The sequence below is a fragment of the Streptomyces sp. NPDC042346 genome (assembly GCF_055581845.1).
The window spans coordinates 1-56,929 of sequence record NZ_JBVJEH010000012.1 but is presented as its reverse complement, the minus strand read 5'-3'; the positions used below and the strand labels follow the sequence as shown (position 1 = coordinate 56,929).

At 73.7% G+C, this 56,929-nt stretch carries 49 protein-coding genes, 1 tRNA gene and 1 pseudogene (1 of these 51 cut by a window edge); 36 read left to right on the top strand and 15 right to left on the bottom strand.

The features are described 5' to 3' along the window. The 3 genes from ACZ6K0_RS35680 to ACZ6K0_RS35670 all read left to right on the top strand — a co-directional run. Positions 1-1,221, top strand: partial view of a sulfite oxidase gene (locus ACZ6K0_RS35680; RefSeq protein WP_376407721.1) — the 3' portion only. 9 nt of this gene lie to the left of the window's left edge; only the last 1,221 of its 1,230 coding nucleotides appear in the window; its start codon lies off the left edge, out of view; the stop codon is at positions 1,219-1,221. An 82-nt stretch (positions 1,222-1,303) separates the two neighbouring features. After that, positions 1,304-2,539 carry an aminotransferase class I/II-fold pyridoxal phosphate-dependent enzyme gene (locus ACZ6K0_RS35675; protein WP_469235397.1) on the top strand — a complete coding sequence of 412 codons (1,236 nt, stop codon included), beginning with the start codon at positions 1,304-1,306 and terminating at the stop codon, positions 2,537-2,539. A gap of 82 nt (positions 2,540-2,621) precedes the next feature. Beyond that, positions 2,622-3,704 carry an MBL fold metallo-hydrolase gene (locus ACZ6K0_RS35670; RefSeq protein ID WP_469235395.1) on the top strand — a complete coding sequence of 361 codons (1,083 nt, stop codon included), beginning with the start codon at positions 2,622-2,624 and terminating at the stop codon, positions 3,702-3,704. Between the two features lie 129 nt (positions 3,705-3,833). On the opposite strand, the pseudogene ACZ6K0_RS35665 reads toward ACZ6K0_RS35670, so the two are convergent. Together ACZ6K0_RS35665 and ACZ6K0_RS35660 are read right to left on the bottom strand one after the other, a co-directional pair. Then, a pseudogene (locus ACZ6K0_RS35665) lies at positions 3,834-4,475 on the bottom strand (DedA family protein); the annotation flags it as partial. Continuing rightward, on the bottom strand, positions 4,475-5,254 hold the full coding sequence (locus ACZ6K0_RS35660) for an MBL fold metallo-hydrolase (protein WP_376407715.1): 780 nt from the start codon (positions 5,252-5,254) through the stop codon (positions 4,475-4,477). The pseudogene ACZ6K0_RS35665 and the gene ACZ6K0_RS35660, both read right to left, overlap by 1 nt. A 151-nt stretch (positions 5,255-5,405) precedes the next feature. Here ACZ6K0_RS35660 and ACZ6K0_RS35655 point away from each other — a divergent pair, with 151 nt between their 5' ends. From ACZ6K0_RS35655 to ACZ6K0_RS35630, 6 genes are all read left to right on the top strand, one after another. Continuing rightward, positions 5,406-5,810: a recombinase family protein gene (locus tag ACZ6K0_RS35655; RefSeq protein ID WP_056647192.1), complete on the top strand. Its 405-nt coding sequence runs from the start codon at positions 5,406-5,408 to the stop codon at positions 5,808-5,810. Positions 5,811-6,086: 276 nt separating this feature from the next. Continuing rightward, the gene (locus ACZ6K0_RS35650) at positions 6,087-8,201 is read left to right on the top strand and encodes a phage holin family protein (protein ID WP_469235476.1); all 2,115 of its coding nucleotides are present in this window, start codon (positions 6,087-6,089) and stop codon (positions 8,199-8,201) included. A 65-nt stretch (positions 8,202-8,266) separates the two neighbouring features. Then, positions 8,267-9,658 (top strand): amino acid permease, encoded by a 1,392-nt coding sequence (locus ACZ6K0_RS35645; RefSeq protein ID WP_469235393.1) that lies wholly within the window; start codon positions 8,267-8,269, stop codon positions 9,656-9,658. Positions 9,659-9,777: 119 nt separating this feature from the next. After that, positions 9,778-10,152, top strand: a complete 375-nt coding sequence (locus ACZ6K0_RS35640; RefSeq protein WP_469235391.1) for a hypothetical protein — start codon at positions 9,778-9,780, stop codon at positions 10,150-10,152. Between the two features lie 60 nt (positions 10,153-10,212). Further along, positions 10,213-10,365, top strand: coding sequence for a hypothetical protein (locus ACZ6K0_RS35635; RefSeq protein ID WP_376407709.1), 153 nt, complete (start codon positions 10,213-10,215; stop codon positions 10,363-10,365). A gap of 153 nt (positions 10,366-10,518) precedes the next feature. Beyond that, a complete protein-coding gene (locus tag ACZ6K0_RS35630) occupies positions 10,519-12,354 on the top strand; it encodes an alpha/beta hydrolase (protein WP_469235389.1) in 1,836 nt (611 codons plus the stop codon). Between the two features lie 57 nt (positions 12,355-12,411). Here the strand turns inward: ACZ6K0_RS35630 and ACZ6K0_RS35625 are convergent, their stop codons facing one another. Continuing rightward, positions 12,412-13,185, bottom strand: coding sequence for an IclR family transcriptional regulator (locus ACZ6K0_RS35625; RefSeq protein WP_376407705.1), 774 nt, complete (start codon positions 13,183-13,185; stop codon positions 12,412-12,414). Between the two features lie 120 nt (positions 13,186-13,305). Beyond that, the gene (locus ACZ6K0_RS35620; protein WP_376407703.1) at positions 13,306-14,511 is read right to left on the bottom strand and encodes a low temperature requirement protein A; all 1,206 of its coding nucleotides are present in this window, start codon (positions 14,509-14,511) and stop codon (positions 13,306-13,308) included. Between the two features lie 274 nt (positions 14,512-14,785). On the opposite strand from ACZ6K0_RS35620, the gene ACZ6K0_RS35615 reads away from it, so the two are divergent. Further along, a complete protein-coding gene (locus ACZ6K0_RS35615) occupies positions 14,786-15,208 on the top strand; it encodes a hypothetical protein (RefSeq protein ID WP_469235387.1) in 423 nt (140 codons plus the stop codon). Here ACZ6K0_RS35615 and ACZ6K0_RS35610 read toward each other — a convergent pair. After that, a complete protein-coding gene (locus ACZ6K0_RS35610) occupies positions 15,198-16,019 on the bottom strand; it encodes a helix-turn-helix domain-containing protein (protein ID WP_376407699.1) in 822 nt (273 codons plus the stop codon). The genes ACZ6K0_RS35615 and ACZ6K0_RS35610 overlap by 11 nt on opposite strands. Before the next feature lie 90 nt (positions 16,020-16,109). Here ACZ6K0_RS35610 and ACZ6K0_RS35605 point away from each other — a divergent pair, with 90 nt between their 5' ends. Next, a complete protein-coding gene (locus ACZ6K0_RS35605) occupies positions 16,110-16,415 on the top strand; it encodes a 4a-hydroxytetrahydrobiopterin dehydratase (RefSeq protein WP_376407697.1) in 306 nt (101 codons plus the stop codon). 39 nt (positions 16,416-16,454) lie between these two features. Then, positions 16,455-17,201, top strand: coding sequence for a class I SAM-dependent methyltransferase (locus ACZ6K0_RS35600; RefSeq protein ID WP_469235384.1), 747 nt, complete (start codon positions 16,455-16,457; stop codon positions 17,199-17,201). Positions 17,202-17,292: 91 nt separating this feature from the next. Here ACZ6K0_RS35600 and ACZ6K0_RS35595 read toward each other — a convergent pair whose 3' ends face one another. Further along, positions 17,293-18,156: an NmrA family NAD(P)-binding protein gene (locus ACZ6K0_RS35595; protein ID WP_469235382.1), complete on the bottom strand. Its 864-nt coding sequence runs from the start codon at positions 18,154-18,156 to the stop codon at positions 17,293-17,295. A 106-nt stretch (positions 18,157-18,262) separates the two neighbouring features. Here ACZ6K0_RS35595 and ACZ6K0_RS35590 point away from each other — a divergent pair, with 106 nt between their 5' ends. After that, the gene (locus tag ACZ6K0_RS35590; protein ID WP_376407691.1) at positions 18,263-19,195 is read left to right on the top strand and encodes an AraC family transcriptional regulator; all 933 of its coding nucleotides are present in this window, start codon (positions 18,263-18,265) and stop codon (positions 19,193-19,195) included. A gap of 132 nt (positions 19,196-19,327) precedes the next feature. Beyond that, on the top strand, positions 19,328-20,266 hold the full coding sequence (locus ACZ6K0_RS35585) for a class I SAM-dependent methyltransferase (protein WP_469235381.1): 939 nt from the start codon (positions 19,328-19,330) through the stop codon (positions 20,264-20,266). A 21-nt stretch (positions 20,267-20,287) separates the two neighbouring features. Here the strand turns inward: ACZ6K0_RS35585 and ACZ6K0_RS35580 are convergent, their stop codons facing one another. From ACZ6K0_RS35580 to ACZ6K0_RS35550, 7 genes are all read right to left on the bottom strand, one after another. Continuing rightward, positions 20,288-20,752, bottom strand: a complete 465-nt coding sequence (locus ACZ6K0_RS35580) for an RICIN domain-containing protein (RefSeq protein ID WP_376407686.1) — start codon at positions 20,750-20,752, stop codon at positions 20,288-20,290. A gap of 17 nt (positions 20,753-20,769) precedes the next feature. After that, positions 20,770-21,564, bottom strand: a complete 795-nt coding sequence (locus tag ACZ6K0_RS35575) for an aldo/keto reductase (protein WP_376408009.1) — start codon at positions 21,562-21,564, stop codon at positions 20,770-20,772. A 63-nt stretch (positions 21,565-21,627) separates the two neighbouring features. Further along, entirely contained in the window at positions 21,628-22,422 is a 795-nt protein-coding gene (locus ACZ6K0_RS35570; protein WP_469235378.1) for an ABC transporter ATP-binding protein, read from the bottom strand. Beyond that, complete coding sequence (locus ACZ6K0_RS35565) at positions 22,419-25,193, bottom strand: ABC transporter permease subunit (protein WP_469235377.1); 2,775 nt, start codon at positions 25,191-25,193, stop codon at positions 22,419-22,421. Before ACZ6K0_RS35565 ends, ACZ6K0_RS35570 begins: the two co-directional genes overlap by 4 nt. Positions 25,194-25,205: 12 nt before the next feature. Further along, on the bottom strand, positions 25,206-26,492 hold the full coding sequence (locus ACZ6K0_RS35560; protein ID WP_469235375.1) for an ABC transporter substrate-binding protein: 1,287 nt from the start codon (positions 26,490-26,492) through the stop codon (positions 25,206-25,208). A 113-nt stretch (positions 26,493-26,605) separates the two neighbouring features. Continuing rightward, positions 26,606-28,435, bottom strand: a complete 1,830-nt coding sequence (locus ACZ6K0_RS35555; protein ID WP_469235373.1) for an AMP-dependent synthetase/ligase — start codon at positions 28,433-28,435, stop codon at positions 26,606-26,608. Between the two features lie 447 nt (positions 28,436-28,882). Then, entirely contained in the window at positions 28,883-29,758 is an 876-nt protein-coding gene (locus tag ACZ6K0_RS35550) for a LysR substrate-binding domain-containing protein (protein WP_376407676.1), read from the bottom strand. A gap of 158 nt (positions 29,759-29,916) precedes the next feature. Here ACZ6K0_RS35550 and ACZ6K0_RS35545 point away from each other — a divergent pair, with 158 nt between their 5' ends. Genes ACZ6K0_RS35545 through ACZ6K0_RS35535 form a run of 3 tightly spaced genes read left to right on the top strand, consistent with a single transcriptional unit; the run spans position 29,917 to position 31,905 of the window. Beyond that, a complete protein-coding gene (locus tag ACZ6K0_RS35545) occupies positions 29,917-30,978 on the top strand; it encodes a bile acid:sodium symporter family protein (RefSeq protein WP_469235370.1) in 1,062 nt (353 codons plus the stop codon). Positions 30,979-31,003: 25 nt separating this feature from the next. Continuing rightward, positions 31,004-31,525, top strand: coding sequence for an isochorismatase family protein (locus ACZ6K0_RS35540; protein ID WP_469235368.1), 522 nt, complete (start codon positions 31,004-31,006; stop codon positions 31,523-31,525). Further along, a complete protein-coding gene (locus tag ACZ6K0_RS35535) occupies positions 31,522-31,905 on the top strand; it encodes a hypothetical protein (RefSeq protein WP_056647137.1) in 384 nt (127 codons plus the stop codon). Before ACZ6K0_RS35540 ends, ACZ6K0_RS35535 begins: the two co-directional genes overlap by 4 nt. Before the next feature lie 32 nt (positions 31,906-31,937). Here ACZ6K0_RS35535 and ACZ6K0_RS35530 read toward each other — a convergent pair whose 3' ends face one another. Further along, positions 31,938-32,912, bottom strand: coding sequence for an oxidoreductase (locus ACZ6K0_RS35530; protein WP_469235366.1), 975 nt, complete (start codon positions 32,910-32,912; stop codon positions 31,938-31,940). 101 nt (positions 32,913-33,013) lie between these two features. Beyond that, positions 33,014-33,841, bottom strand: coding sequence for a formate dehydrogenase accessory sulfurtransferase FdhD (fdhD, locus tag ACZ6K0_RS35525; protein ID WP_376407666.1), 828 nt, complete (start codon positions 33,839-33,841; stop codon positions 33,014-33,016). 235 nt (positions 33,842-34,076) lie between these two features. Between fdhD and ACZ6K0_RS35520 the strand changes: the two genes are divergently transcribed. From ACZ6K0_RS35520 to ACZ6K0_RS35430, 19 genes are all read left to right on the top strand, one after another. Next, the gene (locus ACZ6K0_RS35520; protein ID WP_376407664.1) at positions 34,077-35,033 is read left to right on the top strand and encodes a beta-ketoacyl-ACP synthase III; all 957 of its coding nucleotides are present in this window, start codon (positions 34,077-34,079) and stop codon (positions 35,031-35,033) included. A gap of 169 nt (positions 35,034-35,202) precedes the next feature. Next, positions 35,203-35,817, top strand: coding sequence for a cupredoxin domain-containing protein (locus ACZ6K0_RS35515; protein WP_469235363.1), 615 nt, complete (start codon positions 35,203-35,205; stop codon positions 35,815-35,817). A 317-nt stretch (positions 35,818-36,134) separates the two neighbouring features. Then, the gene (locus tag ACZ6K0_RS35510) at positions 36,135-36,722 is read left to right on the top strand and encodes a class F sortase (protein WP_469235362.1); all 588 of its coding nucleotides are present in this window, start codon (positions 36,135-36,137) and stop codon (positions 36,720-36,722) included. A 158-nt stretch (positions 36,723-36,880) separates the two neighbouring features. Beyond that, the gene (locus tag ACZ6K0_RS35505; RefSeq protein ID WP_376408006.1) at positions 36,881-38,062 is read left to right on the top strand and encodes an ROK family transcriptional regulator; all 1,182 of its coding nucleotides are present in this window, start codon (positions 36,881-36,883) and stop codon (positions 38,060-38,062) included. Between the two features lie 222 nt (positions 38,063-38,284). After that, positions 38,285-39,808, top strand: coding sequence for a sugar ABC transporter ATP-binding protein (locus tag ACZ6K0_RS35500; protein ID WP_469235359.1), 1,524 nt, complete (start codon positions 38,285-38,287; stop codon positions 39,806-39,808). Next, positions 39,805-40,806 (top strand): ABC transporter permease, encoded by a 1,002-nt coding sequence (locus ACZ6K0_RS35495; protein ID WP_376407656.1) that lies wholly within the window; start codon positions 39,805-39,807, stop codon positions 40,804-40,806. The genes ACZ6K0_RS35500 and ACZ6K0_RS35495 overlap by 4 nt, the downstream gene beginning before the upstream one ends. Before the next feature lie 66 nt (positions 40,807-40,872). Continuing rightward, complete coding sequence (locus ACZ6K0_RS35490; RefSeq protein ID WP_469235357.1) at positions 40,873-41,916, top strand: substrate-binding domain-containing protein; 1,044 nt, start codon at positions 40,873-40,875, stop codon at positions 41,914-41,916. A 115-nt stretch (positions 41,917-42,031) separates the two neighbouring features. Then, positions 42,032-43,258 carry a Gfo/Idh/MocA family protein gene (locus ACZ6K0_RS35485; protein ID WP_376407652.1) on the top strand — a complete coding sequence of 409 codons (1,227 nt, stop codon included), beginning with the start codon at positions 42,032-42,034 and terminating at the stop codon, positions 43,256-43,258. 13 nt (positions 43,259-43,271) lie between these two features. Beyond that, on the top strand, positions 43,272-44,276 hold the full coding sequence (locus tag ACZ6K0_RS35480) for a sugar phosphate isomerase/epimerase family protein (RefSeq protein WP_469235355.1): 1,005 nt from the start codon (positions 43,272-43,274) through the stop codon (positions 44,274-44,276). Positions 44,277-44,457: 181 nt separating this feature from the next. Continuing rightward, a complete protein-coding gene (locus ACZ6K0_RS35475; RefSeq protein ID WP_469235475.1) occupies positions 44,458-48,147 on the top strand; it encodes a ThuA domain-containing protein in 3,690 nt (1,229 codons plus the stop codon). A gap of 88 nt (positions 48,148-48,235) precedes the next feature. Next, positions 48,236-49,399, top strand: coding sequence for an inositol-3-phosphate synthase (locus ACZ6K0_RS35470; protein WP_376407648.1), 1,164 nt, complete (start codon positions 48,236-48,238; stop codon positions 49,397-49,399). Then, complete coding sequence (locus tag ACZ6K0_RS35465) at positions 49,396-50,580, top strand: SCO3242 family prenyltransferase (protein ID WP_469235354.1); 1,185 nt, start codon at positions 49,396-49,398, stop codon at positions 50,578-50,580. Before ACZ6K0_RS35470 ends, ACZ6K0_RS35465 begins: the two co-directional genes overlap by 4 nt. Next, positions 50,577-51,473 carry a sugar phosphate isomerase/epimerase family protein gene (locus tag ACZ6K0_RS35460; RefSeq protein WP_469235352.1) on the top strand — a complete coding sequence of 299 codons (897 nt, stop codon included), beginning with the start codon at positions 50,577-50,579 and terminating at the stop codon, positions 51,471-51,473. The genes ACZ6K0_RS35465 and ACZ6K0_RS35460 overlap by 4 nt, the downstream gene beginning before the upstream one ends. Next, positions 51,467-52,027 (top strand): EboA domain-containing protein, encoded by a 561-nt coding sequence (locus ACZ6K0_RS35455; RefSeq protein ID WP_469235350.1) that lies wholly within the window; start codon positions 51,467-51,469, stop codon positions 52,025-52,027. The genes ACZ6K0_RS35460 and ACZ6K0_RS35455 overlap by 7 nt, the downstream gene beginning before the upstream one ends. After that, positions 52,027-52,875: a TatD family hydrolase gene (locus ACZ6K0_RS35450; protein ID WP_376407640.1), complete on the top strand. Its 849-nt coding sequence runs from the start codon at positions 52,027-52,029 to the stop codon at positions 52,873-52,875. Before ACZ6K0_RS35455 ends, ACZ6K0_RS35450 begins: the two co-directional genes overlap by 1 nt. Before the next feature lie 10 nt (positions 52,876-52,885). Beyond that, a complete protein-coding gene (eboE, locus tag ACZ6K0_RS35445; protein WP_469235348.1) occupies positions 52,886-54,085 on the top strand; it encodes a metabolite traffic protein EboE in 1,200 nt (399 codons plus the stop codon). Between the two features lie 10 nt (positions 54,086-54,095). Continuing rightward, positions 54,096-55,484: a nucleotide pyrophosphatase/phosphodiesterase family protein gene (locus tag ACZ6K0_RS35440; RefSeq protein WP_469235346.1), complete on the top strand. Its 1,389-nt coding sequence runs from the start codon at positions 54,096-54,098 to the stop codon at positions 55,482-55,484. Between the two features lie 58 nt (positions 55,485-55,542). Further along, entirely contained in the window at positions 55,543-56,619 is a 1,077-nt protein-coding gene (locus tag ACZ6K0_RS35435; protein ID WP_376407634.1) for a sugar phosphate isomerase/epimerase family protein, read from the top strand. A 224-nt stretch (positions 56,620-56,843) separates the two neighbouring features. Further along, positions 56,844-56,928, top strand: a tRNA-Leu gene (locus ACZ6K0_RS35430). The last annotated feature ends 1 nt before the right edge of the window (position 56,929 follow it).

The window sequence follows — 56,929 nt, the reverse complement described above, 5'->3', positions numbered from 1 at the left end:
TCGCCCGCGCCCGACCGCCGCTCCCTCCTGAAGCTGCTCGCGGCGGCCCCCGCGGTCTCCGCCCTCGGTGGGCTCGCCGCCGCCGCACCCGCGCTCGCGGCACCCGCGGGCGGGGCCGCGACCACGGCCGGGGCCGCCGCGCCCGGGATCGTCAAGGCACTCCCGCCCGAGTGGTTCACCGTCCGGGGCACCAACGCCGAGGCCCGGTTCGACTCCTTCGCGGACACCGGTCTCCTCACCCCCAACGACCGCTTCTTCGTCCGCAACCACACCTCCACCCCCGTCCTCGACGCCGCCGACTGGCGCCTCACGCTCTGGGGCGACGGACTCCACGGCCGCAGCCCCGTCCACTTCACCTACGGACAGCTGCGCGACCTGCCCTCCGTCACCCGAACGGCCCTGATCGAGTGCGCCGGAAACGGCCGCAGCCTCTACACGAGCCAGCAGGGCGAGCCGGTCACGGGCACCTCCTGGACGCTCGGCGCCGTCGGCGCCGCCCGCTGGCGCGGCGTCCGCCTCTCCGACGTGCTGCGACGCGCCGGGATCGCCCACGACGCCGTCGACCTCCAGCCGCGCGGCCTCGACGACCCGTACGTCTCCGGCGGCGTCGACTACGGCCGGGTCCGCCGCCCGCTGCCGGTCGCCAAGGCCTTCGACGACGTGATCCTCGCGTACGAGATGAACGGCGAGCCGCTCCCGTACGACCACGGTCACCCCGTCCGGCTCGTGGTGCCCAACTGGGTCGGCATCGCGTCCATCAAGTGGCTCGGCGACATCGAGGTCTCCACCCGCCCGCTGAGTTCGCCCTGGTCCACCGACTGGTACCGCCTCTTCGGCGCCGCGCACCCGGCCGGCGGCAGCGAGCCGATCAGCCGCCAGACCATCAAGTCCGCCTACCAACTGCCCTTCGGCGCCACCCTGGAGTCCGGCCGCGTCCACCGGCTCACCGGACGCGCCTGGTCCGCCCTCGCGCCCGTGCGGACCGTCGAGGTCTCCACCGACGGCGGCGCGCACTGGCGGCACGCCCGGCTCCTCGACGCCCCGAAGCGGGGCGGCTGGGTCCGCTGGACCGTGCCGTGGCGCCCGCACACCACCGGCCCCGTCACCCTGCTCTCCCGTACCACCGACGCCGCCGGGAACACCCAGCCCGACCGGGCCGTCCACAACACCCAGGGGTACCTCTTCAACGCGGTCGTACGTCACCCGATCACCGTCGCCTGAAGCGGCGGAACCGCCCGAACCTTCGTATAAAGGGCACGGGGGTGCCTGCCCGGCGCCCCCGTGCGCTCAGGAGGTACGGGACATGCGCCACACGGCTCCGGAAGGCCGAGGCCCGGTGCGCTACGGCCCTCCCGCGCCCGACGCGGGACTGCCCGTCCTCCCCGGGCTCGCCGCCCTCCTCGCCGCCGCGGCTGGAAGGGCCGCCCCCGAGCCCCCCGGCGGCGGCCCCGTCCTGCGGGAGGCGGCGGCCGGCTACTGGTGGCGCCGCGGCCTGCGGACGCACGCCGAGGACGTCGTCGCGGCCCCCGGCGCCCCCACCCTCCTCCTCGCCCTGATCGCCGCGCACGGCGGCGACCTCCTGCTGCCCCGCCCGTGCCCCGCCTGGTGGACCCCGCAGGCCCGTCTCCTCGGCCGCCCCGCCTACCACGTGCCCACCCCCGCCGAATGCGGCGGCGTCCCCGACCCGTACGCCCTCCTGGAGACCGTCCGGCGGGTCCGCGCCGAGGGCGGCGACCCCCGGGTCCTGCTGCTCTCCGTCGCCGACGACCCCACCGCCACCGTCGCCCCGCCCGAGATCGTCCGGGAGGCCTGCGAGGCCGCCGTCGCCGAGGGGCTCCACATCGTCAGCGACGAGACCTGGCGCGACACCCTCCACCACTCGCACGACACCGTGCTCCTCAGCCCCGCCGAGATGTGCCCGGACGACGTCACCGTCATCGGCGACCTCGGCGGCGCCCTCCTCACCCCGGCCGCCTGGCCCTGCGCCGTCGCCCGCTTCCCGCCCACCGATCCGTCCCGCGCCGACCGCTGGACCGACCGCAGGGCCCGCGTCCTCGACGTCCTCACCGCCCTCGGCGCCGTGATCCCGGGACCCCTCGCCCCCGCCGCCGCCCACGCCCTCGACGAACCCGAGGACATGACCGTACGGGCCCGGCGCGCGGCCACCGTCCACGGCCGGCTCGCCGCCGCCGCGCACCGCACCGCCCTCGCCGCCGGGGCCCTCTCCCGGCCGCCGCAGGCGGGGCGTCATCTGTACGTGGATCTGGGCCGGTTGAGGTCGGGACTCGCCGCCCGCGGCGTCACCGACTCCCTGGAGCTGGAGAGCCATCTGACCGCCCGGCTCGGCGCCCCCGTCCCCGGCGGCCACCGCTTCGGCGACGAACTCGGCGCCCTGCGCGTGCGGTTCGGCACCGAGATGTTCCTGGGTGTCACCGAGGAGGAGCGCGCCGCGACCCTCGGGTCCCGCAACCCCGAGGAACTCCCGCATGTGACAAGCGCGTTGACGGACTTCGGAGGAGCCCTGGAGGAACTCCGGTGAACGATCCCTCCCCTCCTTCCCGCCCGCCCCGCCCCGTCCACCCCGCCCACCCCGGCCGAGCCGCGCAGAACGGAGCCCGCAGATGACCGAACGGACGGCACACCCCGCCCGGGCCGGACAGGCCCCGTACTCCTCCGATCCCACCGCGGCCCCCGCTCCCGCCCCGCATCCCGCACAGACGCCCGCCCCGCCTCCCCCCTCCGTGCTCCAGCCGATCGGCCGGCTGCGCGCGGACTGGCCCCGGACCTTCGTCGACCGGCTCACCGCCCCGCTCCCCGGTGTCCGTGCCATGGCGAGACTGGCCCGTGAGGGCGCCGTCCGCCCGCGCCCCGAAGGCCTCCGTGACATCCCCCTGCTCCCCTTCGAGCCGGGGCCGCTGCCGCCCGCCGGGCCCGACACGTTCGCCGTCACCTGGGCGGGACACGCCAGTTGGATCCTGCGCCTCGGCGGACTCACCGTCCTCACCGACCCCGTCTGGTCCCGCCGCATCTTCGGCACCCCGGCCCGGCTCACCCCGGTCGGGGTCCGCTGGGAGGACCTGCCGCCCGTCGATGCCGTCGTCATCAGCCACAACCACTTCGACCACCTCGACGCCCCCACACTGAGACGACTGCCCCGGCACACCCCGGTGTTCGTCCCGGCCGGGCTCGGACGCTGGTTCGCCCGCCGCGGGTTCGGCCGCGTGACCGAGCTCGACTGGTGGGAGGCGGCCGAACTGGACGGCGTGCGCTTCGACTTCGTCCCGGCCCATCACTGGTCCAAGCGCACGCTCCTGGACACCTGCCGCTCCCTGTGGGGCGGTTGGGTGCTCACCGACCCGGCGGGGCGCCGCGTCCACTTCGCGGGAGACACGGGGTACGGCCACTGGTTCGCCGAGATCGGCCGCCGCTTCCCCGGCATCGACCTGTCGCTGCTGCCGATCGGGGCCTACGACCCGCGCTGGTGGCTCAGCGACGTCCACACGGACCCGGAGGAGGCCGTCCGCGCCCACCAGGACCTGGGCGCACGACGGATGGCCCCCATGCACTGGGCGACCTTCGTCCTGTCCTCCGAACCCGTCCTGGAACCGCTCACCCGGGTCAGAGCCGCCTGGGACAAGGCCGGGCTGCCCCGCGAGGACCTGTGGGACCTCCCGGTCGGCGCCTCACGGGTGCTCGCGCCCTGAGGCACCCGAAGCACCTGAGGCACCCGTGGCGCCCGGCGTACCCGAAGCACCAGAGGCGCCCGACGTACCCGAAGCTCCCGACGTACCCGACGTACCCGACGTACCCGACGTGCCCGAGGTGTCCTGCGGCCCCGCCGTCCGCCCGGAAGATCCCCGCATCCGCCGCCACAGCGCCGGGATCGCGCTGAGCAGCAGCGTGAGACCCACCGCCGCCACGACCCCCTGCCACGGTTCCGGGAAGAGCGAACCGCCCAGGATCCCGATCAGCTGGTACGTCGCCGCCCACGCGAGGCACGCCGCCGCGTCCCCCCGCGCGAAGCGCCGCAGCGGCATCTGCGCGAGCAGACACGCCAGCATCACCGGGATCCGCCCCGCAGGCACCAGCCGGGACAGCACGAGCACCGACACCTGATGGCTGTCGAGCCGCTCCTGCGCCTGCGCGAGCCGCTCCGGCGTCACCCGGCCCCGCAGCGCGGCCAGCCACCGCGAGCCGTTGCGCGACCGGACCCCGCGCTGCCCGAGCCAGTACAGCGCGATGTCCCCGAGGAACGCGGCGAACGCCGCCACCAGGAAGACGTAGAGCAGCGACAGCGGTGACGTCTGGTGGAAGGCGACCACCGCCGCCGAACTGACGATGGCGCCCGTCGGCACGATCGGCACCAGCGCGCCCAGCGCCACGAGCAGGAACAGCGAGGGGTAGCCGACCGCCTGCTGCGTCGACTCGGGCGGCAGCTCGCGCACGGCCCCGGCGAGCCGGACGAGACCGTCCATCACCGCGCGACCTCCGGCCGCACCCGCTCGCCGTGGGCGAGCAGGTGCACCGCCACCTTCGGCGCGAGCCGCGCCGCGTGCCGGACGAACTCGTCCCCCGGCGCGTGGAACTCGTGCGGCCGGACCCCGTCGAGCCCGATCGGCCAGTACGTGCCGAAGTGCACGGGCACCGCGGCGGCGGGCGAGAGCGCGGCGAGCGCCTGGGCGGCCCGGCCCGCGTCGAGGTGCCCGTGCCCGAGGTACGGCCCCCAGCCGCCGACCGGCAGCAGCGCCACGTCCACCGGACCCACCGCCTCCGCCATCCCGTCGAAGAGACCCGTGTCCCCGGCGAAGTACGTCCGCGCCTCGCCCTCGACGACGTACCCGAGCGCGGGGGAGCGGTGCGGCCCGACCGGCAGCCGCCGCCCGTCGTGGAGCGCCGGCACGACCCGTACCGTCACGCCCTCGACCGTCACCGTGTCGCCCGGCTCGACCTCGGTCAGCCGCAGCCCGTTCCCGTCGAGCTTGCGCAGCCCCGGTACGGCGGCGGGCGCCCCGCGGGGCACGACGACCCGGGTCCCCGGCGCGAGCCGGGCCAGCGAGGGCAGGTGCAGATGGTCGGCGTGCAGGTGCGAGACGAGGACGGCCTCGGCGCGTACGGCCTCGGGCGGGGGCAGGGCGCCGCGCCTCCGTCGCAGGTGCGCGAACCGCCGCGCGAACAGCGGGTCGGTGAGGAAGCGGACCCCGGAGTCCTCGACCGTGCAGGTCGCGTGACCCCACCAGGTGACCTCCACCGGCATGCCGCCTTCCGTTCTCCGCCTACCGTCCTTCGGGGCTCCGGCCGCCGCGCCCTGATGTCCGCGACCGTTCCGTAACTCCGTAACGAGGGTAAATGTCCGGAGCGTGCTCCGGAGGATGTTCGGCCGTCCCGTTCCCCAGTAGGGTCGGTCCATGGACGACGTTCGGGTGGCGGCGATCGCCAGCCTCACCCCGCTCGAAGAGCTGGACAGCGACCCTTTCCTGGTGGACACGCGCGGCCAGCACGAGCTGTGCGCGCGCTGGGCCGTCGACAAGGGGTACGTGCTCGCCCGCCGGCTCCTCTTCTACGGCATCCGTCCCGACCACGCGGCCCTGTGGGAGGACGTGGAGGCGGGTGAGGTCGACCTGTTCGTCGCCGCCAACGAACGGGTCCTCGCCCGCGCGCTGACCTCGGTGCCGGGCTTCCGCGCCGAGTGCGAGCGCCGCGGGGTGCGGGTCGAGACGGTCGGCCTCGACGAACCGGCGTACGACACGGCGGCCAAGGCCGGCGTGCACCGCCGGCTCTCCATGCCCACCGCCGGCTACGACGGCTCGTGACCGTCGCCGGCTACGACGACTCGGCTCGTGACCACCGCGGGCTACGACGACTCGCTCGTGACCGCCGCCGCGTACGACGGCTCCTGACCCTTCCGTACCGTGCGGCGCGCGAGGGTGCGACCTGACACACCCGGGCCGTCCGCCGTCACCCGTTTTCCGTCTTGACCGTGGGCGTTGTGCCACGCTTGAGGCAGGAAACGGGCGAAAGGTGAATCGGGCGTGGGAGACGGGCGATGGGGTGGCGCCGGCCGCTGGCGGACCGCGAGTGCCACGGTGATGCGGATGATCGTGGTCTGGGCGGTGTCCACCCTCACCATGCTCGTCCTCGCCGGACTGCTGCCCGACTTCGAGCTCCAGTCCGCCGACGGCGACAGCATGACGAGAACGGCCGTCACCGCGGCCACCGCCGCGGGCGCCTTCGGTCTGCTCGGCGCGCTCGTGTGGCCGGTGATCGTCCGCGCCCTCCTCCTCGTCCCGGCGCTCGTCCTCGGCCTGCTCGTCTTCTTCCTCAACGGCTCGCTGCTGCTCGTCGCGCTCTGGCTGATCCCCGACGGGCGCGGCGCCGCCGACCCCGAGACGGCCGTCGTGGTCGCCGCCGTCATGTCCGCCGTCGCCTCCGCGACCTCCACGGCCCTCGCCGTCCGCGACGACGACGCCTACCGCCGCCGCCTCTACCGGCTCACCGGCCGCACCCGGCCCCGCGACCCCGACGACGCGTCGGAGGCCGTCCCCGGCACCGTCTTCCTCCAGCTCGACGGCGTCGGCCACCACGTGCTGCGCGCCGCCGTCGCCGACGGGCTCATGCCGACCGTCGCCGGCTGGCTCGACACCGGCCACCGGCTCACCCCCTGGCGCACCGACTGGTCCAGCCAGACCGGCGCCAGCCAGCTCGGCATCCTGCACGGCTCCAACGAGGACGTGCCCGCCTTCCGCTGGTACGAGAAGGACACCGGCCGGCTCATGGTGTCCAACCGCCCCGCGAGCGCCGTGGAGCTCCAGCGGCGGGCCGTGCGCCGCACCGGCGACGGCGGGCTGCTCACCTTCGACGGAGCCTCCCGCGGCAACCTCTTCAGCGGCGGCGCCGACCAGCTCGCCCTGGTCCTGTCGATGGCCGCCCGGCGCGGCCGCCGCAACCGCTCCCGCGCCGGCTACTTCGCGTACTTCTCCGACCCGGCCAACGCCGTCCGCACCGCCGGCTCGCTCGTCACCGAGTGCGTCCGCGAGATGTGCCAGTCCACCCGGGCGCTGCTGCGCAGCGAGACCCCGAGGGTCTCGCGCGGCGGCACGTACCCCTTCGTCCGCGCCTTCGCGACGGTCGTCGAGCGGGACGTGGTGGTCTCCGCCGTGATGGGGGACATGCTGGCCGGGCGGACCGCGGTCTACGCCGACCTCGTCGCGTACGACGAGGTGGCCCACCACTCCGGACCGCACGGCCGGGACACCGACCAGGTCCTGCGCCGCCTCGACCGTGCGATCGCGCTGATCGAGACCGTCGCCGAGCACGCTCCGCGCCCGTACCGGATCGTGCTCCTCTCCGACCACGGGCAGAGCCCGGGCGAGACCTTCGAGTCGGCGTACGGCCTCTCGCTCAAGGAGCTCGTACGGGCCGGGTGCGGGCTGCCGGTGCCGCGCCGCGTCCGCCGCACCCGCAGCGGTTCGGAGGCGCGCGACGCGGCCAGGGACGCGCTGCGCAGCGCCCTGCACCGGCCGCTGGACGAGAGCGGCGAGACGGCGCGCGAGCTGCCCGCCAAGCCCTCCGAGCCGGTCGTCCTCGCCTCCGGAAACCTCGGTCTGATCTCCTTCCCCGACGTGCCGCACCGGATGACCCGCGAGGAGATCGACCGGCGCCACCCGGCGCTCCTGCGGACCCTCGCCCATCACCCGGGCGTCGGCTTCGTGCTCGTGGCGAGTGCCGAGCACGGCTCGCTCGTCCTCGCCCGCGACGGGGTGGAGGTGCCGGTCGCCGAGCTCGCCGACGAGGGGCCGCTGGCCGTCTTCGGGCGGGGCGCGGCGGACGCCGTGCGCCGTACGGACGGCTTCCCGCACGTCGCGGACATCATGGTCAACTCGATGTACGACCCGGCGACCGGCACCGTGCACGCCTTCGAGGAGCAGATCGGCTCGCACGGCGGGCTCGGCGGCGAGCAGTCGCACCCCTTCCTGCTGTCCCCGCCGGAGCTGTCGGCGCCGGTCGGCGCGGGGGAGGAGCTGGTCGGCGCGGAGCGGATCCACCGGGTGCTGCGGCGCTGGCTGCGTGAGTCGGCGGGCCCGCAGGTGCCGCTGGGGCCGGTGGGACCGCTGGGACCGGCGCTGGAGATTTCCCCGCCCCCGCATCGATCGGAATCAGATCTTCCGGTTGATGACGGGGTCGTACAGGACAAAAACCGCTGATTTGGACGCTTGTTCGTCGTTACCGGACGATGTCCGCGCTTGTACGACGGAAGGCGCACCACCCCATGAGCACGGCCACAACTCCACAGACCGGACCCGGCACGGACACCGCTCCCCCCGCGAACAGACACGCCCGCCGCTTCGGACTCCCCGTCGCGACCGCGCTCGTCATGGGGAACATCATCGGCGGCGGCATCTTCCTGCTCCCCGCCTCCGTCGCCCCCTACGGCACGATCAGCCTCGTCGCCTTCGGCGTCCTCACCCTCGGCGCGATCGCCCTCGCCCTCGTCTTCGGCCGCCTCGCCCGGCGCCTCCCGATGACCGGCGGACCCTACGTGTACGCCCGCGAGGCCTTCGGCGACTTCGCCGGATTCCTGGCGGCCTGGTCGTACTGGATCACCACCTGGGTCTCCAACGCCGCCCTCGCCGTCGCCGCCGTCGGCTACCTCGACGTCCTGATCCCCGTCCACGAGTCGAAGGCCGCCACCATTGCCGCCGCCCTCGCCCTCCAGTGGCTCCCGGCCCTCGCCAACCTCGCCGGCACCCGGTACGTCGGCGCCGTGCAGCTCGTCGCGACCGTCCTCAAGTTCGTGCCGCTGCTGCTCGTCGCCGTCGGCGGACTCTTCTTCTTCGACAGCGCCAACCTCGGCCCCTTCCGGGCGAGCGAGGGCAGCGCCCTCGGCGCGGTCTCCGCCTCCGCCGCGATCCTGCTCTTCAGCTACCTCGGCGTCGAGTCCGCCGCCGTCAGCGCGGGCGAGGTCCGCGACCCCCGGCGCAACGTCGGCCGCGCCACCATCCTCGGCACGCTCGGCGCCGCCACGATCTACCTCCTCGGCACCCTCTCCGTCTTCGGCACCGTCCCCCACGACCGGCTCGTCGACTCCTCCGCCCCCTTCTCGGACACCGTGAACGTCATGTTCGGCGGCTCCTGGGGCGGCACCGCCATCGCCTGCATGGCGCTCGTCTCGATGGTCGGCGCGCTCAACGGCTGGACGCTGCTCAGCGCCCAGACCCCGTACGCGGCGGCCCGCGACGGACTCTTCCCGAAGGCCTTCGCCCACAAGCGGCGCGGCGTCCCGACGGTCGGCGTCGCCGTGACCGTCGTCCTCGCCTCCCTGCTCACCGTCTACAACTACACGGCCGGCACGCAGGGCGTCTTCGAGACCCTCGTCCTCGTCACGACCTTCACCGCCACCGTCCCGTACCTCCTCTCCACCGCCGCGCAGATCCACTTCCTGCTCTCCGGCCAGGCCGACCGCGTCCACCGCCCCCGGCTCGTCCGCGACGCCGTCCTCGCCCTCGCCGCCTTCGGTTTCTCCCTCTGGCTCGTCGCCGGCTCCGGCTACGCCGCCGTCTACCAGGGCGTCCTGTTCCTCTTCGCCGGCGTGCTCGTGTACGCGTGGATGTCGGCCCGCAAGCAGCGCGCGGCGGCAGGGGAGGCCGAGGCCCGGCCGTGACCGCCCGCGCGGCCGGTGCGGTGAATCAGGGGCCCCGGACGTAGGCCGCCCGGGCGGATCTCGGCCCCGGACCGCCGCGCGCCCACCCCGGCGGGGCATGACGGATCTCCGTGAGCCCCGTGCCCGAGCCGACCGCGGAACCCGCCACCCCGGCGGGCCGCCGGACGCGCCCCGCGCAGGGCGCGCGCCGGTGGATCGCGCTCCTCCTCGTCCTCACCGCCCTCTTCGGCGCGGGCGCCGCCCACGCCCTTCCCGGCGGCGCCGAACTCCGCGCCGCCGCCGCGGGCCCGACCCCCGACACGGGCGGCGAGACGTGCGAACCGGCCGCCGCCGAGGCCGGGCTCCCCGGCCGGACCCGGCGGCACCGCACGCGCCTCCGGCCCGCCCCGGCGCGCCGCCGCCCCCGTACCGCCCGGCGCTCCCGTACCACCGGCCCCGCTCCCGTACCCGCCCCGCGTGGCGACGCGCCCCGGCGCGAGGTGATGCGCTGCTGAGAGGCCCGCACCTCCCGGCAGCACGCCCCTACATCACACCCCCCCGCGAGGAGTTCCGCCATGCCCGTCGACCCGTACGCCGTCCTCCAGGCCCTGCTGCGCGCCGAGGCCTCCCGCGCCCAGCGCGCCGACCGCCGCTCCGCCGAGCCCGCCGAACCGGCGCCCGCCCCGGTGACCGAGCCTCCCGTCCCCCGGGAGGACCCCGCCCGCTGACCGCGCGGACCCGGCCACGGGCCGCGCTGACCCCGGCCACGGGCCGACGCGGACCCCGGGCACGGCTGGGCGCTGACCCCGGCCACCGGCCGGCGCGGACCCCGGCGGGAATTCGATTTGCGGACCGGTGTACGGACGTACGAGGCTGATCCGATGACCTCGACCGACCGGAACACCAGCCCCGATCGGTCCGCCGGACCCGCGTCCGGCCCGGGCCCCGACACCACGACGGCCACGGACCCCCGCACCACCGGCGCCACGAACCGGGCCGCCGCCCGGCTCCTCGCCTTCGCGCGGCGCCCCTACTGGGACCGCCCCGACCCCTCGTACCGCATCCGCCGCTGGCCCGACCTCACCGCGCTCTGCTTAGCCACCGTCTTCTTCTGGTCGAGCCTCACCCCCTCCCTCGTGCCCCGCCCCTGGTTCCTCCAGGGGATCGTCGGCGGCATCACCGCCGCCATCGGCTACGCCCTCGGCTCCACCCTCGCCTGGCTCTTCCGCGTCCTCGTGCGCCGCCGCCCCGGCGAGCGGATCCGCACCCGCTGCTGGCAGGCGTACTGGCTGCTCAGCCCGGTCCTCGCCGTCTGGCTCATCTCCGAGAGCGCCCGGATGCAGCGTCAGCTCCGGGTCCTCCAGGACCTCCCGCCGACCCTCACCTGGCACACGCCGATGATCGCGCTGATCGCCCTCGGCCTCCTCATCGCCGCGCTCCTCGTCGCCCGCTCCGTACGCCTCGGGGCCGTCACCCTGATCCGGTTCCTCGGCCGGCTCCTGCCGCGCCCCGTCGCCTTCGCCGTCGGCGCGGCCCTCTCCGCCCTCGTCGTCCTCGTCGGCGTCCGCGACGTCGTCTTCGACCGGGGCGTCGTCGACCTCGCCGACCGCATCGCAGAGGCCACCAACGGCGGCACCAAGGACGGCATCCGGCGCCCCGCGTCCCGCCACGTCTCCGGCGGCCCCGGCTCGCTCATCCCCTGGCGGGACCTCGGCTACCAGGGCCGCAACTTCACCGGCTCCACGCCCACCCGCTCCGCCCTCACCGCCTGGACCGGCCGGCCCGCCCGCGAACCGGTCCGCGTCTACATACCCTCCGCGCTGCCCGCCGCCTTCGCGGACGACCGCCCCTTCGCCGCCCAGGCCCGCCTCGCCGTCCGCGAACTCGAACGGACCGGCGCCTTCGACCGGGCCGTCCTCGCCGTCGCCGGGACCACCGGGACCGGCTGGATAGACCCGAACGTCGCCGAGGCCCTGGAGTACATGTACGGCGGCGACACCGCGATCGTCGCCGTCCAGTACTCGTACCTCCCGAGCTGGGTCTCCTTCCTCGTCGACAAGGAGAAGGCCGGACAGGCCACCCGGGCCCTCCTCGACGCCGTCCGCGCCCGCCTCGACGCCCTCCCCGCCGACCGGCGCCCGAAGCTCGTCGTCACCGGGGAGAGCCTCGGCGCCTACGCCGTCGAAGCCTCCTTCGGCACCGCCGACGCACTCCTCGCCGGAACCGACGGCGCCCTCCTGATGGGCGCCCCGCACTTCTCCCCGATCTCCCGCGAGATCCGCCGCGACCGCGACCCCGGCAGCCCCGTCTGGCGCCCCGAGTACCGCGGCGGCGCCCACATCCGCTTCGCGCAGTTCCCCGGCACCGACCTCGAACGCCCCGCCGCCGCCTGGGAACGGCCGCGCGCGGTCTACCTCCAGAACGCCTCCGACCCCGTCGTCTGGTGGTCGCCCGAACTGCTCCTCGACCGCCCCGAGTGGCTCGACGAGCCGCTCGGCCCCGACGTCACGCCCGAGATCGGCTGGTTCCCCTTCGTCGCCTTCTGGCAGACCTCCGTGGACATGACCGTCTCCTACGGCGTCGACGCCCCGCACGGCCACCGGTACGGGGCCGGCGCCGTCGACGGCTGGGCGGCGGTCCTGCCGCCGCCCGACTGGACCGCCGCCGACACGACCCGCCTGCGCGCCTTCATCCGCCACCGCAAGGCCGCCTACTGAACGGCCCCGTCGGGACACCCCCGTGCGGCCCTGTCAGGTCAGCACCGTGCGGCCCCGTCAGGTCAGCACCGTGAACGCGTGCGTCGTCAGCGCCCGTTCGAGCCGCTCCCGCAGGCGCTCCGCCGTCGACTCCAGGCGCGCCCGCTCGCCCACCGGCAGCGAGAAGCCGACCGCCGAGTGGGCCCCGCCCACCGTGATCGGCACCGCCGCGCACACCGTGCCGAGGACGTACTCCTCCCGTTCGAGGACCGGCGCCCCCCGCCGTAACCCGGCGAGCCGGCTCAGGAGCCCCTCCTCGTCCCGGACCGTGCGCGGGGTCAGCCGGACCACCGGCCGCCGGGCCAGATAGGTGCGGCGGGCCTCCGGGGACAGCTGGGCGAGCAGGCACTGGCCGAGCGCGTGGGCGTGCGCGCTCGTCCGGAAGTCCGCCCACTCCTCGACCGCCCGGTGCTCCGGACTCTCCGCCGAGGCCACCACCCGCACCTCCCCGTCGGCCAAGTCCGCGTAGTACACGGGCGCGCCGAGCTCGTCCCGCAGCACCCCCAGCCACTCGGCGAGCCGCAGACCGGGCCCGGGCCCGGGACCGGGACCCGGCCCCGGCCCCCGGGCGGAGAGCCCGGGCACGGCGGGTCCGAGCCGGAACGTCCCGCGCTCGCGCCGCAGATAGCCGTCGTGCACCAGGGTCCGCAGGAGGTGGTACGTGGTCGGCAGCGGCATCCGCGTCTCGCGGGCGAGCCGCTTGGCGGTGATCTCGCCGTGCTCTGCGACCGTTTCGAGCAGAACGAGCGCACGGCGTACGGAACTTATGAGGGTGGGCGTGGAGGGGGCCATGGGCCCAGTCTGCCGAGCACCCCGCCCGTCCGGCCGCCGGTGGCCGGAGCCTTGTTCGATCGACTCGTACGGGTGCGGCGAACCGTCACTTTCCTCCAACAGGACGGACCCCGGGGGCGGTTACGCCTCCGCCGCCGTGAGGACCGCCGGGGCCCGCCGGCCGTGCAGCGCGACGAGGACCGCCGTCGTGGTGGCGAGGACCGCGAGCGCCGGCAGGGCCGGGACGAGCCCGACGAGCGGGCCCGCCGCGAGGCAGCCGACCCCGCCGACGGCCAGGGCGGTCGGCCGCCGGCCCGTCGTGCGCAGCACGATCGCGGCGGCGCCGAGCAGGAAGACGCCGACGCCTCCGGTCAGGGACCAGGCGACGACCCCGTGCAGGGGCTCGGCGAGGCCGTAGTGACCGGTGTCGGCGACCTGCGTGAGGACCTTCTTCATGCCGAGCGCGCAGAGCACGACGCCCGCGACCAGCGGCAGATGGAGGAAGGTGTAGACGTCCCGGGCGAAGCGGGTGCGGTCGTCGCCGTCGAGCCCGGCGAGCCGGTGCTCGGCGGCCTCGCCGAGCTGCCGGAAGTACAGCCGCCACAGCCCGGCCGCGAGCAGCAGCCCGGCGGCCGAGGCGCCGAGGACGGCGAAGGTCAGCGGGAAGCCGGAGACCCCGACGCCCATCGCCACGATGGACTCGCCGAGCGCGATGATCACGATCAGGCCGTGGCGTTCGGCGAAGTGCCCGGGGGAGTTGACCCGCCAGCCGGAGGACCCGGTGACCCAGATGGCGCCGTAGTCGACGGCCACCGCGCCGATCCACAGCAGGAGTTGGACGCGGCCGCTGTACGCGCTGCCGATCAGCAGCAGGACGAGGGGCGGCAGTACGGACACCAGAGCCGTACGGCGCAGCGTGGCGCGCAGCACCGGATCCCCGGGGCTGGAGACCCAGTACGAGGCCAGGTGCAGGACGCGCACCGCGCCGTAGCAGAGGACGAACACCAGCGGGGCCGAGAGCCCGCCGGGCGCGTCGGCGAAGACCTCGGGCACGGCGAGCGACACGATCAGGACGACGGCCATGACGGTGACGAGGACGGCGAACACGCCGCCGGAGTCGGCCCGTACGACGTTCCCCAGCCACGCGAAGCAGCACCAGCACCACCAGAGCAGCGCGAGCACGACCATCCCGCCGACCACCTGCACCGGGGTGGGACGCGCCGCCATCAGGGCGGTGACCTGCGTGATCGCGTACACGAACACCAGGTCGAAGAAGAGTTCCGCGGGTGTCACCTTGTGGTCGTCCCCGGTGGCCACCACGCGGGCCCGTTCCCTGTTCCATGCCATGAGTCGTCTCCCCCTCCGGGGGACCGGTCTCGGCCACCCCGGCGCGAAGACTACTCACGCCGGGGACACGGCGACACGCCTGTCCGAAGTCCGGCACGACGCCCGCCGTCACCCCCGCCGCACCGCCGGCATGACCCCGGGCATTACCTCGCGGGTAATCGACCCCTCCGCTGCCGCGCGGCATGCTCATGAACACCGGAACCCGGGCGGCGCACTCCGCTCGGGCTCCGGGCCCACCACCAGCACGAACGTCCCCCATGGAGGGTGATCCGCCATGTCCCAGGCCCTGCTGACCGGTCTCGCTCGCACCACCCGGCCCCAGACCGCCCTGCGCCGCTTCCTCGCCCTCGACGCCGTCGTCACCGGGGCCAACGGGCTCGCCTACCTCGCGGCCTCCGGTCCCCTCGGCGAGCTCCTCGGCATCGACGCGGCCCTGCTGCTCGAACTCGGCGTCTTCCTCACGGCGTACGCCGCCGGGGTCGCCTGGCTCGCGAGCCGCCAGCAGCCCCCGGCCCTCGGCATCAAGCTCGTCGTCGACCTCAACGTCCTCTGGGCCGTCCTGAGTGTCGTCGCCCTCTTCACCTGGCTGGAGCCGACCACCGCCGGGCTCCTGTGGACGCCGATGCAGGCGGTGACCGTCGCCGGGTTCGCCCTGCTCCAGTGGACCGCCCTGCGCGCCGGCACGGCTACTCGCTGAGCGCCGCCGCCAGGGATTGCTGGAGGTACGCGACCGTCTCCGCGTCGGCCGGGAGCAGCATCTCGATGGCCAGCTCGGCGACGGTCACGTCCATCGGCGTGTTGAACGTCGAGATCGACGACACGAACGACAGGATCCGCCCGTCGTGCTCGATCCGCATCGGCAGCGCGATGTACGGATACGGCTCCGCGTCGGGCTCGCTCTCCTCCTCCGCGCCCGGCGGCAGCGGATACGCCGCCACCTCCTCGTACAACTCGCGCAGCGCCTCCGACCGGGCCAGGGCGATCTGCCGCTCCATCTGGGCCAGCAGATGCCCCCGCCACTCCCGCAGGTTCCGGATCCGCGGAGCGAGGCCCTCGGGGTGGAGCGTCAGCCGCATCGCGTTCAGCGGCGCGGCCAGCAGATGCTCCGGCAGCCCGTCGAGGAGCAGCCCGATGCCCCGGTTGGCCGCCACCACCGTGTACGAGCCGTCCACCACGAACGCCGGATACGGCTCGTATCCCTGCAACAGCCGCTCGATGCCCTCCCGGAGCACCTCCAGGTGCGGGGCGCCGAGCGGCGTCTCCGTGTACCGGGGGGCGTACCCGGCGGCGAGCAGCAGCGCGTTCTGATCCCGTACCGGCACGTCCAGGTGCTCGGCGAGCCGGAGGATCATCTCCTCGCTCGGCCGGGAACGGCCCGTCTCCACGAAGGAGATGTGCCGCGCCGAGGAATCGGCCCGCAGCGCGAGCTCCAGCTGACTCAGCCGCCGCCGCTCACGCCAACCGCGCAGCAGCGGCCCTACCCCCGTGTCGCTCACGACAGTTGTCATGGCCAGACGGTATCCCAGAGGGGGACCCGGGTAGCTTCCCCGGGGGACCCTGTCCGTCACCGCGCACCACTGACCGGAGGGAGCACCACCGTGCCCACACAGCCGCTGTCGCAGAAGGAGATCGAGGACCGACTGCGGGAGCTCCCCGGGTGGTCCGTCGAAGGCGACCGTCTCTCCCGCACCTACCGGCTCGGCGACCACTTCGCCGCGACCGCCCTCGTCGTGCACGTGGCCCAGATCCAGCAGGAGCTCGGCCACCACTCCGACCTGACCCTCGGCTACAACACCGTGGCCCTGTCCGTGAACACCCACTCCGCCGGCGGGGCCGTCACCGAGAAGGACTTCGCGCTCGCGGAGCGGGTCGAGGTGATCGCCCCCGGCCACGGCGCCAACTGACCTGAGATCACCCGCTCTTCCGTCCGTATGATCATCGGCATGGCGGACACCGTGCTGGACTACGAGGCCGAGGCGGCGCACTACGACCGGACCCGTGGAGGCGTGCCCCGCGCCGAGGCCGCGGCCGGGGCCGTGCTGCGCCTCGTGCCGGCCGGTGCCCGCACGCTCCTCGACCTCGCCTGCGGCACCGGCCTGGTGACCGAGCGCCTCACCAGGACCGGGCTGCGCGTGTACGGGGCCGACGCCGCCCACGCGATGCTGCGGACGGCCGCCGGGCGCCTGCCGGGACGGACCGTCCGCGCCGACGCCCGGCGGCTTCCGCTGCCCGACGCCTCGCTGGACGCCGTCTCCGCCGTCTGGCTGCTGCACCTCGTCCCCTTCGCGCCGGAGATCGTCGCCGAGGCGGCCCGCGTCCTGCGCCCCGGCGGCGTCCTGATCGCCACCGTCGACAAGGACGCGGCCCACGACGTCGGCAGTGACATCGACGAGATCCTCCGCCCCCTCCGCTCGGCGGCCTCCGCCTCCGACCGCTCGGACCTGATCACCCCTCACGCCGCCGCCCACGGTCTCGACCCCGCCCCCGGCACCGACTTCACGGGCCACGGCCAGGGCGGCACCCCGCGCGACACCGTACGGAAGCTGCGCAGCGGCTACTTCGCGTCCTGGTTCGACGGCGACACGGCGTCCGCCGACTCGCTCGCCGCCGCCCTCGGGGCCCTCCCGGACCAGGACCGCCCGCGCGCCGACCCCCGCTACCGGCTGGCCCGCTTCGTCAGGCGCGGCTGAAGCCCAGCACCCGGTCGGTCACCCACGCGGGCTCGGAACCTCCGGTGGCCCGCCCTCGGACCCCGGACGCGCCTCAGGCTCTGGGAGCACCTCAGGCCTCCGGACCGCCCCAGGCCTCCGCCGCGAACGTCGCGAACGTGCGCGGCTCGCGGCCCAGGATCCGCTTCACCCCGTCCGTCGCCGACGCGTTGTGACCGTCGAGCAGCGTCGCGAACAGGGCCGCGAGCCACTCGGCCTCCGGCGCCGGGAGACCGAACCCCGTGAGGAGCCCCGCGTACTCCGCCTCCGGCACCGCCTCGTAGACCACCGGGCGACCCGAGACGCGCGAGATCTCCGCGGCCACCTCCGCGAAGGACACCGGCCGCGGCCCCGTCACCTCGTGCACCCGCCCCGCGTGCCCCTCCGCCGTCAGCGTCTCCACGACCACGTCCGCCAGGTCGTCCGCGTCGATGAACGGCTCCGCCGTGTCACCCGCGGGGAAGACCAGCGCCCCCGCCGCGACACCCTCCGCGAGCAGGCCCTCGGAGAAGTTCTGCGCGAAGAACGAGGCCCGTACGACGGTCAGTCCGACCCCGCCGGCCGCCTCCCGCAGCGCCTCCTCCGCCACGACCGCCTCGGGCTCCCCGCGCCCGGACAGCAGCGTCAGGTGCCGTACCCCGCTCTCGGCCGCGAGCCGGCCGAAGGTGCTCATCGCCTCGGTCGCGCCGGGGGCGGCGAGGTCCGGGTAGTAGGCCACGTACGCGGCGTCCGCGCCCCGCAGCGCCGGACCCCAGGTCTCCGGGGCCTCCCAGTCGAAGGGGGTCGTTCCGGTACGGGACCCGGCGCGGACCGTCGCCCCGAGCGCCCCGAGCCGCTCGGCCACGCGCCGCCCGGTCTTGCCGGAGGCGCTCGTCACGAGGACCGTCCGGGTGCTGCGGGCCTGGTCGTTCTGCGTGTTGTTCGTGTGCGTCGTCATGTCTCAAGACTCCCGCCCGCGGCCCCTGCCGCCCATGCTCCGCCGTCTCATCCGCCTACGCCTCCGTCTCACCCGCCCGGAAGCCCTGCCCGTACCCTTGCGAACCATGGACGCACTCGCCGGACTCCTCGACGGGCCCCGTGCCAAGGGCGCCTTCCTGCTCCGCATGATCATGGAGCCGCCGTGGTCCGTGCGCATCGAGGACGGCGCGCCCCTCTGCCTCATGTGCGTCACCGAGGGCGAGGCCTGGATCGTCCCCGACACCGGTGAACCCGTCCTCCTGCGGCCCGGGGACATCGCCATCGCCCGCGGCCCGGATCCGTACACCGTCGCCGACGCGCCCGACGCACCGCCCCGCGCCCGGATCGGCCCCGACGGCTGCTGCACCACCCTGACCGGGGAGCCGCTCGCCCAGACCATGCGCCTGGGCGTCCGGACCTGGGGCAACGCCCCGGACGGGGGCAACACCCTCCTCGTCGGCACCTACCGGATGGACGGCGAGGTCGGCCGTCGGCTGCTCGACGCCCTGCCCGCCCTCCTCCACATCCCCGCCGACGTGTGGACCTGTCCGCTGATGCCCTTCCTCGACGAGGAGATCGCCCGCGACGAACCCGGCCAGACCGTTGTCCTCGACCGGGTCCTCGACCTGCTGCTCATCGCCGTCGTCCGCGCCTGGTTCTCCCGGCCCGGAGCCGAGGCGCCCGCCTGGTACAAGGCCATGGGCGACCCGGTCGTCGGCCGGGCGCTCCGGCTCCTCCAGAACGACCCCGCCCACCCCTGGACCGTCGCCTCGCTCGCGGCGAAGTCGGGCGTGTCCCGGGCCGCGCTCGCCCGGCGCTTCGCCGAGCTCGTCGGCGAGACCCCGATGGCGTATCTGACGGGCTGGCGGCTCGCGCTCGCCGCCGACCTGCTGCGCGAGACGGACGCCACCGTCGAGGCGGTCGCCCGGCAGGTCGGCTACAGCGGCGCGTTCGCCCTGAGCGCCGCCTTCAAGCGGGTGCGCGGCCTCAGCCCGCAGGAACACCGCGCACGCGACTGAGCGACAGGGCCCCGGCTCTTCGCCAGGCCCCCGGTTCTTTGCCAGGGTCCCTGCTCTTCGCCAGGGCCCCGGCTCTTTGCCAGACCGGCAACATTTCTCGCGTTTTCCGCCGTCCCGTCGCACCCTGGGACCATGAGTCAGCACCGCGCATCCCACCAGGGCCACGACCACGGGCAGGACCACGGTCACGGGCACGGCCACCACCACGACGGTACGCACCAGGACGGCACCCACCTGGACTGGAACCAGATCGGTCCGCTCCTGGAACGGCAGGCCGAGGTCGCGAGCTCCGCCTACGCCGAGGCCGCCGCCTGGCTCGGCACCCTCGCCCCCGTCTGCGGCATCCGGCGCGTCCTCGACATCGGCAGCGGTCCCGGCGTCGTCACCGGCCTGCTCGCGGAGGCCTTCCCGGTCGCCGAGACCGTCGCCGTCGACGGCACCCCCGAACTCCTCGTACGGGCCCGCGACCGCGCCGAGTCCCGCGGCCTCGGCGCCCGGGTCTCCACCCTCCACGCCGAACTCCCCGAGGCCATCGGCACCCTCGGCGAGGCCGACCTCGTCTGGGCCGGCAACTCCCTGCACCACATCGGGGACCAGCGGGCCGCGCTCGCGGAGTTCGCCGGCATCCTGCGCCCCGGCGGCCTGATCGCGCTCGTCGAGGGCGGCCTGCCCACCCGTCACCTGCCCTGGCACATCGGCATCGGCCGACCGGGCCTCGAAGCCCGCCTCGACGCCGCCTACGCCGACCGGTTCGCCGAGATGCGCGCCGGAACGCCCGGCTCCGTCGACGAGCCCGACGACTGGCGGGCGCTCCTCGCCGCCGCGGGACTCACCCCCGCCGGCACCCGCACCTTCCTCACGGACGTCCCCGCGCCCGTCTCCCCGGTCGTCCGCGAACTGGCCGTCCTGCACTACCAGCGCGTGCGCGAGAGCTTCGGCGACCGGATCGACGCGGACGACCGCAAGACGCTCGACCGGCTTCTCGACCCGGCCGACGAGAGGTCCCTGCACCACCGCACGGACCTCTTCCACCTCACGGCCCGCACCGTCCACACCGCCCGCAAGGGCTGACGGCCCGGGCCGCGGCACGCGTCAGGACACCGGCTCCAACCGCCACCACTGGGACGGGGAGTCGGTGTCCTCCCACTGCCGTACGGACGCGCCGGTCTCCGGCGAGCCGTCCGCGACCTCCAGGTAGAGACCGCTGACGAAGCTCACCAGCGCCACCGTGCCCGGCGACTGGAGGTCCTGCTCGATGATCCACTCCTGCGCGCCGAAGTTGTTCGGCTTCCACTGCTGGATCAGCGCGCCGTTCTCCGTGGACGCGTTCATGACGTCGAGCCGCTTCCCGCTGGCCGCGTTGACCAGGTGGTAGAGCCCGCCGCCGTTCGGCACGGGCGTGATGTGCCACTGCTGCCCCGGGGTGCCGCTCTCGGAACCCTGCTGCACCTTGGCGCCGCTGCGGGCCGACCCCTCGAAGATCTCCATCAGCAGCCCGCTCGCCATGTTCCGTATCTGGTAGAGGCCCTGCTCGACCGGCGCCGGGGCACCACTCACTGTTCGTTCCCCTTCACTCACGCGCCGACGTGGAACTCCGCCGGGTCCGGCCCGATGCGGCGGTTCTCGTCGAGGGCGGCGATCGCCGCCAGGTCCTCCGGGTCGAGCACGAAGTCGAAGACGTCGATGTTCTCGCGGATGCGCGAGGGGGTCACCGACTTCGGGATCACCACGTTCCCCAGCTGGAGGTGCCAGCGCAGCACCACCTGGGCCGGCGTCCGCTCGTGCTTCCGCGCGATCGCCACGATCGCCGGAACCTCCAGGAGCCCCTTGCCCTGACCGAGCGGCGACCACGCCTCCGTCGCGATGCCGTGCCGGGCGTGCGCCTCGCGCGAGGCCGTCTGCTGGAGCTGCGGGTGGAGCTCGATCTGGTTGACGGCGGGCACGACCGACGTCTCGCCGATCAGCCGCTCCAGGTGCTCGGGCAGGAAGTTCGAGACGCCGATCGCCCGCGCCCGTCCGTCCGCGTGGATCTTCTCGAACGCGCGGTACGTGTCGACGTACGCGTCCTTCGACGGCAGCGGCCAGTGGATCAGGTACAGGTCGACGTGGTCGAGGCCCAGCTTGTCGAGCGAGGCGTCGAAGGCGCGCATCGTCGCGTCGTAACCCTGCTCGCTGTTCCACAGCTTCGTGGTGACGAACAGCTCCTCGCGCGGGATCCCCGAGGCGGCGACGGCCTGCCCGGTGCCCCGCTCGTTCTGGTAGATCGCGGCGGTGTCGATCGAGCGGTAGCCGGCCTCCAGGGCCGTGGCCACGGCCGTCGCGGCCTCGTCGTCCGGCACCTGCCACACGCCGAAGCCCAGCTGCGGCATCGGCACGCCGTTGTTCAGGGTGAGGGAGGGGACCTTGTTGTCCGTGCTCACGTGCGCTCGGTCCTAACGTCGTCGGGGATCATCCCCCGTATAACGATCTCCGTCCCCCTCGCATTCCGCGCCGCCCGGAGACGTGCCGAGATACGCCTCCCGTACGGCCGGGTCGGCCCGGACCTCGGCGGCCGTCCCCTCGGCCAGGACACGGCCGAGGTCCAGGACCACGACACGCGAGCACAGCTCCATCACGAAGGGCACGTTGTGCTCGACGAGCAGCACCGCGCAGTTCTCCTCGGCGGCCACGTGCCGGACGACGGCGGCGAGCCGGCGGCGCTCCTCGGCGGTCGTCCCGGAGGCGGGTTCGTCGAGGAGGAGCAGGCGTGGCGGGTCGGCGAGGGCCCGCGCCAGCTCGACCATGCGGGCCTGTCCGACCGGCAGCGCGCCGGCGTACGCGTCCGTGAGCCCGTCGAGCCCGCACGCGCGGAGCACGGTGGCGGCCCGCTCGCGGTGCCGGCGCGCACCGGGCCCCGGACCGCCCCGCCAGTCCTGCGCCACCATCAGGTTGTCGGACACCGTCAGCTGCCCGAACAGCTGCCGGCGCTGGAAGGTCCGGCGGATCCCGTGCCGGGCCCGCCACACGGGGGAGCGGCGGGTGATGTCCTCGCCCGCGAACGCGATGCTCCCGCCGTCGGGCCGCCGGATCCCGGACAGGACGTCGAACAGCGTGGTCTTGCCGGCGCCGTTCGGCCCGATGAGGCCGCAGACCTCTCCGGGGCGTACGGAGATCGACACGTCCCGCAGGGCGTGGACGCCGCCGAAGCGGACGTCGACCCCGGCGGCGTTGAGCAGCGCGCTCGTCATCGGCGGACTCCCGTCCCCAGATAGGCCTCGGCGAGCCGGTCCGTGTCCACCTCGGACCGCGGCCCGGACCAGGCGATCTCGCCCTGCGAGAGGTACGCGACGGTGTCGGCGACCCCGAGCACCTCGGCTGCCTTCTCCTCGACGAGGAGCAGCGCCGTGCCGCTCGCCCGCAGCTCGGCGAGGAGGCGGAACACCTCGTCCACGACCCGGGGCGCGAGGCCGAGGGAGGGCTCGTCGGCGACGAGGACGGCGGGCGGGTGCTGGAGGAGCGGTGCGAGCGCGAGAAGCTGCTGCTCGCCGCCGGAGAGGGAGCCGGCGGCGACGGAGCGGCGGGCTGCGAGCGCGGGGAAACGCGTGTACACGGCGTCGAGGTCCTCGGGCGCGGGCAGTTGGAGGGCCAGGTTCTCCTCGATGGAGAGCCCGGCGAAGATCCCCCGCCCCTCGGGCGCGAGCCGTATCCCGCGCCGGGCCCGCAGGACGGGGCCGTCCCGGGTGGCGTCCCGGCCGTGCACCCGTACGTGCCCGGCGGACGGCCGGAGCAGACCCGCGGCCACCCTGCACAGCGTCGACTTCCCCGCCCCGTTGGGCCCGAGGAGCACGAGCACCTCCCCGCCCCGGACCTCCAGGTCGACCCCGTGCACGACGGCCGCGCCCCCGTACCCGGCATGCACGCCGTGCAGCGCGAGCGCGGGCGGGGGCGTGGGCTCGGGTGCGGACGAGGGTTCCGGCGTGGGCGTGGGCGTAGGCGCGGGCGTGGGCTTGGGCGGATGCTCGGACGCCGACAACGCCGACACCCGCCCTCGTACAGGCGCCTGCGTGTTCTCCGGCACCGGCACGTCCTCCGGCACCGGAGAGCGCGCCTCCCGTGCCTTCCGTGCCGCCCGTCGCGAGGGCAGCGCCGCGCAGTACCCGTCCGGGTCGTTCGCGAGGGCCAGGCCCGCCAGACCGAACAGGATGACCGGCAGGTGCGCGGACTCCGTCACGTACGTCGCCAGCAGATGCGGGACGACCGCGAAGGCCAGCCCCGCCACCACCGCGAACTGCGGGCGCCGCACCCCCGCCGCGACCACGACCGCCAGCCACACCAGGCCCGTCATCGCCGTGAAGTCCGTCGCCGTGATCCGCGTGTTGTACGAGGCGTACAGCACGCCCCCGAAGCCCGCGAGGCCGGCCGACACCGTGAAGACCAGGAGCTTCGTGCGGACGACCGACACCCCCGAGGCGGCGGCGGCCTCCGGCGCCGAGCGGACCGCGAGCACGGCCCGGCCCCACCGGGAGCCGCGCAGCCAGGTCAGCAGCCACACGACCACCCCGGACAGCAGTACCAGCGCGACCCCGAGCGCCCGGTCGTCGCCGAGGTCCACCGGGCCGAGGACGGGGCGCGGGATCTCCCACCCCGTGTCCCCGTTGCGCAACCACCCCACCTGGAACAGCACCTGGTCCGCCAGGAACGCGAGGGCCAGGGTGGCGAGCGCGAGGGACCGGCCGCCGAGCCGCAGCGCGGGCAGCGCGACCACCGCGCCGAGCAGCGCCGCCGTGGCCGTGCCGACCGCCGCGGCGGCCACGAAGGGCCAGCCGTGGCTCATGAGCAGCCCGGCCACCAGCGCCGCCCCCGTCACGAACGTGGCCTGGGCGAGCGACACCATCGCACCGAGGCCCGTGACCACGGTGAACGACATGAGGACGAGCCCGATCGCGAGCCCCTGCGCGAGGATCCCGGACCAGAACGGCGTCGTCACCGTGTAGAAGGCGGTGGCGAGGAGCGCGCCCGCGACGACCCACGCGCCCCATCTGCGGCCCGCGCTCTTCCCGGCGAGATAGTCGACCGGCGGCGGGTCCGCGGCCGCCGTGCCCGCCGCGCGCCGGCGCCGCGCCAGGACGACGAGGCCGCCGAAGAGGATCAGGAACGGCACCGCCGTACGGAAGCCGGTGATGTCCTCGGCGAACGACGCGTACCCCGCCACCAGGTTCTGCAGCACGCCGAGTCCGAGGCCGCCCGCGAACGCGAGCGGCACCGAGAGGAAGCGCCCGAGGACCGCCGCGGTCGCCGAAACGAACAGGAACAGCGTGTAGTCGTGGGCGGAGAGGCCGAGGAGCGGGGTCGCGAGGACCCCGGCGAGGCCCGCGAGACCCGACGACAGCATCCACGCGATCGACGACAGCCGGTCCGCGCTGATGCCCCGCAGCTCCGTCAGCGAGCGGTTGTCCACGGCCGCCCGCAGCCGGAGCCCGAGCCGGGTGTGCCGCATCAGCACCCAGAGCCCGGCGGCCACGAGCGCCGTGGCGACCCAGGTGATCAGCTGGTCGGAGTCGATGCCGACGCCGTCGAGGGGCTGCCAGGACACCGCCGGGCTCGGGCCGACACCGGGGAGCCCGAACTGGTTCTCGGCGGGCTGGACCGGGGCGCCGGCCCGCTCCAGGAGCTCGACCACCCACAGCCCCGCCGCGGGCAGCGCGACGAGCAGGCCGATCGTGGCCACGATCTGGGCCGTCTCCCCGACCCGGGCCAGCTTGCGGAACATCAGCCGGTCCAGACCCCAGCCGAGCGCGGGCGCGACGACGCACACGAGGAGGAGCGCCGTCGGCACGGCGGGCCAGCCGAAGCCGGAGTGGAGCTCGTAGAAGGCGAGCGCGCAGAGATAGGCGGTGGCGCCGTGCGCGAAGTTGAAGAGTCCGGAGGCGGAGTACGAAAGCACGAGCCCGGTCGCGAGCAGCGCGTACAGCGCGCCCGAGACCAGACCGCTCAGTACGAAGCCCAGCAGGTCACCCACGGGGCGCGCCCCTCAGCCGAAGGGGATCGGCGGGTAGCACTTGAACGGCACCGCGACCTCGTAGCGTCCGTTCTTCAGCCGGACGAGCGCCCCGCAGCCGAAGCTCTCCTTCTGCCCCTTGGGCTCGGCGCGGTCCCCGACGAGCGTGCCGGTGTCGGAGAAGCCGGCCGCGGCCCGCTGGAAGGAGTCGACGGTCAGCTCCTTGCCGGCCTTCGCGGCGATCGACAGGAAGAGGTCGGCCGACATGTATCCGGTCAGCATGTGCATGTTGAGCGGCACGTCCTTCCCGCCCGCCGCCTTTCTGATGTCCGCCTTGAACTGCGTCATCGCGGGGGTCTCCGCCTCGAACGGCTGGAACTGCAGCAGCACGTGCACCCCGTCGAGCGCCTGCCGCGTGGCGTCCTTCGCGAGCAGGCCGGGGTCGTAGTCGGTCGGGTCGGAGATGACACCCTTGTACCCGGACCGCTTGAGCGCGGTGAACAGGCCGATGTTGTACGGGGTCTGCATCACGGAGACGACGGCGTCGGGCGCGCCGCCGCCCGGGCCCGAGCGGAGGATCTCCTTCGTGTAGGCCGACCAGTCGCTGGGCATCGAGGTCGCGGGCACCGCGGCCTTGGCGTACGCGACCTGGAAGCCCGCCGCCTTGAAGCCCTGGGTGAAGGTACGGATGCCGAACTTGCCCGCGTCGTTGTCGCCGGCGATCAGCGCGACCGACTTGCCCCGCGCGCCGCCGAGGACGGTGGCGAGCCCCTCGGGCCAGGTCTGGTTGAGGGTGCCGCCCGGGGTCGGGACGAGGCAGCCGTTGAAGCCGTAGATGTGCTTCGGACCGCAGAACGAGGGGAGCGTGCCCCAGCCGACGGTGGGCACCTTCTGGCCGTCGAGGAAGTCGGCTCCGGCGAAGGTGACCGAGCTCATGGGGGAGACGGCGAAGACCTTGTCCTGCTGGACGAGTTTGCGGGCCGCCGCCAGGTTCCTGGCCGGGTCCTGGCCGTCGTCCTCGGCGCCCAGGTAGTCGATCCTGCGCCCGTTGACACCGCCCTCGGCGTTGGCCCGGTCGTAGCGCGCCTTGGCGCCGAGATCGGTGTCCTTCTTGGAGTAGCCGCTCGCGGTGGTCATGGAGACGATGCCGCCGACCTTGATCGTGTCGGCGGTGACTCCGCGTGCGGAGCCACCGGGGGAGCCGGGCTCGTCCGACGTCCCCCCGGTCGAGGCGGAGTTGCAGGCGGTGGCGAGGAGCAGGGCCGCTGCTGCGGCGGCGAGGGTGCGGATCGGTCGCAGGGTGCGGGTCGGTCGCAACACGGTCGGTCGTCCCTCCGTCGGGTGACCGCATTCTGTGACCGAGCTGATGAACCGTCAATAACTGACGCAACGTCAATTGATGGTCCGTCAGAAACCCTTGATCTTCGCCCCGGTCACCCGTACAGCGCCTCGACCTCCGCCCCGTACGCCCGCTCGATCGCCTTCCGCTTCAGCTTCAGCGACGGGGTCAGCAGCCCGTGCTCCTCGCTGAACGGATGCGCCAGGATCCGGAACGTACGGATCGACTCCGCCTGCGAGACCAGGGTGTTGGCCGCCACCACACCCCGCCGGATCTCCGTCTCCAGCGACGGGTCGCGCACCAGCTCAGCCGGCGAGAGCGGCGCCCGCCCCTGCATCGCCAGCCAGTGCTCCACCGCCTCCTGGTCGATCGTCACCAGAGCCGCGATGTACGGCCGGTCGTTGCCGACGACGATGCACTGGGCGATCAGCGGATGCGCCCGCACCCGCTCCTCCAGACCCGAAGGGGCGACGCTCTTGCCGCCCGAGGTCACCAGGATCTCCTTCTTCCGCCCGGTGATCGTCAGATAGCCGTCCTCGTCCAGCGAGCCCAGGTCGCCGGTGGCGAGCCAGCCGTCGTTGAGGACGGCCGCGGTCGACCGCGGATCGTTGAGGTAGCCGGAGAAGATCTGCCCGCCGTGCAGCCACACCTCGCCGTCCTCCGCGATGTGCACCGTCGTCCCCGGCACCGGCTGCCCCACCGTGCCGTACCGGGTCCGCTCCGGCGGGTTCGCGGTGGCGGCGGCGGACGACTCGGTCAGCCCGTACCCCTCGAAGACCGTGATCCCCGCGCCCGCGAAGAACAGGCCCTGCCGCCGGTCCATCGCCGAACCGCCCGACATCGCGTGCCGCATCCGCCCGCCCAGCGCGGCGCGGACCTTCCCGTACACCGTCTTCTCGAAGAACTGGTGCTGCACGCGCAGCGCCGCCGACGGCCCCGGACCGGTGCCGAACGCCTTCTGCTCCAGCGCCTCCGCGTACGCGACCGCCACCTCCACGGCCTTGTCGAAGGGCGCCGCCCGCCCCTCGCTCTCCGCCTTGCGCCGGGCCGCGTGGAAGACCTTCTCGAACACGTACGGAACGGCGAGGACGAAACTCGGCCGGAACGCCAACAGGTCCGGCAGCAGCTCCGAGGCCGCCATCACGGGCTGGTGGCCGAGCTTCACCCCGGCCCGGACCGCCGCCACCTCCACCATCCGCCCGAAGACGTGCGCCAGCGGCAGGAACAGCAGCGTCGACGCCTGCTCCCCGGGCCGGGACCGGAACACCGGGTCCCAGCGGCCCGTCAGCATGTCCGACTCGAACATGAAATTGGCGTGGGTGATCACACAGCCCTTCGGGCGGCCGGTCGTCCCCGACGTGTAGATGACCGTCGCCACCGACTCGGGCGTCACCGCCCGCCGGTGCCGCTGCACGACGTCCTCGTCGATCTCCGCACCCGCCGCCGTCAGCTCGGCCACGGCCCCCGCCCCCGAGTCCAGCTGCCACAGCCGCTGGAGCCGGGGGAGCCGGTCGATCACCGACCCGATCGTCATCGCGTGGTCCTCGTGCTCCACCACGCACGCCGTGACCTCGGCGTCGTGCAGCATCCAGAAGACCTGCTCGGCCGAGGACGTCGGATAGACCGGCACGGGCTGCGCGCCCAGCGTCCACAGCGCGAAGTCGAAGAGCGTCCACTCGTAGCGCGTACGGGACATGATCGCGACCCGGTCGCCGAACCGCACGCCCTGCGCGATCAGCCCCTTCGCGAGCGCGAGGACCTCGTCCCGGAACCGCGCGGCCGTCACGTCCCGCCACACCCCGTCGCGGCCCTTGCGGCCGAGCGTCACCCGCTCCGGATCGGCGAGGGCGTGATCGAACACGGCGTCCGCCAGACCGCCGACCTGAGGCGCCGCCGCGACGGGCGGCACGGTGAACTCGCGCACTGGCCTGCTCCTCCCTCGACGGCTCGACGACCCGGACGGCCCGACACTTCGACGGCCCGACGGCTCAACGGCTCGGTGGCTGAAAGGGACCGCTGTCGCGCTCCGTACGGCGCGGGTGACGGTACCCCACCCGCCAGCCCGGTGGGAGGGCCTTCACCAAGCCGGGACATTCCGTGTTCCTCCAGGTCAGGGCGGGTGAGCGGGCCAAGTCGGCGATGCGGTGCGCGCGTTGCCGACCGCTCGGTACGTCCGCCCCGCGCGAATCTCCACGGAATCTGTACCCCCTGCTCACGGGAGGGCGGCACGAACACGGCGTGGCCGGTCCGCACGGGCTCCCCGAGCGCTCGCTCGGCGCGGCCCGGGCAGGCGGTCGCCGTCCGCTCGGCGCGGCCGGTGGAGACGGTCGCGGTCCGCTCAGCGAGGCCGGTGGAGACGGTCGCGGTCCGCTCAGCGCGGCCGGTGCAGACGGTCGCCGCCCGCCAGGATCGCCTCCGCCAGCGCGTCCGCCGCCTCCTGCGCCGCCCCGCCCCGCCGCCCCCGCAGCAGGACGAAGCCGACCTCGCCGAGCTCCGGAAGCCCCGCGCGGGCCGGCACCGGGACCAGTCCCTCCGGCACCAGGCCCCGCGTGTGCGCCATCACCCCGAGACCCGCCCGGGCCGCCGCGACGTTCGCGCTCAGGCTGGAACTCGTACACGCGATCCGCCACGCCCGGCCCTGCGCCTGGAGCGCCTCCAGCGCCCGCGCCCGCGTGATGCCCGGCGGCGGGAACAGGATGAGCGGCACCGGCCGGTCCGGCTCGACCCGCAGCCCCGGCGCCCCGATCCAGATCAGCGCGTCCTGCCAGACGAGCCGCCCCTCACTGGCCTCACCCGCCTCGCCGCGCCGCTTCGCCAGGATCAGATCCAGCCGGCCCGCCGCCAGCCGGGCCTGGAGCGTCCCCGAAAGCTCGACCGTCAACTCCAGGTCGACCTCGGGGTGCTCCCGCCGGAAGGACTCCAGGATCTCCGGCAGCCGGGTCGTCACGAAGTCCTCCGACGCCCCGAACCGCAGCCGCCCCCGCAGCCGCGTCCCGCCGAACCAGGCCGCCGCCCGCTCGTGCGCCTGGAGGATCGCGCGCGCGAAACCGAGCATCGCCTCGCCGTCCTCCGTCAGCTCCACACTGTGCGTGTCCCGCAGGAACAGCGGCCGCCCCGTCGCCTCCTCGAGCCGCCGGACGTGCTGGCTGACCGTCGACTGCCGCACGCCGAGACGGCGGGCCGCCTGCGTGAAGCTCAGCGTCTGGGCCACGGCGAGGAAGGTGCGCAGCTGCGTCGGTTCGTACACGAGACGACCGTAGCCCCTGTCATCACGGTTCGCGATGACAGTCAGAGCGCTGTACGGGATTCCCGATCACCATCCGCTGGACCAGGATGGAAGCACAGAGGGAAGCCCCAAGAACATCAAGGGAAACACCCCTCCCGCACTCCACAGAGCTGAAGCCCATGACCCCCCGTACCACCCGCCGCATCCCCCGCCTGCCGTCCTGGTTCCCCTTCGACGCGTTCGTCCTGGGGCTCCTCGGGACCGTCGGCCTCGCCGCGCTGTTCCCCGCCTCCGGGGCCGCCGCCACCGTCGCGAAGGGCGCGTCGACCGCGGCCGTGGCGCTGCTCTTCTTCCTCTACGGGGCCCGGCTCTCCACCCGCGAGGCCCTGGACGGCCTCCGGCACTGGCGGCTGCACGTCACCGTCCTCGCCTGCACCTTCCTGCTCTTCCCGCTCCTCGGACTCGCCGCCCGCGGGCTCGTCCCCGCCGTCCTCACCCCACAGCTCTACGGCGGACTGCTCTTCCTCTGCCTCGTGCCCTCGACCATCCAGTCCTCCATCGCCTTCACCTCGATCGCCCGCGGAAACGTTCCCGCCGCGATCTGCGCCGGCTCCTTCTCCTCCCTCGCCGGCATCGTCCTCACCCCGCTCCTCGCGGCCCTCCTCCTCGGCGGCACCGCCGGCGGCCTCTCCGCCGACTCCCTCCTGAAGATCGTGCTCCAGCTCCTCGTGCCCTTCGTGGCCGGGCAGCTCCTGCGCCGCTGGGTCGGCGGCTTCCTCGTCCGCCACAAGAAGGTCCTCGGCTACGTGGACCGCGGCTCGATCCTCCTCGTCGTCTACACCGCCTTCAGCCTCGGCATGGTCACCGGCGTCTGGCAGCTCGTGACCCCGGCCCGCCTCGGACTCCTCCTCGCCGTCGAGGCCGTCCTCCTCGCCGTCATGCTCGCGCTGACCTGGTTCGGGGCGAAGCGGCTCGGCTTCGACCGGGCCGACCGCGTCGCCATCCAGTTCGCCGGATCGAAGAAGAGCCTGGCGGCCGGACTGCCGATGGCCAGCGTCCTCTTCGGCGCCCACGCCTCGCTCGCCGTCCTCCCGCTGATGCTCTTCCACCAGATGCAGCTCATGGTCTGCGCGGTCATCGCCAGGCGCCGGTCCCACGACCCGCAGGAGCCGCATCCGGCCGCCCCCGCCCACAGCCCCGCACCCGTCGGCCGGATCACACCCCCAGCCGCCCCACGGTGATCATCCGGGCCGCTACGGTGCTCCCATGCCCTCACTCGATCCCGGCCGCACCGCGCTCGTCCTCGTCGACCTGATGGAGCGCATCGTCGCCCTGCCCCTCGCCCCGCGCCCCGGCACCGACGTCCTCGCCGCAGCGGCCCGGCTCGCCGACACCTTCCGGGCCGCCGGAGCGCCCGTCGTCCACATCCGGGTCGAGCGACCGAACGTCGCCACCCAGCCCGCCGGCAGCGAACTCGTCCCCGACCTCGTCGAGGACGGCGACCCCGTCGTCGTCAAGCGCACCATCGGCGGCTTCCACGACACCGGACTCCACGAACTGCTCACCGCGGCCGGCGCCACGACCCTCGTCCTCGGCGGCATCGCCACCAACCTCGGCGTCGAGTCCACCGCCCGCGCCGCCTGCGACCTCGGCTACGACCTCGTCTTCGCCGAGGACGCCATGACCGCCCTCACCGCCGACGAGCACCGCGCCTCCGTCGAGCTCGACTTCCCCCGCCTCGGCACCGTCGCCCCAGTCGCCGGGATCACCCTGGACGGCCCCGCGTGACACCCGTCCCGATACGGTACGGGGCCCGCCCCTGCTCCCTCGTCGTCTGCCGCGGCTGCTGCTGCGGCGACGCCCGCAAGAACCCCGGCACCGACCACGACGCCCAGCTCGCCCGCCTCCGCGAGGCCGCCGCGGCCTCCGGCGGCCGGCTGGCCGTCCGTACGAGCGACTGCCTCGGCCCCTGCGCCCAGGCCAACATCGTCGTCGTCCAGCCCTCCACCGAGGGCCGTCGGCGGGGCGGCCGCGCCGCCTGGATCGGCTTCACCCTCGACGAGGACTGCCTCGACGACATCCTCGCCTGGACGGCGGCCGGCGGCCCCGGCATCGCGAAGCCCCCGGCCACCCTCACCCTCCAGATGATCGACCCGCCGAAGAACTGAGCACCTGCCCTCCTGCCGCCGCCAGTGCGGGGTCAGCGGGCGATCGGGGTGGCACCGGTCGCGGCGACGGACAGGTCCCACAGCCGTGCGGCCGAATCCGGGGCGACGGCGTATGCGCGGACCCCGCCGTCGTCCATGGGAGCGTCGGGAGCGGAGACGCCGGCGACGTCGCAGTCCTCCAGATAGAGGCCGCCGAGGCCGTCGAGGAGGGGGGACACAGCGGCCCACAGGCCGGTGGCGGCGCCCTGAGCCGGGGTCTTGAAGTCGGCGCCGATCACCGTGCCGTGCTCGTCCACCCACCCGCGGTCGATCTGCTCCTGGAGCGCCATCTCCCGCTGCAGCCCGGTGATGATCTTGCCCGGGTGGAGTGCGAACGAGCGGACGCCGTCGCCGCGGCCGAGGGCGTCGAGGTGCACCGCGAAGAGGGCGTTGGCGGTCTTGGCCTGGCCGTAGGCCAGCCACTTGTCGTAGCCGGTACGGAAGTGCGGGTCGTGCCAGCGCATGTCGGTCAGGGCGTGACCGGCGGAGCTGTTGACCACGACGCGGGCACCTCCGCCGGCGGCGGACAGGAGCGGGTAGAGCTCGCAGACGAGGGCGAAGTGCCCGAAGTGGTTGGCCGTGAGCTGGCTCTCCCAGCCGGGCCCCACGTGCCGTTCGGGCGTCGCCATGACTCCGGCGACGGCCATGAGCAGATCGATCCTGGTCAGGGAGCCGCCGATCCGCGCGGCTGCGGCGCGCACACTGCCGAGGTCCGCCAGGTCCATGGGAACGACCTCGCAGCCCTCCACGTCCGCGAGGGCGGCGCGGGCGACGTCGGGTCGGCGTGCGGGAACGACGACCCGGGCTCCGGCGGTTGTCAGGGCGCGGGTGGTCTGCAGGCCGAGTCCGGAGTAGCCCCCGGTCACGACGGCGCTCGTGCCGGAGAGGTCGAGGCCCGCGGTGATGTCCTGGGCGGTGCTGGCGGCGGAGAAGGGCGAGCCGAGCGGCTGCTGATCAGTGCTGGTCATGCCGGCGACGCTACGATCTAGAGTGAGGTCTAGATCAAGTCCTCACCTGTGACGCACGGCAGGCCCCAGGGCCTGTCCGGCGGACCAGGGTCGGACAGGCCCTAGACGGCGATCCGGTGCTCGCCCGCGTACACGTTCATGTTCGCCCCGCGCAGGAAGCCGACCAGCGTCAGACCCGTCTCGGCCGCCAGGTCCACCGCGAGCGAGGACGGCGCGGACACCGCCGCGAGCACCGGAATCCCCGCCATCACCGCCTTCTGCGCCAGCTCGAACGAAGCCCGCCCCGACACCAGGAGCACCACCCGGCCCAGCGGCAGCAGCCCCTCCCGCAGCGCCCGCCCGACCAGCTTGTCCACGGCGTTGTGCCGGCCCACGTCCTCCCGTACGTCGAGCAGCTCGCCGTCCTCCGTGAACAGCGCCGCCGCGTGCAGCCCGCCCGTCGAGTCGAAGACCCGCTGCGCCGCCCGCAGCCGCTCCGGCAGCACGGACAGCAGGGCCGGCGCGATCCGCACCGGGGGAGTGTCGGCGATCGGGAAACGCGCCGTCGTGCGCACCGCGTCCAGGCTGGCCTTCCCGCACAGCCCGCACGACGACGTCGTGTAGACGTTCCGCTCCAGGCTGATGTCGGGGACGACCACATCCGGCGCCAGCTGCACGTCCACCACGTTGTACGTGTTCCGGCCGTCGTCCGTGGCCCCGGCGCAGTACACGATGTTCCGCACGTCCGAGGCGGCGGCGAGGACGCCCTCGCTGACGAGGAAGCCCGCCGCGAGCGCGAAGTCGTCCCCAGGGGTACGCATGGTGATGGCGATCGGCTTGCCGTTCAGCCGGATCTCCAGCGGCTCCTCGGCCACCAGGGTGTCGGGCCGCGTGTTCACCACCCCGTCACGGATCCGCATGACTCGCCGCCGCTCGGTGACCCGTCCCATCGTGATCGCACTCGATTCTCTCGCGTGGAAGGCCCCGAGGCCGCGAAATCGCGACGGAAACGGCCCTGACGGGGCTATTCTCCGTCACTCGGGGCCCTTACCCCACAGCGGTCCTTGTCATGGTCGGCCAAGCGGTACGGGTGAATGTTGGTGGTTTACGTCACCTGTTACCGATCAGTCGCTGGCAAGACTGGGGGGTCCTGCCGGACGAACGAACCACCGAGGGGGTCCCGGTATGACGGGCACTCGCATTGCCGCGCTCGGGCACTACCAGCCTGCCAAGGTGCTCACCAACCACGACCTCGCGAAGCTGGTCGACACCGACGACGCGTGGATCACCAGCCGGGTCGGCATCCGCACCCGGCACGTCGCCGGACCGGACGAGCCCGTGGACGAGCTGGCCGCCCACGCCGCGGGCAAGGCCCTGGCGTCCGCCGGGCTCACCCCCGCGGACATCGACCTCGTCCTCGTCGCCACCTCCACGGCGATCGACCGCTCGCCCAACACGGCCGCCCGCGTCGCCGCCCGCCTCGGCATGGCCTCGCCCGCGACCATGGACCTGAACGTGGTCTGCGCGGGCTTCACCCACGCCCTGGCCACCGCCGACCACGCCGTACGCGCCGGGGGAGCCCAGCGGGTCCTGGTGATCGGCGCCGACAAGATGACCGAGGTCTGCGACTGGACGGACCGCACCACCTGCGTCCTCGTCGGCGACGGCGCGGGCGCCGCGATCGTCGAGGCCGTGGAGGACGCGGACGCGGGCGACGTGCCCGGCATCGGTCCCGTCCTGTGGGGATCGGTCCCGGAGATGGGCAACGCCGTCCGGATCGAGGGCACCCCGCCGCGCTTCGCCCAGGAGGGCCAGTCGGTCTACCGCTGGGCCACCCAGCAGCTGCCCGCGCTCGCCCGCAAGACCTGCGAGCGGTCCGGCATCGCCCCCGAGGAACTCGCGGGCGTGGTCCTGCACCAGGCCAACCTGCGGATCATCGAGCCGCTCGCGGCGAAGATCGGCGCCGTCAACGCGATCGTCGCCCGCGACGTCATCGAGTCCGGCAACACCTCCGCCGCCTCGATCCCGCTGGCCCTCGCCAAGCTCGTCGAGCGCGGTGAGCTGCCCTCCGGCGCCCCGGTCCTCCTCTTCGGCTTCGGCGGCAACCTCTCGTACGCGGGGCAGGTCATCCGGGTCCCGTAGCCGGAACAGGGGAGCGGGGCAGGCGCCTCCGGGCCGGCCGTGCCCCGTTCGGCGGAGCCCGGTGGCGGCGCGCCGGGGGCGCACCTAGCTTCGATCGCGGTGAGGGTCTTCCGTTACCGGGCGCGGAATCGCTCCGCCTCCGCACCCTCGCGTGATCGGGAGGACCGTCATGCGCGCGATACGTCTCGCTTCCGCCGCCCTGCTCTCCGCCGCGGCCCTGGGGCTCGCCGCGACGCCGGCGGCCTGGGCGGCGCCGGCGGCCCTGGCGGCTCCGACAGCTCCGGCGGCCCTGGCGGCTCCGGCGGAGGAGAACGAACCGAACATCACGTCGTTCGGGTTCTCCATCACCCCCGCGACGGTCGCCCCCGGCGGCACCGTCACCCTCACCTCCGACGGCTGCGAAGTGCCGTCCGTGACCGTCACCTCCGGTGTGTTCGACACGGTGACCCTGAACGAGGGCCGCTCGGGCACCGCCACCGTCGACTTCGACGCCAAGGCCGGCGCCCGCTACGAGATCACTTTCGACTGCAAGGGCGAGCGCGGCACCACGAACCTCACCATCGCCCCGCACCCCGGCCCGGACCACGGCACGGGCGACGTCACGGTGCCCGACACGTCCCCCGGTGCCCACAAGGGCGTGAAGGCCGGGTTCGGCTCCGAGGCCGGTGCCGCCGACGAAGGACTCGGCGCCGTCGAACTCGGCACCGGTGCCCTGCTGATCGCCGGAGCGCTCGGCGCCGCCGTCGTCCTGACCCGCCGCCGCGGCGCCGGTGGCAGCGCCTGACGGCCGCCGGAACCAGGGGGGTCCGAGACCGCCCCTCCACCCCGGTGTGACGAGGACCGGGGCGGAGGGGCTTCCACACACCCACGCGGAATCGGAGGAGCGCCGGCGTGCAGGGGCCGAACGGAGCGGGGACGCGCGGAGCGGGGCCGAGCGGCACGGGGACACGTGACGCGGGTACGGGGACGCGCGGTGCAGATACGCGTGCTGCGGGTGCACGCGCTACGGGTACGCGTGCTGCGGGTACACGCGCTACGGGGACGCGCGGCGCGGGCACGCGCGGTGCCTGGGGCGTCGTAGCCGTCGTCCTCCTCGTCGGCGTGCACCTCGTACGCGGAGGCGCTGCGGAGCTCCGCGCCGAAGGCCCCCCGCAGCCCCTCGCCGTCGCCGCCCCCGACGGGACCCGGGCGGCCGACGCGCGGCCCGCCCCCGCCTCCGTACCGGATCCGCTGCCCGCCTCGCCGCCCGTACGGGTCCGCGTTCCGGCGGTCCGGGTCGACGCGCCCGTCACGGAGGTCGGCCTCGACGCGGACGGCTGGATCGACGCCCCGCCGCCCGAGGACGACCACCTCGCAGGCTGGTTCACCGGCGCCGTCACCCCCGGCGAGCGCGGCACCGCCGTCGTCGTCGGCCATGTCGACACCCCGAGCGGCCGGGCCGTCTTCTACGACCTCGGCGCCCTCGCCAAGGGCCACCGCGTGGAGATCGCCCGCCGCGACGGCCGGACCGCGGTCTTCTCCGTGTACGGCGTCGAGGTCGTCCCCAAGGAGAACTTCCCCGCCGCACGGGTCTACGGCGACTCCGGCCACCCCGAACTGCGGCTCATCACCTGCGGCGGCGCCTTCACCCGGGAGAGCGGCTACGCGGGCAACGTGGTGGTGTCGGCCCGCCTCGTCGAGGTCCGTTGACCCTCCTTCTCCCGACCGCACCCCTTCTTTGTCCCCATCCGGGAGAAAGTCGGCCCGGATTCCTGCGCAACTTCTTCCCACCCCGGAACCCCGCTGCTACGTTCCTGCCGAAAGCCCGAAGGAGCGCGTGCGACGAGAGGGAGGGGCGCGTGAGACGCATGACGGCACGACCCGCCAACCGGCATCAGGCACGACTCCTCCGCCTCCTGCGCGACGGGGGACCCAACTCCCGCGCACAGCTGGGCGATCAGATCGACCTCTCCCGCTCCAAGCTCGCCGTCGAGGTCGACCGCCTCCTGGAGACCGGACTCGTCGTCGCCGACGGCCTGGCCGCCTCCCGGGGCGGCCGCCGCTCCCACAACATCCGTCTCGCGCCCGAACTCCGCTTCCTCGGCATCGACATCGGCGCCACCTCGATCGATGTCGCCGTCACCAACGCCGAGTTGGAGGTGCTCGGGCACCTCAACCACCCCATGGACGTCCGCGAAGGACCCGTCGCCGTCTTCGAGCAGGCCCTGTCGATGGCGGCGAAACTCCGCGACACGGGAATCGCGGAAGGATTCGACGGCGCCGGGATCGGCGTCCCCGGACCCGTCCGCTTCCCCGAGGGCGTCCCGGTCGCCCCGCCGATCATGCCCGGCTGGGACGGCTTCCCCGTCAGGGAGGCCCTCAGCCAGGAACTCGGCTGCCCCGTCATGGTCGACAACGACGTGAACCTCATGGCCATGGGGGAGCAGCACGCCGGCGTCGCCCGCTCCGTCGCCGACTTCCTCTGCGTCAAGATCGGCACCGGCATCGGCTGCGGCATCGTCGTCGGCGGCGAGGTCTACCGCGGTACGACGGGCAGCGCCGGCGACATCGGCCACATCCAGGTCGACCCCGAAGGCCGCGCCTGCGCCTGCGGCAACACGGGCTGCCTGGAAGCCCACTTCAGCGGCGCCGCCCTGGCCCGCGACGCCGAGGACGCGGCGCGCGGCGGCAGGTCGGAGGAGCTCGCGGCCCGCCTCGCGGCGGCCGGCCGGCTCACCGCGGTCGACGTCGCGGCGGCCGCCGCCGCGGGCGACGCCACCTCCCTCGCCCTCATCCGCGAGGGCGGCAACAGGGTCGGGCAGGTCATCGCCGGACTCGTCAGCTTCTTCAACCCCGGTCTGGTGGTGATCGGGGGCGGTGTCACCGGCCTCGGCCACAACCTCCTCGCCAGTGTCCGCACCCAGGTCTACCGGCAGTCCCTGCCCCTGGCCACCGGCAACCTCCCCATCGTCCTCGGAGAGCTCGGCCAGACCGCCGGAGTGACCGGCGCGGCCCGCCTCATCAGCGACCACCTCTTCTCCCCGGCGTAGCCCGCCGTCCGTCAGCCCGCCGTCCGTCAGCCCGCCGGCCGGTGACGGACGGGCCCCAGGTGGCGTGTGGGCCTGCGTTCCGCTCGGGGCGGAACGCAGGGGCGCACACCACCCACCGGCCCGCACCGTCGGGCCGACCCCCGTCACCCACCGGCCCGCACCCTCAGGCCGTCCTCACCCACCGCTCCGGCGTCACCCGCACTCGCCGAGGGGAACTCCGCCATGACCCCAGAACCGCCCCCACCCGCGCCGCTGCTCACCATGTCCGGCATCACCAAGGCCTTCCCCGGCGTCCGCGCCCTCGACGGCGTCGACCTGGACGTCGCCCCCGGCGAGGTCCACTGCCTCCTCGGCCAGAACGGCGCCGGCAAATCCACCCTCATCAAGGTCCTCGCCGGCGCCCACCAGCCCGACGCCGGCCACATCACCTGGAACGGCGAACCCGTCCGGCTCCGCTCCCCGAGCGCCGCCGTCCGCCTCGGCATCGCCACCATCTACCAGGAGCTCGACCTCGTCGAAGGGCTCACCGTCGCCGAGAACGTCCACCTCGGCCACGAACCCACCACCGCCGGGTTCGTCCGCGGCCGGGCCGCCCGCACCGCCACCACCGCACTCCTCGCACGACTCGGCCACCCCGAGATCGACCCGGACCGGCACCTCCGCGAACTCTCCGCCGCCCAACGGCAGATCGTCTCCATGGCCCGCGCCCTCTCCCACGACGTCCGCCTCATCGTCATGGACGAACCCTCCGCCGCCCTCGACCCCGACGAGGTCGCCAACCTCTTCCGGATCGTCGCCGACCTCACCGCCGACGGCGTCGCCGTCGTCTACATCTCCCACCGCCTGGAGGAGATCCGCCGCATCGGCGACCGCGTCACCGTCCTCAAGGACGGCCGGGCCGTCGCCCGCGGACTGCCCGCCACCACACCCACCCGCGACGTCGTCGCCCTCATGACCGGCCGGGACGTCCCCTACGTCTTCCCCGAACGCCCCACCGCCCCGCCCACCGCCGAACCCGTCCTCCAGGTCCAAGGCCTCACCAGAAAAGGCGAGTTCGCGGCGGTCGACCTCGAACTCCGCCCCGGCGAGATCGTCGGCCTCGCCGGACTCGTCGGCTCGGGCCGCTCCGAGATCCTGGAGACGATCTACGGGGCACGCCGCCCCACCGCCGGCCGCGTCCTCGTCGACGGCCGGCCCCTGCGCCCCGGCAGCGTCCCCGCCGCCGTCCGCGCCGGACTCGGCCTCGCCCCCGAGGAACGCAAGGCACAGGGCCTGCTCCTCCTCGAATCCGTCACCCGCAACGTCTCCGTCTCCTCCCTCGCCCGCTACTCCCGGGCCGGCTGGATCGACCGCGCCGCCGAACGCGAAGCCGCCCGCGCCGCCACCCGTACGCTCTCCCTCCGCCCCGACCGCCCCGAGGCCCGCGTCCGCACCCTCTCCGGCGGGAACCAGCAGAAGGCCGTCCTCGCCCGCTGGCTCCTTCGCGGCTGTCGCGTCCTCCTCCTCGACGAACCCACCCGCGGCGTCGACGTCGGCGCCCGCGCCGAGCTGTACGCCGTCATCCGCCGCCTCGCCGACGACGGCCTCGCCGTCCTCCTCGTCTCCAGCGAGGTCCCCGAGGTCCTCGGCCTCGCCGACCGCGTCCTCGTGCTCCGCGAAGGCCGCGTCGTCCACACGGCGCCCGCCCGCGACCTCGACGAACACCGCGTACTCGACCTCGTGATGGAAGGGAGCCCGACCGCATGACCCTCACCACCCCGGCCAAGGCCCCGGCCGAGGAAGGCCGTTGGCGCGCCCTCGGCCTCAGGGCCGACGTCCGCAACCTGTCCCTGCTCGGCGTCCTCGCCGTCCTGGTCGCCGTCGGCGGCCTCACCCGGCCCGCCGAGTTCCTCGCCACCTCCAATCTCCAACTCGTCCTGACCCAGGCCTCCGTGATCGGCGTCGTCACCGTCGGCATGACCTTCGTCATCACGAGCGGCGGCATCGACCTGTCCGTCGGCGCGATCGTCGCCCTCGCCTCCGTCTGGGCCACCACCCTCGCCACCCAGGAGTTCGGCTTCGCCGGCATCCTCTTCACGGCCGTCGCCGTCGGCGTGGGCTGCGGCCTCGTGAACGGCGTCCTCGTCGCGTACGGCGGGATGGTCCCCTTCATCGCCACCCTGGCCATGCTCGCCTCGGCCCGCGGCCTCGCCCTCCAGATCACCGACGGCCGCACGCAGATCGTCACCGTCGACTCCGTCCTCGACCTCGGCGTCCCCGACGCGTACGTCCTCGGCATTCCCCCGCTGGTCCTCGTCTTCGCCGCCGTCACCGGCGCCGGATGGCTGTTGCTCAACCGCACCACCTTCGGCCGCCGCACGGTCGCCGTCGGCGGCAACCCCGAGGCCGCCCGCCTCGCCGGCATCGACGTCCGCCGCCAGCGACTCCTCCTCTACGTCCTTTCCGGACTGTGCTGCGGCATCGCCGCGTTCCTGCTGATCGTCCTCGCGGGATCCGGCCAGAACACCAACGGCAACCTGTACGAGCTCGACGCCATCGCCGCCGCCATCATCGGCGGCACCCTCCTCAGCGGCGGCCGCGGCACCATCGTCGGCTCCGTCCTCGGCGTCCTCGTCTTCACCACGATCACCAACATCTTCGCCCTGAACAACCTGCAGAGCGACGTCCAGCAGATCGCCAAGGGCGCCATCATCGTCGCCGCCGTCCTCGTCCAGCGCCGCTCGGCGCACGACGGCGACACCTGACGACCGGCCCCTCCCCCTCCCCTCCCGCCCGCGCGTTCCACCCCTCTCCCGAAGGGATCCACAGCCATGCCCGAAACCAGCCGCAGACACCTCCTCCTCGGCGGCGCGGCCGTCTCCGCCGGAGCCTTCCTCACCGCCTGCACGAGCAACGAACCCAAGAACCAGGCACCCGCGGCGAGTTCCGCCGCCGCCCCCGGCGCCGACGACAAGCCCGGCACCCCCGTCACCATCGGCTTCGCCGGCCCGCAGGCCGACCACGGCTGGCTCAACGCCATCAACGAGAACGCCCAGCAGCGCGCGAAGAAGTACGCCGACGTCACCCTGGAGATCACCGAGGGCTCCAACGAGACCGCCGTCCAGATCGGCCAGGTCCAGACCCTCATCAACAAGAAGGTCGACGTCCTCGTCATCCTCCCCGCCGACGGCAAGGCCCTCACCCAGGTCGGCCTCCAGGCCATGAAGGCCGGCATCCCCGTCATCAACCTCGACCGCGTCTTCGCCTCCCCGCAGGCCTACCGCTGCTGGATCGGCGGCGACAACTACGGCATGGGCCTCAACGCCGGCCGGTTCATCGGCGAACAGCTCAAGGACAAGCCCGACGCCAAGGTGATCGAACTCGCCGGCATGGACAGCCTGGAACTCACCAAGCAGCGCACCCAGGGCTTCGACGACGCCCTCAAGAACTACCCCAACATCCGCAAGGTCGCCCGCCAGGCCGCCGACTTCACCGTCGAGTCCGGCCAGGCCAAGATGGCCCAACTCCTCCAGGCCCAGCCGTCGTTCGACGCCCTCTGGAACCACGACGACGACCAGGGCGTCGGCGCGCTCCGCGCCATCGCCCAGGCCGGCCGCAAGGACTTCCTCATGGTCGGCGGCGCCGGAGCCAAGTCCGCCATGGACGCCATCAAGGCCGACGACGGCGTCCTCAAGGCCACCGTCCTCTACCCGCCGACCATGGCCGCCTCCGCGATCGACCTCGCCCGCACCCTCGGCCAGAAGAAGGGCATCGGCGGCATGGCCGAACTGGAGATCCCCGCCTCGATCACCCTCTACTCGGCCGTCGTCACCAAGGACAACGTCGACGAGTACCTGCCCACCGGCTTCAACTGACCGCACCCGTCGGCCGATCCAGCTGACCGCACCTTCTGGCGGATCCCGCCGACCGACCCCGTGGTTCGACCGCCCCGGGAGCAGTACCTGCCGCACCACGAAACGGAGGAACCGTATGGACACGACGGAGAGCGGGGCCGCACCGCCGACGCTCGGCGTCGGCATGGTCGGCTACGCCTTCATGGGCGCCGCCCACTCGCAGGGCTGGCGCACCGCCGGCCGCGCCTTCGAGCTGCCGCTGCGGCCCGTCCTCGCCGCCGTCGCCGGACGCGACCCCGACGCCGTCAGGGCCGCCGCCCGCCGCCACGGCTGGGCCGCAGCCGAGACCGACTGGCGCACCCTGATCGCCCGCGACGACGTCCAGCTCGTCGACATCTGCACCCCGGGCGACAGCCATGCGGAGATCGCCGTCGCCGCCCTGGAAGCCGGCAAACACGTCCTGTGCGAGAAACCCCTCGCCAACTCGGTCGCCGAGGCCGAGACCATGGCGGCGGCCGCCGAGGCCGCCGCCGCCCGGGGCCAGATCGCCATGGTCGGCTTCAACTACCGCCGGGTGCCCGCCCTTTCGTACGCACGACAGCTCGTCGCGGACGGCCGCCTCGGCGAACTGCGACACCTCCGCGTCACCTACCTCCAGGACTGGCTCGTCGACCGCGGCTTCCCGCTGAGCTGGCGCCTGGAACGCGAACACGCCGGCTCGGGAGCCCTCGGCGACCTCGGCGCGCACGCCGTCGACCTCGCCCAGTACCTGGCGGGGGAGCCGCTCACCGGGGTGTCGGCGCTCACCGAGACCTTCGTACGCGAACGGCCCCTCCTCACGGGCCTCGCCCCGGGCGGCCTCGCCGGGGGAGCGGGATCGGAGGCGTACGGGCAGGTCACGGTCGACGACGCGGCCCTCTTCACCGGCCGGCTCGCCTCCGGGGCACTGGCGTCCTTCGAGGCCACCCGCATGGCCGCCGGCCGCAAGAACGCGCTGCGCCTCGAACTCAACGGCGAGAAGGGCTCCCTCGCCTTCGACCTCGAACGGCTCAACGAACTCTCCTTCCACGACCACACCGAGCCCGCCGTCACCGCCGGATTCCGCCGCATCCTCGTGACCGAACCGGACCACCCGTACCTGGAGGGCTGGTGGCCACCCGGTCACGCACTCGGCTACGAGCACACCTTCGCCCACCAGGCCCGCGACCTCGTCCACGCCATCGCGAACGGCACCGCCCCCACCCCCTCCTTCGCCGACGGCCTCCAGGTCCAGCGGGTCCTGGCAGCCGTGGAGGACAGCGCGCGGAACAACGCCGTCTACACCCCCGTACCCGCCCCCCTGCCCACCCCCGTACCGCGCTAGGAGGCGCCCGACCGTGCCCCGACCCTTCACCCTCTTCACCGGCCAATGGGCCGACCTGCCCCTGGAAGAGGTCTGCCGCCTCGCCCGCGACTTCGGCTACGACGGACTCGAACTCGCCTGCTGGGGAGACCACTTCGAAGTCGACAAGGCCCTCGCCGACCCCACGTACGTCAAGGGCAGACGTGAACTCCTCGACGCCTACGGGCTGAAGTGCTGGGCGATCTCCAACCACCTCGTCGGACAGGCCGTCTGCGACCATCCGATCGACGAACGCCACCAGGCGATCGTGCCCGCCCGGATCTGGGGCGACGGCGACGCCGAAGGCGTACGACAGCGGGCCGCACGCGAGCTCGCGGACACCGCCCGGGCCGCCGCGGCCCTCGGCGTCGACACCGTCATCGGCTTCACCGGCTCCTCCATCTGGCACCTCGTGGCGATGTTCCCGCCCGTGCCCGAGCGCATGATCGAGCGCGGCTTCGAGGACTTCGCCGAGCGCTGGAACCCCATCCTCGACGTCTTCGACACCGAAGGCGTGCGCTTCGCCCACGAGGTCCACCCCAGCGAGATCGCCTACGACTACTGGACCACCCAGCGGGCCCTGGAAGCCGTCGACGGACGCCCGGCCTTCGGGCTCAACTTCGACCCGAGCCACTTCGTGTGGCAGGACCTCGACCCCGTCGGCTTCCTGTGGGACTTCCGCGACCGGATCTACCACGTCGACTGCAAGGAGGCCCGCAAACGCCTCGACGGCCGCAACGGACGCCTCGGCTCCCACCTGCCCTGGGGCGACCCGCGACGAGGCTGGGACTTCGTCTCCGCCGGACACGGCGACGTGCCCTGGGAGGACGTCTTCCGGATGCTCCGGTCGATCGGCTACGCGGGGCCCGTCTCCGTGGAATGGGAGGACGCCGGGATGGACCGGCTGACCGGCGCCCCCGAGGCGCTCTCCCACCTCAAGCGATACGACTTCGACCCGCCCGCCGCCTCCTTCGACGCGGCCTTCGGGAGCGGCGACTGAACCCCACGCACGGACACCCCACCTCCCCGCGCCCCGAACGGCACGGCGGATCCCGTACGACCGGCCCCCATCCCGGAGGACACTCGTGCACGGACAACGACGACCCCGCACCAGGACCGCGCCCGCCGGACAACCCCTCCCCGCAAGACCCCGCCCCGCCAAGCCCCTCCTCGCCAGGCCCCTGGTCAGAAAGCCCCTCGCCCTCCTCGCCGGCGGCCTCCTCGCCCTCGCCGGCCTCACCCTCGGCGCCCCCGCCGGCCACGCCGCCGACACCGACACCCCCACCGCACCCCAGGCCGCCGCCGAGGAATTCCAGCAGGTCACCCTCGCCAAGGGCGCCGCAGAAGTCGGCGAACCCATGTCCCTCGCCGTACTCCCCGACCGCAGCGTCCTGCACACCTCCCGCAACGGCGAACTCCGCCGCACCGACGCCGCCGGCAACACCACTGTCATCGGCACCGTCCCCGTCTACTCCCACGACGAGGAAGGCCTCCAAGGCATCGGTGTCGACCCCGACTTCACCCGCAACCACGCCATCTACCTCTACTACGCCCCACCCCTCACCACCCCCACAGGCGACGCCCCCAACGACGGCACCCCCGCCGAGCTCGCGAAGTACGACGGCGTCAACCGCCTCTCCCGCTTCACCCTGAAAGCCGACCTCACCCTCGACAACACCAGCGAGAAGAAGGTCATCGACGTCCCCGCCACCCGCGGCATCTGCTGCCACGTCGGCGGAGACATCGACTTCGACGCCCAGGGCAACCTCTACCTGTCGACCGGCGACGACTCCAACCCCTTCGCCTCCGACGGCTTCACCCCCATCGACGAACGCCCCGGCCGCAACCCCGCGTTCGACGCCCGCCGCACCTCCGGCAACACCAACGACCTCCGCGGCAAGATCCTCCGCATCAAGGTCGCCGACGACGGCACGTACACCGCCCCCACCGGCAACCTCTTCGCCCCGGGCACCGAGAAGACCAGGCCCGAGATCTACGCCATGGGCTTCCGCAACCCCTTCCGCTTCAGCGTCGACAAGGCCACCGGCATCCTCTACGTCGGCGACTACGGCCCCGACGCCGGCGCCGCCGACCCCGCCCGAGGCCCCGCGGGACAGGTCGAGTTCGCCCGCGTCACCCGACCCGGCAATTTCGGCTGGCCCTTCTGCACCGGCAGCAACCAGCCCTACGTCGACTACGACTTCGCCACCGGCACCTCCGGCGCCACCTTCGACTGCGCAGCACCGAAGAACGACTCGCCGCACAACACCGGCCTCGTCGACCTGCCCCCCGCCGAACCCGCCTGGATCCCCTACAACGACGGCTCCGTACCCGAGTTCGGCAGCGGGTCCGAATCACCCATGGGCGGCCCCGTCTACCGCTACGACCCCGCCAACACCTCCCCGGTGAAGTTCCCCGAGGCCTACGACGGTGACTTCTTCGCCGGCGAGTTCGGCCGCCGCTGGATCAAGCGCGTCGACCAGGACACCGACGGCACCGTCCAGTCCATCAACCCCGTCCCCTGGACCGGTACCCAGATCATGGACATGGCCTTCGGGCCCGACGGAGCCCTCTACGTCCTCGACTACGGCACCGCCTGGTTCGGCGGCGACCACAACTCCGGCCTCTACCGCATCGAGAACGCCACCGGAGGCCACTCACCCGTCGCCGAGGCGAGCGCCACCAAGACCTCCGGCACCGCCCCCCTCAAGGTCGCCTTCTCCTCCGCCGGCACCACCGACGCCGACGGCGACCCCCTCACCTACACCTGGGACTTCGGCGACGGCACCACCGCCACCACCGCCAACCCCACCCACACCTACCGCACCAACGGCACGTACACCGCGACCGTCACCGCCCGCGACACCACCGGCCGCACCGGATCCGCCTCCGCCCACATCGTCGTCGGCAACACCGCACCCAGGGTCGACCTCCAACTCCCCACCGAAGGAGCCCTCTTCTCCTTCGGCGACGAGATCCCCTTCAAGGTGACCGTCACCGACCCCGAAGACGCCGCCAACGGCCCCCTCGACTGCGCCAGGATCAAGGTCACCTACGTCCTCGGCCACGACAGCCACGGCCACCCCGTCACCTCCGCCAACGGCTGCACCGGCACCATCAAGACCTCCGCCGACGGCGGCCACGACGACGACGCCAACATCTTCGCCGTCTTCACCGCCGAGTACACCGACGGCGGAGGCGGCGGACAAGCCGCCCTCACCGGCCGCGACCAGGCCAAACTCCAGCCCCGCCACCGCCAGGCCGAACACTTCGACACCCAGCACGGCATCCGCACCTACGACAAGACCCAGGCCAACGGCGGCCGCACCGTCGGCGACATCAACGACGGCGACTGGATCGCCTTCACCCCGTACCACCTCACCGGCGCCACCAAGCTCACCGCCCGCGTCTCCTCCGGCGGCACCGGCGGCCACCTCGAAGTCCGCACCGGCTCACCCACCGGCACCCTCCTCGGCTCCGCCGCCGTCCCCGTCACCGGCAGCTGGGAGACCTTCCAGGACATCGACGTCCCCCTCCGTGCGGCACCCCGCAAGACCACCCAGCTCTACCTCGTCTTCAAGGGCGGCACAGGCGCCCTCTACGACCTCGACGACTTCACGATCTCCAGCACACCCATCGACCGCACCGCCAAACGCGTCCTCGTCTTCTCCAAGACCGCCGGCTTCCGCCACGACTCCATCCCCACCGGCATCACCGCCCTCAAGGAACTCGGCGCCGAACACGGCATCACCGTCGACACCACCGAAGAACCACGCCAGTTCACCACCAACAACCTCGCCCGCTACGACGCCGTCGTCTTCCTCTCCACCACAGGCGACGTCCTCGACACCGACCAACAGACCGCCTTCGAGAACTACATCTCCACCGGCGGCGGCTACATGGGCATCCATGCCGCAGCCGACACCGAATACGACTGGACCTTCTACGGCGGCCTCGTCGGCGCCCACTTCCAGTCCCACCCCCAGATCCAGCCCGCCACCGTCCGCGTCGAGGACCACACCCACCCCGCCACCGCCCACCTCGACGGCCCCTGGCAGCGCACCGACGAGTGGTACAACTACCGCACCAACCCCCGCGGTCAGGCCCGCATCCTCGCCACCCTCGACGAAACCACCTACCAGGGCGGCACCATGAAGGGCGACCACCCCATCGCCTGGTGCCAGACCTACGGCGGCGGCCGCTCCTTCTACACCGGCGGAGGCCACACCAAGGAGTCGTACACCGAACCCGCCTTCCGACAGCACCTGTCGGGCGGACTCCAGTACGCCACCGGCCAGGTCAAGGCCGACTGCCGGCCCCGGACCGGAACCCGCAGCCTCTTCAACGGCGAGACCACCGAAGGCTGGAAGCAGGCCGGACCCGGCGCCTTCGACGTCACCGACGGCGAACTCCGCTCCACCGGCGGCATGGGCCTCCTCTGGTACCAGGCCAAGGAATTCCGGTCGTACTCCCTCACCCTCGACTGGAAACTCACCGGCGACGACAACTCCGGCATCTTCGTCGGCTTCCCCGCCTCCGACGACCCCTGGTCCGCCGTGAACAACGGCTACGAGATCCAGATCGACGCCACCGACACCGCCGACCGCACCACCGGAGCCGTCTACGGCTTCAAGTCGGCCAACCTCACCGCCCGCGACCAGGTCCTCCGCCCGCCCGGCCAGTGGAACACGTACGAAATCCGCGTCCAGGGCGAACGCCTCCAGGTCTTCCTCAACGGCGTCAAGATCAACGACTTCACCAACACCGACCCCGCCCGCTCCCTCACCACCGGCCACATCGGCATCCAGAACCACGGAGCCGCGGACCGGGCCGCCTTCCGCGACATCCAGATCAGGGAGCTCTCCTCCTGACCACCCCCTGACACCCCCGAACGACGGTGGGCGGGGCACCGCCCTACCCCCGCCCACCGTCACCACCCACACCAGGGAGGCCGTCGACATGCCCACCGGACACCGCACGGGAATCTGGCTCATCGGCGCGCGAGGATCCGTCGCCACCACCACCGTGGCCGGCTGCGCCGCCCTCGTCGCAGGACTCCACCCACCCACCGGCATGGCCACCGAGACACCCGACCTCGCCGACGCCGGCCTCCCCCCGCTCGCCGGCCTCGTCTTCGGCGGACACGACACCACCGACTGCCCCCTCCCCAAGCGGGCCGAACAGCTCACCACCGCGGGAGTCCTCCCGTACGGCCTCGCCGGCGCCGTCACCGCCGACCTCGAAGCCGCCGACCGGGAGATCCGCCCCGGCGGCCCCCTCCCCGGCGACACCCGCACCGACGAACAGCTCGTCACCGCCTTCACCGCCGACCTGACGGACTTCCGGGATCGCATTGGCCTGGACCGCGTCGTGGTCGTCAATGTGGCCTCCACGGAGCCGGCGTCGGGGGGCGTCGGGCTCCCACCCAGCACCCTCTACGCCGCCGCAGCACTCCGCGCGGGCTGCCCGTACGTCAACTTCACCCCGTCCACCGGACTCCGCCACCCCGCCCTCGCCGCACCGCTCGCCGCGAGCGGACTGCCCCACGCCGGCCGCGACGGCAAGACCGGACAGACCCTCCTGCGGGCCGTCCTCGCCCCGATGTTCCGCCAGCGGGCCCTGACCGTACGCGCCTGGTCCGGCAGCAACCTCCTCGGCGGCGGCGACGGAGCCGCCCTCGCCGACCCCGCGGCCGCCGCCGCCAAGAACGCCGGCAAGGAACGCGTCCTCACCGACACCCTCGGCGGCGCCGTCGAAGGCCAGGTCCACATCGACGACGTCCCCGCCCTGGGGGAGTGGAAGACCGCCTGGGACCACATCGCCTTCGACGGCTTCCTCGGCACCCGCATGATCCTCCAGACCCTCTGGCAGGGCTGCGACTCCGCCCTCGCCGCCCCCCTCGTCCTGGACCTCGCCCGCCTCACCGCCCGCGCCCACGAAGCGGGCCTCACCGGCCCCCTCGACGACCTCGCCTTCTACTTCAAGGACCCCGAAGGCACCCCTCCGGCATCCCTCGCGGCCCAGTACACCCGCCTCGTCGCCTTCGGCCGGACCCTGGGCGCCGCGCGAAGCACCGCCCCCACCCCCGCCGGAGAAGAGCCGACGCCCGAGGAACACCGATGACCCGGGCCACCGGCAGCCCGGCCGCCTGGGCGGAACTGCTCCGCGTCTCCGCGCTGGCCTCCGTCCCCGGCGACGCCCTCGCCGGGGCCGCCGCCGCCGGGACCCGCCCCGGGCGCGGCACGCTCTGGGCGATCGGCGCGTCCCTCTGCCTGTACGAGGCGGGCATGGCCCTGAACGACTGGGCCGACCGCGACGAGGACGCCGCCGAACGCCCGCACCGCCCCCTGCCCTCCGGCCGCATCACCCCCGCCGCCGCCCTCGCGGCCTCGGCCGCCCTGACGGCCACGGGCCTCGGCCTCGCCTCCCGCGCGGGCCGCCCGGCCCTCGCCGTCGCCACCGCCCTCGCCGCCACCGTCTGGGCCTACGACCTCGGCCTCAAGCACACCCCGGCAGGCCCCGCCACCATGGCGACCGCCCGAGCCCTCGACCTCCTCCTCGGCGCCACGGCCACCACCCACCCACCCGCCGCCCCAGCCACAACACCCACCCCTACCCCGAAGCACCAACCCACCGCCCCAGCCACGGCACCGGTGCCCGCCCCGAAGCGCCCACCCGTCGTACCAGCCACAACACCCGCACGTGCCCCGAAGCGCCCACCCGCCGTCCCGCTCACGGCACTCGGGCCCGCCCCGAGACGACCGACCGCCGGGCCCGCCCCTTCCCGTCACCCCCGCCCGCTCCGCGCCCTCCCCGCCGCCGCCCTCCTCGGAGCCCACACCTACGCCGTCACCGCCGTCTCCCGTCACGAGACACACGGCGGCTCCACCCGCACCCCCCTCGCGGCCCTCGCCGTGACCCTGACGGTGGCCGCCGCCGCATCGAGCCGCCCGAACGCCTCCCTCCCCGCCCCGCCCTCCGCACCCTCACCCTCCGGACCCTCCGACTCTTCCGGGGGCCCCGCCCCCCGCCCCCGCCCCGCCCTCCCCCCTCCCGGCCTCGGACCCCTCCTCACCCCCCTCCTCGCCCTGGCCTATGCCCGCACCCCCGCCACCCACCTCCTGCACGCCGCGCTCAACCCCTCCGCGGAGCTCACCGAGCGGGCCGTCGGCGGTGGGATACGGGCGACGATCCCGCTCCAGGCGGCCCTGGCAGCCCGCGCCGGAGCCCCGGCCACGGCGCTCGGTCTGCTCGGCCTCGTCCCGCTCGCCCGCGCCCTCGCCCGGAAGGTGAGCCCCACATGAGCACCGCCCCCCACCCCGGGCCTCGCCCCACACCCCGCCTCCGGCTCGGCTACGGCACCAACGGCCTCACCGACCTGCGCCTCGACGAGGCCCTCGCCCTCCTCGCCGACCTCGGCTACGACGGGGTCGGTCTGACCCTCGACCACATGCACCTCGACCCGCTCGCGCCCGACCTGGCCGCCCGCACCGCCCGGGTCGGCCGGCGGCTGGCCGCCCTCGGACTCGGAGTCACCGTCGAGACCGGCGCCCGCTACGTCCTCGACCCGCGCCGCAAACACGGACCGTCCCTGCTCGATCCGGACCCCGAGGGCCGCGCCGCGCGCACCCGGCTGCTGCTCCGGGCCGTCAGGGTCGCGGCCGACCTCGGCGCGCACGCCGTGCACTGCTTCAGTGGCACCGTCCCCGCCGACACCTCGCCCGACGAGGCCTGGAAACGGCTCACCACCTCCCTCAGCCCCGTCCTGGAAGCCGCGGCCGCCGCCCGCGTCCCCCTCGCCGTCGAACCCGAACCGGGTCACCTCCTCGCCACCCTCGACGACTTCCACCACCTGCGCGGACTCCTCGGAGCACCCGCACCCGCCGTCCTGGGCCTCACCCTCGACATCGGCCACTGCCAGTGCCTCGAACCCCTCCTTCCCGCCGACTGCGTGCGGGCCGCCGCCCCTTGGGTGCACCACGTCCAGATCGAGGACATGCGGCGCGGCGTCCACGAACACCTGCCGTTCGGCGACGGAGAGATCGACTTCCCGCCCGTTCTCGCCGCTCTCGCCGACCTCACCGCCGCCGGCTACGCCGGGCTCACCGTCGTCGAACTGCCCCGGCACTCCCACGCCGGCCCCGAACTCGCCCGCACCTCCCTCTCGTTCCTGCGGCAGGAGGCCCCGGCATGCTGACCGACACCGCCCGCACCTGGCTCGACGCGGCCCTCGCCGAAGCCGCCGCCCGCACCCCCGCCTGGGAGTCCCGCTTCGTCGCCGCCGGACGCCACTGCGGCCCCGCCCACGCGGACTCCGCCCGCACCCTCCTCCTCCGCGCCGCCTCGCCCGGCCCCGACACCCTCACCCGCCTCTACCACCACGGCGCCGCGGCCGAACGCCGCGCAGTCCTCCTGGCCCTCCCCTCCCTCGTCCCCGGCCCCGAGGCCGTACCCCTCGTCGAGGACGCCCTGCGCACCCACGACACCACCCTCGTCGCCGCCGCCCTCGGCCCCTACGCCGCCACCCACCTCACCCCCCACGCCTGGCGCCACGCCCTCCTGAAATGCCTGTTCACCGGCGTCCCCCTCACCGCCGTCGCCGGCCTCTCCGAGCGCTCCGCCGGAGACACCGAACTCGCCCGGATGCTCGCCGACCACGCCGCCGAACTCACCGCCGCCGGCCGCCCCCTCCCCGCCGACCTGCCCCGCGTCCTCGCCCTCACCGCCACCCCACCCGCCGAGGAGTCCTGATGCGCGTCTTCGACCCCCACATCCACATGACCTCGCGCACCACCGACGACTACCAGGCGATGTACGACGCCGGCGTCCGCGCTCTCGTCGAGCCCTCCTTCTGGCTCGGGCAGCCCCGCACCTCGCCCGCCTCCTTCCTCGACTACTTCGACGCGCTCCTCGGCTGGGAGCCCTTCCGCGCCGCCCAGTACGGCATCGCCCACCACTGCGCCCTCGCCCTCAACCCCAAGGAGGCCAACGACCCCCGCTGCACCCCCGTCCTCGACGCCCTGCCCCGCTACCTCGCCAAGGACGGCGTCGTCGCCGTCGGCGAGATCGGCTACGACTCCCTGACCCCGGCCGAGGACACCGCGCTCGCCGCCCAGCTCCAGCTGGCCGCCGACCACGGCCTGCCCGCCCTCGTCCACACACCGCACCGGGACAAGCTCACCGGCCTGCGCCGGACCGTCGACGTCGTCCGCGAGTCCGCGCTCGCCCCCGACCGCGTGCTCCTCGACCACCTCAACGAGACCACCGTCAAGGAGGCCGCCGACAGCGGTGCCTGGCTCGGCTTCTCCGTCTACCCCGACACGAAGATGGACGTCGACCGCATGGTCGCGATCCTCCGGAGCCACGGGACCGCGCGCGTCCTCGTGAACTCGGCCGCCGACTGGGGCAGGAGCGACCCGCTCACGACCCGGGCGGTCGGCGATGCCATGCTCGCCGCCGGATTCACGGACGACGACGTCGACCGGGTCCTCTGGCGCAACCCCGTCGCCTTCTACGGCCTCAGCGGGCGCCTGCGGCTCGACGTCCCCGCCCCACAGGACCTGCACGAGGGCAACTCCCTCCTCCGCGGCGGGGAATGAGGCACCCCGCATGCGCTTCCGGCACCCCGACGGTTCCACCGTCCACCTCGCGTACTGCACGAACGTCCACCCGGCCGAGACCCTCGACGGTGTCCTCGCCCAGCTCCGCGACCACTGCGAGCCCGTCCGCCGCCGCCTCGGCCGCGACCGCCTCGGCATCGGCCTCTGGCTCGCCCGCGACGCCGCCCACTCCCTGACCACCGACCCGGCCTCGCTCCGCGCCCTGCGCGCCGAACTCGACCGCCGCGGCCTCGAAGTGGTCACCCTGAACGGCTTCCCCTACGAGGGGTTCGGCGCCGACGAGGTCAAGTACCGCGTCTACCAGCCCGACTGGACCCGCCCCGAACGCCTCGCCCACACCACCGACCTGGCCCGTCTGCTCGCCGCGCTCCTCCCCGAGGACGTCACCGAGGGCTCCGTCTCGACCCTGCCTCTCGCCTGGCGCACCCCCTTCGACCCCCGCTCCGCCGCCATCGCCCGCACCGCCCTGACCACGCTCGCCGCACGCCTCGACGCACTGGAGGAGCTCACCGGGAGAAGCATCCGGATCGGCCTCGAACCGGAGCCCGGCTGCACCGTCGAAACGGTCGCCGACGCCGTCACCGCGCTCAGCGGCGTACCGAGTCCCCGCATCGGCGTCTGTCTCGACACCTGCCACCTCGCGACCTCCTTCGAAGACCCGCGCACCGCCCTGGCCGCGCTCGCCACCGCCGGCATCACCGTCCCCAAGGCGCAGCTCTCCGCCGCGCTCCACGCCGAACACCCGCACCTGCCCGAGGTCAGGGCCGCGCTCGGCGCCTTCGCCGAACCCCGTTTCCTCCACCAGACCCGTACGAGGACCGCCGCCGGTCTGCGGGGGACCGACGACCTTCCCGAAGCCCTCGCCGTCCCCGACGGCAGCCACGCCCCCGGCTCCGGTGCGGGCCTTCCCGACGCGACGCCCTGGCGCGCCCACTTCCACGTCCCCCTCCACGCCCCGCCCGCCCCTCCGCTCGGCTCCACGCTTCCCGTCCTCCAGGAGACCCTCGCCCTCCTCGTCGGCGGCCCCCACCCGCTCACCCGCCACCTGGAGGTCGAGACCTACACCTGGCAGGCCCTTCCTCCCGACCGCCGCCCCCGCACCCGGGCCCGGCTCGCGGACGGCATCGCCGCCGAACTGACCCTGGCCCGCGACCTGCTGACCGACCTCGGCCTCAAGGAACTGCCGTGAAGGAAGCGCCATGAGCGAATCCACGAACCCCACACCCCTCCTGGTCCTCGACGTCGTCGGCCTCACCCCGCGACTCCTCCCGCACATGCCCCATCTCGCCGCCCTCGCCCGCGCGGGATCCCAGGCCCCGCTCTCCGCCGTCCTGCCCGCCGTCACCTGCACCGCCCAGACCACCTTCCTCACCGGCACCCTCCCCGCCGAACACGGCATCGTCGGCAACGGCTGGTACTTCCGCGAACTCGGCGACGTCCTGCTCTGGCGCCAGCACAACGGCCTCGTCTCCGGAGACCGGCTCTGGGACGCCGCCCGCCGCGCCCACCCCGGCTACACCGTCGCCAACATCTGCTGGTGGTACGCCATGGGCGCCGACACCGACATCACCGTCACCCCCCGCCCCGTCTACTACGCCGACGGCCGCAAGGAACCCGACTGTTACACCCGACCCCCCGCCCTCCACGACGAACTCACGGAGGAACTGGGCACCTTCCCCCTCTTCCACTTCTGGGGTCCGGGCGCCGACCTCGTCTCCAGCCGGTGGATCATCGACGCCACCCGCCACATCCTCCGCACCCGCCGCCCCGACCTCGCCCTCTGCTACGTCCCGCACCTCGACTACGACCTCCAGCGCTACGGCCCCGACGACCCGCGCTCCTTCCGGGCCGCCGCCGCCCTCGACACGGCCCTCGCCCCGCTCCTCGCCGACGCCCGCGCCGAAGGGCGCACGGTCGTCGCCCTCTCGGAGTACGGCATCACCCGCGTGAACCGGCCCGTCGACATCAACCGGACCCTGCGCCGCGCCGGACTCCTGGAGGTCCACACCCAGGACGGCATGGAGTACCTGGACCCCATGACCTCCCGGGCCTTCGCCGTCGCCGACCACCAGATCGCGCACGTCTACGTCCGCCGCCCCGAGGACCTGCCGGCCGTCCGGGAGGCCCTCACGGAGCTCCCCGGTGTCGAACGCCTCCTCGACGACGAGGGAAAGAAGGAACACGGCCTCGACCACCCGCGCTCCGGCGAGCTCGTCGCCCTCGCCGAGCCCGACAGCTGGTTCACGTACTACTACTGGCTCGACGACGCCCGCGCGCCCGACTTCGCCCGGCTCGTCGAGATCCACCGCAAGCCCGGCTACGACCCCGCCGAACTCTTCATGGACCCGCTCGATCCGTACGTAAGGCTCAAGGCGGCCAGGGAGATCGCCCGCAAGAAGCTCGGCATGCGCTACCGGCTCGCGGTCGTACCCCTCGACCCCTCACCTCTTCGCGGCAGCCATGGCCGCCTCCCCACGAGCGATGACGAAGGTCCGCTCATTCTGTGCTCCACCCCCCGCGCCGTAAGCGGCCGTGTCGCGGCCACCGATGTGAAGTCCCTGCTGCTGCGTCTGGCCGGACTCGCCTGAGGCGCCGACCTGACTCCAGTGAAGCAGTCCCGAACGACACCAGAGGAGTTGTCCACAGATGAATCGCACCCGCCGTACGGAATCCGTCGACCCGGAGCTCTCCCAGCGGCTCAGCCGGCGCGGCATGCTCGGCGTCGCCGCCGGCGCGACCGCCGCAGCCCTGCTGGGCACGGCCGCCACCCCCGCGGCCGCCACCCCTGCCGCCGCTCCGGGCGCCGACCGGGAGAACGACCGAGGGAACGGCCACGGCCGCCCCGTGCTGCCGCCCGGCCGCCTCGGCATCCAGCTCTACTCCCTGCGCGACAAGATCGCCGCCCTCGGATTCGCCCCCGTCTTCGCCGAACTCCAGAGGTACGGCTACGACGAGGTCGAGTACGCCGGCTACACCCAGGGCACCGGCGGCCCCCTCACCCTCGCCGAACTCAAGCGCCTCACCCGCGACCACGGCCTGCGCGGCATCGGCAGCCACGTCGGCTACTACGCGAGCGACCCCGCGGCCTACACCTTCGCCCAGAACCTCGACCGGGTCCTCGACGACGCCGCGGCCCTCGGCCTGCCCCACATCGGCACCGCCTCCGGACCCTGGCGCTACGGCGACACCGTCGACGGCTGGAAGCGCTGCGCCGAGGAGTTCAACCGCTTCGGCGCCGAGGCGCGGAAGCGCGGCATGAAGTTCTACCAGCACAACCACTCGGAGGAGTTCTCCTTCGCGAGCGACCGCCCCGACGTGCGCCTCTACGACGTCCTCCTCGCCGAGACCGACCCCGACCTGGTGCACCTGGAGATGGACATCTTCTGGGCGTACGTCGGCCAGTACCGCTACTCCACCCGCCCGGACGGCACCCCCGCCCCCTTCGACCCTCTCGACTACGTCCTCGCCCAGCCCCACCGCTACCCGCTCTTCCACGTCAAGGACGGCGACCGCGACGACTCCGCCGTCCCCTACGGCTACCGCATGACGGACGTCGGGGACGGGGACATCGACTACCGGCGCTTCATCTCGGCGGTCAACCGCACCCATCACGGCCGGCACGCCCACCACTGGCAGGCCGAGCGCGACAACCCGGTCGACTCGCTCGACTTCGCCCGCAGGTCCAGCGCCCACCTCCACTCCCTGCGCGAGAAGGGCCGCTGACCCCCAGCCTCGGGCCCCTCGACCAGGGGCCCGAGGCCACCCCGACACTCTGTGTCGACCATCGATAACGCACTGCGCGCGTGATCGGGCAATCCGGACTGGATCAAGGGGAATCGGGTCGCTCCACCCCACTGACCACGGAAAACGCTGGTGAAGGGCACCTCAAACCCCTGGTAGAGTTATCTCTGTCGCCGCGAGGGAAACCACGAAGCGACAGACACCTTGTCCGGGTGGCGGAATGGCAGACGCGCTAGCTTGAGGTGCTAGTGCCCTTTATCGGGCGTGGGGGTTCAAGTCCCCCCTCGGACAC

What these genes read in the sequence shown, in the direction of transcription:
- ACZ6K0_RS35675 (WP_469235397.1), top strand. Translation starts at nt 1,304, where the DNA reads ATGCGCCACACGGCTCCGGAAGGCCGAGGCCCGGTGCGCTACGGCCCT.
- ACZ6K0_RS35670 (WP_469235395.1), top strand. Translation starts at nt 2,622, where the DNA reads ATGACCGAACGGACGGCACACCCCGCCCGGGCCGGACAGGCCCCGTAC.
- ACZ6K0_RS35660 (WP_376407715.1), bottom strand. Translation starts at nt 5,254, where the DNA reads ATGCCGGTGGAGGTCACCTGGTGGGGTCACGCGACCTGCACGGTCGAG.
- ACZ6K0_RS35655 (WP_056647192.1), top strand. Translation starts at nt 5,406, where the DNA reads ATGGACGACGTTCGGGTGGCGGCGATCGCCAGCCTCACCCCGCTCGAA.
- ACZ6K0_RS35650 (WP_469235476.1), top strand. Translation starts at nt 6,087, where the DNA reads ATGCGGATGATCGTGGTCTGGGCGGTGTCCACCCTCACCATGCTCGTC.
- ACZ6K0_RS35645 (WP_469235393.1), top strand. Translation starts at nt 8,267, where the DNA reads ATGAGCACGGCCACAACTCCACAGACCGGACCCGGCACGGACACCGCT.
- ACZ6K0_RS35635 (WP_376407709.1), top strand. Translation starts at nt 10,213, where the DNA reads ATGCCCGTCGACCCGTACGCCGTCCTCCAGGCCCTGCTGCGCGCCGAG.
- ACZ6K0_RS35630 (WP_469235389.1), top strand. Translation starts at nt 10,519, where the DNA reads ATGACCTCGACCGACCGGAACACCAGCCCCGATCGGTCCGCCGGACCC.
- ACZ6K0_RS35625 (WP_376407705.1), bottom strand. Translation starts at nt 13,185, where the DNA reads ATGGCCCCCTCCACGCCCACCCTCATAAGTTCCGTACGCCGTGCGCTC.
- ACZ6K0_RS35620 (WP_376407703.1), bottom strand. Translation starts at nt 14,511, where the DNA reads ATGGCATGGAACAGGGAACGGGCCCGCGTGGTGGCCACCGGGGACGAC.
- ACZ6K0_RS35615 (WP_469235387.1), top strand. Translation starts at nt 14,786, where the DNA reads ATGTCCCAGGCCCTGCTGACCGGTCTCGCTCGCACCACCCGGCCCCAG.
- ACZ6K0_RS35610 (WP_376407699.1), bottom strand. Translation starts at nt 16,019, where the DNA reads ATGACAACTGTCGTGAGCGACACGGGGGTAGGGCCGCTGCTGCGCGGT.
- ACZ6K0_RS35600 (WP_469235384.1), top strand. Translation starts at nt 16,455, where the DNA reads ATGGCGGACACCGTGCTGGACTACGAGGCCGAGGCGGCGCACTACGAC.
- ACZ6K0_RS35595 (WP_469235382.1), bottom strand. Translation starts at nt 18,156, where the DNA reads ATGACGACGCACACGAACAACACGCAGAACGACCAGGCCCGCAGCACC.
- ACZ6K0_RS35590 (WP_376407691.1), top strand. Translation starts at nt 18,263, where the DNA reads ATGGACGCACTCGCCGGACTCCTCGACGGGCCCCGTGCCAAGGGCGCC.
- ACZ6K0_RS35585 (WP_469235381.1), top strand. Translation starts at nt 19,328, where the DNA reads ATGAGTCAGCACCGCGCATCCCACCAGGGCCACGACCACGGGCAGGAC.
- ACZ6K0_RS35575 (WP_376408009.1), bottom strand. Translation starts at nt 21,564, where the DNA reads ATGCCGCAGCTGGGCTTCGGCGTGTGGCAGGTGCCGGACGACGAGGCC.
- ACZ6K0_RS35570 (WP_469235378.1), bottom strand. Translation starts at nt 22,422, where the DNA reads ATGACGAGCGCGCTGCTCAACGCCGCCGGGGTCGACGTCCGCTTCGGC.
- ACZ6K0_RS35545 (WP_469235370.1), top strand. Translation starts at nt 29,917, where the DNA reads ATGACCCCCCGTACCACCCGCCGCATCCCCCGCCTGCCGTCCTGGTTC.
- ACZ6K0_RS35540 (WP_469235368.1), top strand. Translation starts at nt 31,004, where the DNA reads ATGCCCTCACTCGATCCCGGCCGCACCGCGCTCGTCCTCGTCGACCTG.
- ACZ6K0_RS35530 (WP_469235366.1), bottom strand. Translation starts at nt 32,912, where the DNA reads ATGACCAGCACTGATCAGCAGCCGCTCGGCTCGCCCTTCTCCGCCGCC.
- fdhD (WP_376407666.1), bottom strand. Translation starts at nt 33,841, where the DNA reads ATGGGACGGGTCACCGAGCGGCGGCGAGTCATGCGGATCCGTGACGGG.
- ACZ6K0_RS35520 (WP_376407664.1), top strand. Translation starts at nt 34,077, where the DNA reads ATGACGGGCACTCGCATTGCCGCGCTCGGGCACTACCAGCCTGCCAAG.
- ACZ6K0_RS35515 (WP_469235363.1), top strand. Translation starts at nt 35,203, where the DNA reads ATGCGCGCGATACGTCTCGCTTCCGCCGCCCTGCTCTCCGCCGCGGCC.
- ACZ6K0_RS35505 (WP_376408006.1), top strand. Translation starts at nt 36,881, where the DNA reads ATGACGGCACGACCCGCCAACCGGCATCAGGCACGACTCCTCCGCCTC.
- ACZ6K0_RS35500 (WP_469235359.1), top strand. Translation starts at nt 38,285, where the DNA reads ATGACCCCAGAACCGCCCCCACCCGCGCCGCTGCTCACCATGTCCGGC.
- ACZ6K0_RS35495 (WP_376407656.1), top strand. Translation starts at nt 39,805, where the DNA reads ATGACCCTCACCACCCCGGCCAAGGCCCCGGCCGAGGAAGGCCGTTGG.
- ACZ6K0_RS35490 (WP_469235357.1), top strand. Translation starts at nt 40,873, where the DNA reads ATGCCCGAAACCAGCCGCAGACACCTCCTCCTCGGCGGCGCGGCCGTC.
- ACZ6K0_RS35485 (WP_376407652.1), top strand. Translation starts at nt 42,032, where the DNA reads ATGGACACGACGGAGAGCGGGGCCGCACCGCCGACGCTCGGCGTCGGC.
- ACZ6K0_RS35470 (WP_376407648.1), top strand. Translation starts at nt 48,236, where the DNA reads ATGCCCACCGGACACCGCACGGGAATCTGGCTCATCGGCGCGCGAGGA.
- ACZ6K0_RS35465 (WP_469235354.1), top strand. Translation starts at nt 49,396, where the DNA reads ATGACCCGGGCCACCGGCAGCCCGGCCGCCTGGGCGGAACTGCTCCGC.
- ACZ6K0_RS35460 (WP_469235352.1), top strand. Translation starts at nt 50,577, where the DNA reads ATGAGCACCGCCCCCCACCCCGGGCCTCGCCCCACACCCCGCCTCCGG.
- ACZ6K0_RS35455 (WP_469235350.1), top strand. Translation starts at nt 51,467, where the DNA reads ATGCTGACCGACACCGCCCGCACCTGGCTCGACGCGGCCCTCGCCGAA.
- ACZ6K0_RS35450 (WP_376407640.1), top strand. Translation starts at nt 52,027, where the DNA reads ATGCGCGTCTTCGACCCCCACATCCACATGACCTCGCGCACCACCGAC.
- eboE (WP_469235348.1), top strand. Translation starts at nt 52,886, where the DNA reads ATGCGCTTCCGGCACCCCGACGGTTCCACCGTCCACCTCGCGTACTGC.
- ACZ6K0_RS35440 (WP_469235346.1), top strand. Translation starts at nt 54,096, where the DNA reads ATGAGCGAATCCACGAACCCCACACCCCTCCTGGTCCTCGACGTCGTC.
- ACZ6K0_RS35435 (WP_376407634.1), top strand. Translation starts at nt 55,543, where the DNA reads ATGAATCGCACCCGCCGTACGGAATCCGTCGACCCGGAGCTCTCCCAG.